The organism is Paraburkholderia adhaesiva (assembly GCF_021390575.1).
GTDB classification, from domain to species: Bacteria; Pseudomonadota; Gammaproteobacteria; order Burkholderiales; family Burkholderiaceae; genus Paraburkholderia; species Paraburkholderia adhaesiva.
Genome location: NZ_JAJEJQ010000003.1, coordinates 580037 through 636776 on the forward strand (window position 1 = coordinate 580037; position 56740 = coordinate 636776).

The window sequence follows — 56740 nt, forward strand, 5'->3', positions numbered from 1 at the left end:
CTCCAACGCGGACAACGCGATGAATTCGTCTCGTGACCAACCATTTTCAGTAGAAGGATGCTACGCGTCGATCCGACTGGTGTCGCGAAAGGAACCCGTTACCGATTATTTCAGTCAGTCCGGAAGCAGTGACGAAAGCTCGGGCGCATAGCGCTGGAATTCAAAATGAAAACACGCGTTTTCCGATGGATGAAGCGGTTCGCGATCGTCGTTCTTCTGGTAATCGCGAGCATAGGCGGGGTGCGGATTCACGACGCTCAGCGCAAGCCGTCTTTGGGCCCGTGGCATACCTATGTCCCGGCGGAAATGCATGCGAGGGCGCTGGATCAGGCGACGTGGGACGATTACATCGCGCATGAAAACCGCCTGTTCGATGCGGTCATAAAAAACGTCTCCAATAAACTGGCGCCGGACGATCGCGTTGCCGCCAATCGCTATTTCACGGGCAGCCCTGTTTTTCCAGGTCATCTAAAGACCGACTGGAATCGCTCATACACACTCGCCCCAGAGGGAACGCCGCGCGGTGTTGCGGTGATGATCCACGGATTGACCGATTCGCCGTACAGCTTGCGACACATCGCAGCGCGCTATCAGCACGACGGTTTCTTCGTGGTGTCGATTCGTTTGCCGGGTCACGGGACCGTCCCGGCAAGTCTGACCGACGTGACCTCACAGGACTGGGAGGCAGCCACGCGTCTCGCCGTACGAGAGGCGCGCCGCCGCGTGCCGGCACCTGCGCCGTTGCATATCGTGGGCTATTCGAATGGCGGCGCACTGGCGCTTGAATATTCGCTTGAAGCATTGCGGGATCCGCACCTGGCGCGTGCTGACCGCCTCATTCTGATTTCTCCGATGATCGGCATTACTCAATTCGCGCGCTTTGTGGGCCTCGCAGCGTTACCCGCGATCCTGCCGGCTTTCGAAAAGGCCGCGTGGCTCGATGTCATTCCGGAATTCAATCCGTTCAAGTACAACTCGTTTCCTGTGAATGGCGCGCGCCAGTCGTGGCGGGTGACGCAGGACGTTCAGCGGGAAATAGGCCAGGCGAACCGGCGCGGGCAGCTCGCGTCGCTGCCGCCCGTGCTGACCTTTCAGTCGGTGATCGATTTCACCGTGATCACGAGCGCGATAATCGATTCGCTATACGCACAACTGCCGGATAATGGCAGCGAGCTCGTTCTCTTCGACATCAATCGCACGACACAATTGAGCCCGCTCTTGCGTGCGTCGATACGCGATGCGCTGCGGCGTCTCACTCCCGCGCCACCGCTGCACTACCGTTTTACGGTTCTTACCAACGCGCCGTCTGCGTCATCGCTTGTGGTTGAGGAGTCGATGGCTCCGAACTCGACGGCCACGACAATTAAACCCACAGGTCTCGATTATCCGGCGGACATCTATTCGCTATCACACGTGGCACTTCCGTTTCCGGAAACGGATCCGCTGTACGGGCGAACGCCGGATCCGAACGACGATGTGGGCGTTCAGCTCGGCGCGCAATCGATTCGCGGGGAGACTGGAGGTCTCGTTGTGGGTGCGGGGATGTTTACGCGCTTGTCATGGAACCCGTTTTATCCGTATGTCGCGGTGCGTATCGATCAGTTGGCAGGCGTGACGCGTTGATGGACGGTTCGGACCGCTGCGCCGGAGTCTTATGGCGTACCGTGAACTAGCTCGCCGCAAAGCAGCCGGTACCCTTTGTCCTCAGTCCTTCGCCCTCGCGCATGACAAAAAGCGCGTCGAGTTGCTTGTCGCGGGCAAACTGCATGCCCCTGTCTTCCCCAAGGACCATGAGCGCTGTTGCGTACGCATCGGCGTCCATGCACGTGCGAGCTAGAACCGTCACCGAAGCTACGCCGCCGTGCAGCGGTGCGCCTGTGCACGGGTCCATCGTATGGTGGATACGCGTTCCCTCATGCTCCTGCCAGTGCCGGTAATCACCCGAGGTCGCGATTGCGACGTCGGTGAGTTCCAGCACGGCCATCGCTTCCCGGTGCGAACTGTTGGGTCGTTCAATGGCGACCGCCCACATTGCATTCAACGGCTTCATGCCCTTCGCCCGCATCTCGCCATCGATTCCGACAAGCCAGTTGCCAATGCCGTGACGATCCATCACCCGACCGAGTTCGTCGACCGCGAAACCCTTCGCGATGCCGCAGAGATCGAGCGTCACGCTGGCGAGCTTGCGGGCACGGCGCCCGTTTGCGTCCACTTCGAGCCATTCGTCCGCGGGGCGAAGCGGGCGTGGCGCCACTCGATTTGCGCATGCCGTCCGATCGGGAGTCCCAGGACCAAACCCCCACGCATCGACCGCATCGCCAACACCGACGTTAAAGGCGTTGCCCGTCTCGTGGCCAATTTCGATCCCGCGGATCAGCACGCGCGCGAGGTTTCCTGATATCGGCAGCCAATGGCCGGGGGCAGCCTGATTCAGGCGCGTAAGATCCGATGCGTCTTTCCAGTTCGACATTTCATCGTCTACGCTTTTCACGGCCCGGTCGAGGTCGGTGTGCAGCGAAGCAAGGTCCAGGTTCGCAGGCGCGAAACACTGTGCGCTGTAGCGTGTCGCCATCGTGGCGCCGCTGAATACGTGCCGCTCCAGGTCGCACGCGCCTGATGAGTCAATAGACGTCTTCAACGTAGTTTCCTCGCAGTTTCATCTCGCTTACGGTGACGCCGGAGCCTGCCAGAATGCGCTCCCACGCATTCGCGACCCCTTTGGCCATGTCACGACCGCCGCACACCATTACATGTGCGCCTTTTGCCACGAGTTCCCTCAATTTCGCCGAATCGGCAAGAAGCCGTTCCTGCACGTAGGTCTTTTCGGAAGGGCTCGACAACGCCGTCGTCAACGCGGTCAGTCGATCAGCGGCCACGAGGTGTTGCAATTCCTCGTCGTAAAGGAACGTGCCGCCGCTGCTTCGCGCGCCGAAATACAGATGCATTGGGCGACACGCCTCGTTCTGCCGGATGAACCCCACCAGTGGTCCGATGCCTGTGCCCGCGCCAATCAGAATGAGCGGGGTCGCGCCGGTGCTCGGTTTGAAGTGCTCGTTTCTGCGAACGAAGACCGCAACCCGGTCGCCCGGCTCAAGGCTGGTCAGATACCCCGAGCACACGCCGTGCGGATGCTTGCGTACGCAGAACTCGAGAAGCCCATCCTTCGAGGCGCTGGCCAGCGAATAGAACCTCGGAACCGTGTGCCCCGGCGGAACGACGCCAACCAGATCGCCTGGCTCAAAGGAGGGCAGGTGCTGGCCGAACACCTTCTGCCATGGCGACCGCAGCTTCGGATCTGGCGCGAGACGCAACACGCAGGCGTGCCGATCAGTGCCGATTCCGTAATCCTCGCGTTCGATGACCTCGAGAGAAATGGTGCGCGGAAGCGTTGGGCGGTATTGCGCGTCAAGCGTTACGCCGAGAACGGTGCTCAGTTGTTCCATCCACTGCGTGAAGGCACTCTCCGACTGACGGTCGAGCATTCCCAATTCCAGCAGCGGTTGCAGGCCCTTTGCCCGTAGAGCCTCATGCACCTTTTGTGCGTAGCCGCAGAAACTCGAAAATTGCCGGTCGCCAAAGCCGAGGACGGCGAATCGCGTGGCAGTGTCGAGGCGCGTATGGGTGATGGCGCGGGTGAACTGCGTTGCATTCGATGGTGCATCGCCGTCGCCGTATGTCGACGTCAGCACAATTAGGCGCTCGGCTCGACGATAGCCTGAACGTACTTCGTTCATCGAAGCGATGTTGACGAGTAAACCGGCACGGGTCAGCGCCTGATGAACGGCTGCAGCGAACGCCCACGTCGCGTTGTTTTCGCTGCCGACAAGAATGATCGTGTCGGCTTCACGCGGACTCGCGTTGCCGGCGATTTTGGGCATTGCACCGCGACGCTTTGCCCACAACGCGATGCCCGTGACTGCGAGTGCCGGCACGCTGGCACTTGCCAGTCCGAGGATTAGCGCCAGCCACCAGAGCCCCCGGCCGGTGTGCAGCATGCGCACGGTCCCCTGGAAGCGCTGCCATGCGTCGTTATCCTGCCAGGCAAGCCATGCTCCGGACGATGGATCGATGTAGCCGGTGCCTTGTGTCGTGATGACGGCATACGTGTCTCCCGGACTGTCCGGCGTGGGCAACGTCAGTTCGCGCAACGTACTCACGTCCAGCGACTGAAGCGCGGCGACTTGTCCAACAGGAAGCGGCGCATGCGTGGCCACGGTGCTGGGGTAGGGGAGTTCGGCCGTGACCCGTTCGGGAATCCACCCGAAGGTCGTCAAAGACATCAACAGACCCGTCCCAGCCGAGAGCGCGAGTGCGAGGAGCGCCACGCGCGCAATTTCGTTATGCACGCGTTGCAGGCCGGTGCCTCGAATGCGATCGAACAGATGTTTCCATCCGCCCATGCGCCGGGCGAGCAAAGCGACACCTGAAACGCACAGGAGCAGCATCAAACCCGCGGCGACACCTGTGGCCACGCGCCCCGCATCGCCGAGCAGCAGTTTGCGATGCAGGTTGGCGACCCATCGCATGACCGGCGACGGCGTGTCCGGGCCGATGCTCGCGCCGGTAGCCGGGTCGATCCGCAGGGCAGCATTGCCGTCGGGCGACGAAATATGGGCAATGATCTCGCCCGAGGCTCTGCGCACGATCTTGTCCAGCCCGGGGTTGTGGGTTTGTACGCGAGCAGCGAGCGTTGCGGCATCCAGCGGCCCGGTCACGCGGACGGCACCGGCCTGGTCGAGCGCCGGCTTGACCGATAACACGGCGCCGGAAAGCGCCACCACCATCAGCAAGAGCGCGGCGAATATCCCGGGTAGCGAGTGAAGCTTGCGCAGCATGGCATCTCTCACAGCGTATAGCGAAATGACTTCACGAAGCCACGTCCCTTGACTGGCTTCGCCGCTCCGGACGTCGTCAGAGGAACGACGACTTCGGACGGGTTCTCGCTCATCTTCTCCGCCGCCGTGTCGATATGCACTTCGTAGCCCGCATCGATCAGCGTATCGGCGATGTCCACCGTGATCCGCAGGGTTTTGCCGGAGCCGACGCTAGCGCCAGAGATGCCATCGACTTTGGCGCCGCCGCCCGTCATCCGGTACCAGTCGCGCAAGTGTTTGTAGTACTTGGCCTTTTCACCCGCCATCCATAGCGTGCCTTGGTAACGACCTGCGCGATCCGTCACATACGTGACCACATACGCACCGTCGCCGCCGTAATTGCTCAATTGTGTTTCGAATGTGACCTGGCGCGCCGATGCCATCGAAGGCACGGCGAGCGCGGCAGCCAGCGCGGCAGCCGGGATGGCGTATTTCACTGTCATGATCAGCCTCGTGAGTTGTGGCGATGTGTGTGGGGCGCCGGATCGCCGGGGCGGGCCGGACGTGATGGGAAAGCCTTGGCGGAACCTGCCAGCGCTAGTTGATCTGGACCTGTGGCTTCGTTCCCGGGGTCAGCACGCCGCCTGCTGGCGCTGCGCCGCTCGGCCCGTCGCCAGCGGCGCTGCCCGGCGTGGCCGGCTGAGCACCACGCCCGCGTTCGCCGCCGTGCTCCGCTCGCCCGCGATGCCGGCCGTGCCCGTCATCGTCGTCATCGGTCTTCATCCGCATGATTTCGAGCGTGGCGGGATTGACTTTGGCCTTGAAGCGGCGACCGTCACGATCGGTTCCGCGGACCACATAGCAGCCGTCGTCCGTCTTGATCTTGTCGACGTTCCAGCCCTGCGACCTGGCAAGTGAATCGAGCTCCTTGACCGGTTTCCAGTTCGCAAGCGGCACGTTGCAGTGCTCGTCTGCCAGGGCAATCCGCGTACCCACGGCGGAAACTGCGACAATGGCTGCAATCGCGAGGCCGTAGCGAAGCGGGCGAAGGGGCATGGTGAATCTCCGGTTCGTCGTAACAGGCTTCACGATGCCGCACCTGGCTGAAGCCAACCTTGCGAACGCGGGATTTTTTCTTAATCCCGGCGTAAGGTTCGCGTAGCAGAGTTCCGGATAAACATCATTGGGAAAAGGCATGAGAGTGCTGCTTGTCGAGGACGATCCCCTGCTCGGACAAGCCGTCAGAGATCAGATCACGCGTGACGGACACTCGACCGATCATGTCGCCAGCCTTGGCGACGCGCGTCGCTACGAGCAGGCCGCCAACTACGATTTGATCCTGCTTGACCTGATGCTACCCGACGGCCGGGGCCTCGACTTTTTGCGGGAATTGCGCGCGCGTGGCTCGACGGTTGCCGTCATCATCCTCACGGCGCTCGATCAGGTCACGAGCCGCATCGCAGGGTTGAATGCCGGTGCGGACGATTACCTCGTCAAGCCCTTTGACCTCTCCGAACTTTCGGCGCGCGTGAACGCTGTTGCGCGCCGGTACAGCGGCAATCCGAATCCGCTCGTCACATTGGGGGATCTCGAAGTCGATCTGGCCGCACACAGCCTCAAGCGCGACGGTCAGGACATTTCGCTCACGGCAAGCGAATGGGCGTTGCTCGAGGCGTTCATCCAGCGGCAGGACAGGATTCTTTCCAGGGCGCAACTGGAGGAGCGTCTCTATTCGTTCAGCGCCGAAATCGGTAGCAATACGATCGAAGTGCACATGAGCCGGCTGCGCAAAAAACTGGGAGCCGACCTGATCGAAACGATACGCGGCCTTGGCTACCGGCTGCGCAACGACCGATGATGCTGCGCAGCCTGCAGGTACGTATGGCCGTCCTCTTGGCGGCCGGCCTGATCGTCTTCTCGCTGGCTGCCGCGTTCGCGGTATTTCACGTGCTGCGCGGGGAAATTAACCGCATGTCGGATAGTGCGTTGCAGGAGACCGCTCAGCGGCTCGTGCCGCTTGCCGTGATGGACATCGTCGACGTGGAACGGCAATCTGACGACGGCCAACGGATCGCCGCCGTCCGCGCGCACCACGAACTGTTGACCTATATCGTTCGCGATCAGGCCGGAAATACCGTCCTGCAGTCTCATGACGCAAACCCAGCGATCTTTCCGCCGGGGTTGACGTCCGGATTCCGCTCGACGCAGACGCACCGGATTTACGCGGAGACCGTGCTGCAGGGGACGGTTACGCTGTTGATTGCCGAGCCGCTGGCCAGCCGTCAGCGGGCAGGTTTTGGGGCCGCGTTTGCAGTTCTGCGGCCCTTGCTGCTGCTCGTCCCGCTGGGGCTGCTCGGTACGTGGCTGATGGTGCGCTCGGGGCTGCGCCCGATCCGGCAGTTCTGTGAAGGCATCGGCGGTCGCGGCCGCGACGACCTGAGCCCGCTCTCCAAAGCAGGATTGCCCGCCGAGATCGAACCCGTAGCCGATTCGGTCAATGCGCTGATGATCCGGCTGGGTCGCGCGCTGACTGCCGAGCGCAGCTTCACGGCGAATAGTGCGCACGAGCTACGCACGCCGATTGCAGCCGCGCTCGCGCAGACGCAGCGCCTCATCGCCGAGGCGCAAGGCTCGCAGCTCGAAGAACGTACCAAAACCGTTGAGACTTCATTGCGCACACTCGCCCGGCTAAGCGAGAAACTGATGCAACTCGCGCGTGCGGAGGGTGGACACATCCTTGCCGATGTCCCACAGGACCTTCGGCCGGTTCTGCAAATCGTGGTTGAAGATATTCGTCGTGCTGATCAGTCCGCGCGCGTAGACCTGACGCTGCCCGAGCAGGCAGTGAATTCGCGGATCGACCAGGATGCCTTCGCGATTCTCGTGCGCAATCTGATCGAGAATGCGATCAAGCACGGGGCAGCAGAGCCCGTTCGCGCGGTGCTCTTTGCAGATGGACGGCTGAGCGTCGCCAATCGCGGGCGGATCGTGCCGGTTGACACACTTGCGCGCCTCACCGAGCCGTTCGAGCGTGGTGCCACGGCGGCCACGGGAAGCGGCCTTGGCCTCGCAATCGTCAACGCCATCGTGCAGGCCGCGGGCGCGAGTCTCCACCTTCATTCTCCAGCGAGCGGCTGCCCCGACGGTTTCGAAGCCGTCGTCGAAGGGCTGACGCCTGCACGCGTTTAGTCTGCCTTCCAGATCCTCTAGTTGATCGCGCTATGTCACTGACGAACGCGAGTCGTCGATTCCCGGCTGCGCTTGAACCGACCGTCCACGCCCTGGGTTCAGTCGAACGGAATAGCCCCTTTAGGCGCATGCCTCATGGTCGTGAGCGTCGTGCTGATGTGGTCTTCGAGCGCGAGCGCGGCGCGTGCATCGGCGCGGCGTATAGCAGCTTCGAATATGCACGCGTGTTCGCGATGCAGGTCGCGGTTCGAGTTTTCGAGGCCGATGCACGCTCGCCGGTAGCGTTCTCCGTGCTGGGACAGCACGCGCAAAATCAGATACGTCCAGGGCGTTGCAGCGGCTGAGATCAGCTCCTCGTGAAAGCGCCGGTTATGAAGCTCCCAGGCGGACCGTTTGTCGATCGATACCGGCTGTTCCCACGCTGAAAGTGCTTCGAAGCTCTGGCGCACACGCTGTTCCCAGGCGGCGTCGCCGCGCCGGACCGATTCGCGCAGTGCGTCGACCTCGATCAGGATGCGCAACTTCGTGATGTGCTCCAGATCGGCGATCGACATCGGCGTGACGCGAAAGCCGCGCTGACCCTCGGCGACGACGAGCGCGTCGCTGACGAGTCGCGTAAGCGCTTCACGCAGCGTGCCAGCACCGACGCCATAAACGTCCTTGAGGTGCTCGACGCGCAGCTTCGTGCCGGGCGGATAGCGGCCCTCGATGATGTGCTGGCGCAACTGGTGATACGCCTGCTCGCCGAGCGTGCGGGCGTGCTGCCCGGCCGCGTCGTCGGAGAACGAAGGGGAGACGTGGGTGGGGAGTGTTTCGATCGACGGCGACAGGTTCACGCTTGATTCTCCTGATTCTGCTTGCGACCGAGGCGGTAGCTGAGCTGCGGACGCGTGATGCCGAGCAGACGCGCGGCGGCGGACAGGTTGCCGTTCGCGCGGTCCACAGCCTCGTGCAGCAGCGCGCGCTCGAGACCTTCGAGGCCGCCGCCATAGTCCTGAAGCCGGTCGAGCAGTGCCTGGCAGTCGAAGTGCGCGGCGCTGCTCTCCTGGATCTGCCCCTTGCGATCGATCGTTGCGCCCTCCGGCAGGCTCATGCCGGGAAAGAGATCCTTCGAATCGACCTCGCGGTTCGGCCGCGCCAGGATCACCGCGCGCTCGACGATGTTTTCCAGCTCGCGCACGTTGCCGGGCCACGCGTACTCGCGCAGTGCTTCGCAGGCGTGATCGGTGAGCGCCGGCACCGGCTTGCCGTGCAGCGACGCGAAGCGTTCGAGCATCGCCTGTGCGAGCGGCTCGATGTCGTCGCGGCGCGCGCGCAGTGGCGGAATGATGACCGGATAGACGTTGATCCGGTAGAACAGGTCGGCGCGAAAACGGCCTTCCTGCACTGCCCGGGCGAGATCCTGGTTCGTCGCCGCAACGAGGCGGACGTCGACCTTACGATTGTTGGTCGAGCCGAGTCGCTCCACCTCGCCTTCCTGAATCACGCGCAACAGCTTGGCCTGCACTTCCAGCGGCAGCTCGCCGATTTCGTCGAGGAAGAGTGTGCCGCCTTCGGCGCGCTCGAAGCGTCCGGCGCGTGCGGCCTGCGAACCGGTGTAGGCGCCTTTCTCCGCACCAAACAGTTCCGATTCGATCAGCGCATGCGGAATGGCCGCGCAATTGACCGCGACGAACGGACCGGATGCGCGCGGACTGAGCGCATGCAGCGCACGCGCAAAGCGCTCTTTACCGACACCGGTCTCGCCGGTGAGCAGCACCGTCACCTTGGTCGGGGCCGCCATCTGCAGCAGTCCATAGGCGGCGAGAAACGCGGGAGAGCTGCCGATCAGGCGGGTCTTGTCCGCATCGGGTGCGATTTCGAGGCGCAGCGATTCCACTTCGGTCTGCAGGTCGCGAATCGTGTTGAGAAGCGAGTCGGCCTTGAACCACGACGACAGCTCGGCAGCGTCCGGCCACTCATCGAGCGGCTTGCCGACGATATGGCAATGCGCATCGTTCATGCCGCCGCATGACGTCTCCTTGAACAGGATCGTGCGGCCCATGAATGCACTCGTGTAGCCGGACGCATAGCCGATCAGCATCCAGCACACGGGCTGCGTCTGCGGTCCGAAACTGCGCTTGTGCACCTCGGCTTCCCATGAGTGCTCCCAGCGGTATTCGCCGTAGAAGCGGCCGGTATCCGGGTCGGCCTCGAAGCGGATCGGCGTGACCTGTACCGCGCCTTCGAGCATGTGCAGTTGCGGCCCGACCGCGAACATTTCGTAAAGCGACGCGTTGCTACGAATCTCGCGCGCGAGATTCGCATCGCGCTCGCCTGCAGCGAAGCCGGCGCGCGTGAATATCCGGCGCGTTTCGACCGGCCCGACGCTCTCCATCAGTTCGCGGCGCAGCGCGCCAAGCGCCGCTGTGTGGATCAGCACCATCCGCTGTCCGGCGAGCCAGATACGGCCGTCGCTGGCCGAAAAATGGATCAGCTTGCGCAGATCGGCGTCGGTCGGCAACGGTGGCAGCTCGGACCGTGTCATGTCGTCTCCATCGAGATTTTTCAATTTCCCCAACATCTGAGCAGCGATGTGGGTGGCGTTTGATGATTTCGTGAATCGCGCCTGAATGTGTTGATCAAATCATGAAAACCCGCTGCAAATCAACTGTTTGAGCAGGCTGATCTTGAGCTGGCGCAGATCTGGTTAACCAGTATTGCGCTGCAAGATAGGCATCCGGATGTCGGTGCTTACCCTTAATTATCGAGATTTTTGCCGGGGATGCTCGCCGCATGGCACGGATGGTGCATTGAATACCGCGCAATGGAGGAGACACCCATGCACAGACAGAACGCAGACGACCCGTTCGATCCGGGCCGCAGATTCGTCAAGGTGACCGGCATCAACGACCGGGGATTCGTCGAATTCGAATTCTCGGTGGGACAGCCGGAACTCTGCGTCGAACTGATGTTGCCGCTCGCCGCATTCGAGGAGTTCTGCCTTGCGCAAAACGTCTCGCGGCTCGGTGAGTCGAGCGAAACCATGACCGGGAGGAGCCAGCAGTGACCATCGATCTGAAGACAGTAGACATCAAGCCGCTGCGACACACCTTTGCGCACGTCGCGCAGTACATCGGCGAGGGCAAGACCGCATCGCGCTACATGGAAGGCACCATGGGCTCGCAGCCCACGGCCAACTTCCACTATCGCCCGACGTGGGATCCCGATCACGACCTGTTCGACAGGTCACGCACTGCGATCGTCATGTCGGACTGGTACGCGCTGAAGGACCCGCGGCAGTTCTATTACGCGTCATGGACGATGACGCGCGCGCGCCAGCAGGACGCGATGGAAGCCAACTTCGAATTCGTCGAGTCGCGCGGCATGGCGGACCTTATACCTGCAGCGCTGGCAGCCCAGGCGCTGGCCGTACTGGTGCCGCTGCGCCACGCCGCCTGGGGCGCGAACATGAACAACTCGCAGATCTGCGCCCTCGGCTACGGCACTGCGTTCACCGCGCCCGCGATGTTCCATGCGATGGACAACCTCGGCATCGCGCAGTACCTCACGCGCCTCGCAATCGCCGTGTCCGGCCCGAACGTGCTGGACGACGCGAAGGCCGCATGGCTCGCGGATCCGGCGTGGCAGGCGCTGCGTCGATACGTTGAGGATACCTTGGTAATCGACGACCCTGTCGAGCTCTTCATCACGCAGAACCTCGCGCTCGACGGCCTGCTGTATCCGCTCGTCTATGACCGCTTCGTCGACGAGCATGTGGCGCTCAACAACGGCTCCGCGATTGCGATGCTGACAGCCTTCATGCCCGAGTGGCACGAGGAATCGAGCCGATGGGTCGATGCGGTCGTCAAGACGATTGCCGCCGAATCCGAAGACAACCGCGCGTGCCTCACGCATTGGGCGCATCACTGGGAGGAGCAGGCTGCCGCGGCGCTATTGCCCGTCGCCGCGCTGGCGTTTCCACAAAACGCCCATGCGATGCACGACGAGGTACGCGGGCAGCTTCGCGCGCGTTTCGCGAAACTCGGCATCGCCCGCCAGTAACGCGCGATTAGGCGCGACTTGATCTGACCGACCTGACCGAAGGAAAACGCATGTCCAACGTATTCATTGCATTTCAGGCCAATGAGGAATCCAGGGCCGTCGTCGAGGCGATTCTCGCGGACAACCCGAACGCGGTGGCCGTCGAATCGCCGGGGATGGTGAAGATCGACGCGCCGGGGCACCTGACGATCCGGCGCGAGACGATCGAGGACCTGACCGGTGCCCGCTTCGACTTGCAGCAGCTTCACGTCAACCTGATCACGATCTCTGGCTACGTCGACGAAGACGACGACCAGTTCACGCTCAGCTGGAAAAACTAAACGCGGCGCATTGAACACCGCCCCATGAAGGAGACAGGCATGGACACGCCAGTGCTGAAGAAAAAGCTTGGCCTCAAGGAACGCTATGCCGCGATGACCCGCGGCCTCGGCTGGGAGACGACGTATCAGCCGATGGAAAAGGTCTTTCCGTATGACCGTTACGAAGGCATCAAGATTCACGACTGGGATCAGTGGGCGGACCCGTTCCGCCTCACGATGGACGCGTACTGGAAATACCAGGGCGAGAAGGAGAAGAAGCTCTACGCGGTGATCGAAGCGTTCACGCAGAACAACGCCTTTCTTGGCGTGACGGACGCGCGCTACATCAACGCACTGAAGCTGTTCATCCAGGGTGTGACGCCGCTCGAATACTACGCGTATCGTGGGTTCGCGCACGTTGGACGGAACTTCACCGGCGAGGGCGCGCGTGTCGCCTGCCAGATGCAGTCGATCGACGAGCTGCGCCACTTCCAGACCGAAACGCACGCGCTCTCGACGTACAACCGGTTTTTCAACGGTATGCACCACACGAACCACTGGTTCGACCGTGTCTGGTACCTGTCCGTGCCGAAGTCGTTCTTCGAAGACGCTTCCACCGCCGGGCCGTTCGAATTCCTGACCGCAGTGAGTTTTTCTTTCGAGTATGTGCTGACCAATCTGCTGTTCGTGCCGTTCATGTCCGGCGCGGCGTACAACGGCGACATGTCGACCGTCACGTTCGGCTTCTCGGCACAGTCGGACGAATCGCGGCACATGACGCTCGGCATGGAGTGCATCAAGTTCATGCTCGAGCAGGACCCCGGCAACGTGCCGATCGTGCAGAAATGGATCGACAAGTGGTTCTGGCGAGGCTACCGGCTGCTCACGCTCGTCGCGATGATGATGGACTACATGCAGCCCAAGCGCGTGATGAGCTGGAAAGAGGCCTGGGAGATGTACGCCGAGCAGAACGGCGGCGCGCTCTTCAAGGATCTCGCGCGCTATGGCATCCGCGAGCCGAAAGGCTGGAAGGACGCGTGCGAAGGCAAGGATCACATCAGTCACCAGGCGTGGTCGACGTTCTACAGCTTCGGTGCGGCCGCGCCGTTCCATACGTGGATGCCGAAGGACGACGAGATGAAGTGGCTCGCCTCGCATTACCCGGACACGTTCGAGCGCCACTACCGGCCGCGTTTCGACTATTGGCGCGAGCAGGCCGAGGCCGGCAACCGCTTCTACATCAAGACGCTGCCCATGCTGTGTCAGGTGTGCCAGGTGCCGATGCTGTTCACCGAGCCCGGCGACGCCACGAAGATCTGCGCGCGCGAATCGGATTACCTCGGCAACAAGTTCCACTTCTGCAGCGATCACTGCAAGGAGATCTTCGACGACGAGCCGCAGAAGTACACACAGGCCTGGCTGCCCGTGCACCAGATCTACCAGGGCAACTGCTTCAAGCCCGGCGTCGATCCGTCGAGTGAAGGCTTTGATCCGCTCGCCGCGGTTCTGGACTACTACGAAGTCGATCCGACGCGCGACGCCCTGGATTTCGAGGGCTCGGAAGATCAGAAGAACTTCGCGGCCTGGCGCGGCGAAGCGTCGAGCAATTGAGGCAGGGGAGAACAACGTGACCGTTATCGCGCTCAAGCCCTACGCATTCCCGATCAAGGATGCGGTGGAGAAATTTCCCGCGCCGCTCGTGTACATCGGCTGGGAAGATCACCTGATGTTTCCGTCGCCGTTCTGCTTGCCGCTGCCGCCCGACATGCCGTTCGGCGCGCTGGCCGCGAAGGTGCTACCCGGCATCTACGGCTATCACCCCGACTTCGCGAAGATCGACTGGACCTGCGTGGAGTGGTTCAAGTCGGGCAAGCCGTGGACGCCCGATGCGTCGAAAAGCCTCGCGGAAAACGGTATCGGACATAAGGACCTGATCCGTTTCAGGACGCCGGGCCTGAACGGTATTGCGGGCTCGTGCAGTTGAATGCGGGACCGGGCGAGCAGAGGCGCCCGGTCCGCCGATCAGTATCAGGATTAGAGACGGAACCGATATGAGTTACCAGCTCACCATTGAACCGCTCGGCGCCACGATCGAAGTCGAGGAAGGGCAGACCATTCTCGACGCGGCGCTGCGCCAGGGCATCTATATTCCGCACGCGTGTTGTCATGGCCTGTGCGGAACGTGCAAGGTCGAGGTCCTCGAAGGCGAGGCCGACCTGGGCGAAGCAAGCCCATTCGCGTTGATGGATTTCGAGCGCGAGGAACGCAAGGCGCTCGCCTGCTGCGCAACGCTGCAGGCGGATACCGTGATCGAGGCCGATGTCGACGAGGAGCCGGATGCGCAGATCATCCCCGTGCAGGACTTCGTGGGCGAGGTCGTGCGCATCGAGACGCTCACGCCGACCATCAGGTCGATTCGACTGCGGCTCGATCGTCCGATCGATTTCCAGGCGGGTCAGTACGTGCAGCTCTCGATTCCGGACATCCCGCAGACGCGTGCTTTCTCGATCGCGAACGCGCCAGACGACGTCGCGAAGACGGGCGAAATCGAACTCAATGTCCGTCAGGTGCCGGGTGGCCTCGGCACGGCTTGGTTGCACGAGAAGCTCGCCGTTGGCGACCGGATGCCGTTGTCAGGGCCGTATGGGCGCTTCTTCGTGCGCAAGTCCGCGGGCAGGCCGATGATTTTTCTGGCGGGCGGCTCGGGGCTATCGAGCCCGCGCTCGATGATCCTCGATCTGCTGGCACAGGGCGTTGACCTGCCGATCACGCTGGTCTACGGCCAGCGCAACGCGGCGGAGCTCTACTACGACGACGAATTCCGCGCACTGAGCGCGCGTTATCCGAACTTCACGTATGTGCCCGCGCTGTCCGAGGGAGCGATTGACGCGGGAATTGGCCAGGGCTTCGTGCACGAGGTGGCGAAGGCGCACTTCGACAACGACTTCTCGGGGCACCAGGCGTACCTGTGTGGACCGCCCGCAATGATCGACGCGTGCATCTCGACGCTGATGCAGGGCCGTCTGTTCGAGCGCGACATCTATCACGAGAAGTTCATTTCAGCGGCCGACGTGCAGCAGGTGCGCAGCCCGCTTTTCCGCAAGGTGTGACATGGGCACAAGCGTAAGTACAAGCGCGACGAAAGTCACCGTCACGATCGCCCAGACCGGCGAGCGCTTTCCTTGCGCACCCGGTCAGTCGCTGCTCGCAGCGATGGCGCAGCTCGGCCGGCGCGGCATTCCGGTCGGCTGCCTGAACGGCGGCTGCGGCGTGTGCAAGGTGCGCGTGCTGCGCGGCGAGGTGAGTCGACTCGGTCCGATCAGTCGCGCGCACGTTAGCGCGGAGGAGGAATGCGCGGGCTATTCGCTCGCGTGTCGCGTCGCGCCGCAGGGCGACGTCGAGGTTGAAGTAGCGGGGAAGATGCAAAAGCCTTTTTTCAATGGATGCGCCATCGCGGCGGTCCCCATTTCAACAAAGCAGTCAGGAGGAGACACATCATGGGTGTGATGCGTATCGGCCATGTCAACCTGAAGGTCATGGACATGGATGCGGCGCTTGGGCATTACGAGCGGGTACTGGGTCTCAAGGAAACGCATCGGGACGCTGCAGGCAACGTCTATCTGAAATGCTGGGACGAGTGGGACAAGTACTCGCTGATCCTGAGTCCCTCTGACCAGGCAGGGATCAGGCACGTGGCGTACAAGGTGGAGCACGACGCCGACCTCGATGCACTGCAGGCGCGTATCGAGGCATACGGTACGAAAACCGAAATGCTGCCTGAGGGCACCTTGCCTGCGATCGGCCGCATGTTGAAGTTCAGGCTGCCGAGCGGGCACGAGATGCTGCTCTATGCGAAGAAGGAACAGGTGGGCACCGACGTGGGCTCGCTTAACCCCGATCCGTGGCCGGACGACATCAGGGGCTCGGGTGTCCACTGGCTCGACCATTGTCTGCTGATGTGCGAGTTCGATCCGGAGCGGGGCGTCAACCGCGTGGAGGACAACACGCGCTTCATGCGCGAGGTCCTCGACTTCTATCTTTCCGAGCAGTTGATGGTCGGCCCGGATCACTCGATTCCGGTCGCGACGTGGCTGTTCCGCAGTTCGACGCCGCACGACATTGCGTTCGTCGGCGGCCCGCGCAACGGTCTGCACCACATTGCGTTCTTCCTCGACGACTGGGCCGACGTGCTGAAGTCGGCCGACGTGATGGCGAAGAACAAGGTGAAGATCGACGTCGCGCCGACGCGGCACGGCATCACGCGCGGCACGACGATCTACTTCTTCGATCCGAGCGGCAACCGCAACGAGACCTTCGCGGGGCTCGGCTATCTCGCCCAGCCGGACCGTCCTGTCACGACGTGGACCGGGGAGGAGATCGGCCGTGCCATCTTCTACCACTCGGGCGAGCTGAATGAAGCCTTCACCACCGTCTACACCTGATGGACGGTGCGCGATGAATCAAGCCATTTCCCGCCATGGGATCGAGGCGCGGGTTATCGACTGGCCCGCCGCGCACCGCGCGGTCGAGGCGGCCGTGCGTGAGGCCGATCGGCTCGGCGTGCGAGTGAACGCAGCAGTGGTCGACGCGGCGGGCCTCCTCGCCGCCTTCGTCCGCATGCCCGGCGCGCCGCTGCATTCGATCGATATCGCCATCGATAAAGCCTACACGGCGGCAAGCTTCGGACTGCCAACCGGTGCATGGCATGACGCGCTGCGGGAGCATTCGGCGGCCGTGCGCGATGGCATCGTGCTGCGTCCCCGGTTCGTCGCGTTTGGCGGTGGCATGCCGGTCGTCGAGGACGGCCGGGTCATCGGAGCTATAGGTGTATCCGGCGGCAGCGAAGCGCAGGACGAGGCCTGCGCGCGGGCAGGCCTCGACGCGCTCGGGCTTGCCGGTCCGTGAAAGGCTGCCGCCGCTTTGTTTCACTCCTCGATCACGACTACCTTGTTGGAACGATCCATGCACGACACGAAATCGACGGCCGCTGCGAGCGGCGAATCAGGCCGCCGGCCTGAGGTAAAACTGGTCCGCAACTTCATCGACGGCGAGTACTGCGATGCCGGCTCCGAAAGCGGGCGTTGGTTCGACAAACGCTCGCCGCTCAACGATGCGGTGATCGCGCGCGTAGCTGAAGCAAGCCGCGACGACGTCGACGCTGCTGTGCGTGCTGCACGTGCGGCGCTCGCTGGGCCGTGGGGCAGCCTGAGCATCGCACAGCGCGTCGACCTGCTGTATGCGGTGGCCGACGGCATCGAGCGCCGCTTTGACGACTTTCTCGAAGCCGAAGTGGCCGACACGGGCAAGCCCATGAGCCTCGCGCGGCACATCGACATTCCGCGCGGCGCGGCGAACTTCAAGATCTTCGCCGACGTCGTCAAGAACGTGCCCGGCGAAAGCTTCGAAATGACGACGCCGGACGGCAGGGGCGCGCTCAACTACGCGATTCGCCGGCCGGTCGGCGTGGTCGGCGTGGTCTGTCCATGGAACCTGCCGTTGCTGCTCATGACGTGGAAGGTCGGACCGGCGCTCGCGTGCGGCAACACGGTGGTCGTCAAGCCTTCGGAAGAGACCCCGCAAACGGCTGCGCTGCTCGGTGAGGTCATGAACGCGGCGGGCGTGCCGCGCGGCGTCTACAACGTCGTGCACGGCTTCGGCCCCGGTTCGGCGGGTGAGTTCGTGACGACGCATCCCGGCGTGAACGCCATCACGTTCACTGGCGAGACGCGGACCGGCGCCGCGATTATGAAGGCCGCTGCGGACGGCGCGCGTCCGGTCAGCCTGGAGATGGGCGGCAAGAACGCGGCAATCGTGTTCGCCGACTGCGATTTCGACGCAGCAATCGAAGGGACACTGCGCTCGTGCTTTGTGAATTCGGGGCAAGTCTGCCTCGGCACGGAGCGCATTTACGTCGAACGGCCGCTCTTCGAGCGCTTCGTCGCCGCGCTCAAGGACGGTGCCGAGCGTCTGCGTCCAGGCCGGCCGGAGGAGGCCACGACCGGCATGGGCCCGCTCATCAGTCAGGAGCATCGCAACAAGGTGCTGTCTTACTACCGCAAGGCGGTGGAACTCGGTGCAACGGTCGTGACAGGTGGCGGCGTGCCGGACATGCCAGCGGACCTGCGTGACGGCGCGTGGGTTCAGCCGACGCTGTGGACCGGCCTCGGCGACGATTCGCCGATCGCGCGCGAAGAGATCTTCGGACCGTGTGCGCTCATCATGCCGTTCGATTCCGAAGCGGAAGTCGTGCGCCGGGCGAATGCGAACGAATACGGGCTCGCCACAGCGATCTGGACGACCAACCTCGCACGCGCGCATCGCGTCGCGGCGGCCATCGAGGTCGGTATCGCATGGGTCAACTCGTGGTTCCTTCGCGATCTGCGCACCGCGTTTGGCGGCGCGAAGCAGTCGGGCATCGGACGCGAAGGCGGCGTGCATTCGCTCGAGTTCTACACCGAACTCAAGAATGTCTGCGTGAAGCTCTGAAGAAAACTGAATTCATTTCGGATTGCATATGGAAACCACGTTGATAGAAAGACTGGGCGACCGTCTCTACGACGCGTTCGTCGCCCGCGAAGCCATCGCGCCGCTCAGCGCGCAGCACGAGGATCTCACGGTGCACGACGCATACCGCATCCAGCAGCGCTTCGTAGATCGGCGCATGGATGCTGGCGAAACCGTCGTCGGAAAAAAAATCGGTGTCACGTCGAAGGCGGTCATGGACATGCTGGGCGTCTACCAGCCCGATTTCGGCTATCTGCTCTCGGGCATGGTGTATGGCGAGGGCGAACGCATCCCGCTCGACACGCTGATCCAGCCCAAGGCCGAAGGGGAGATCGCGTTCGTCCTGAAGCGTGATCTGATGGGGCCCGGCGTCACGAATGCGATGGTGCTTGCCGCCACGGAATGCGTGATGCCGTGCTTCGAGATCGTCGATTCGCGCATTCGCGACTGGAAGATCAAGATCGGCGACACCGTCGCGGACAACGCGTCGTGCGGCGTGTTCGTGCTCGGCGACACAGCGGTGAGTCCGCGCCGCGTCGATCTGGCGACCTGCGGCATGGTGCTGGAGAAGAACGCTGAGGTGATCGGCACCGGCGCGGGCGCGGCGGCGCTCGGCTCTCCCGTCAATGCGATCGCGTGGCTCGCCAACACGCTCGGCGAGTTCGGCATCCCGCTAAAGGCCGGCGAGGTGGTCCTCTCCGGCGCGCTGGCCGCCATGGCGACGATTCAGGCCGGCGACAGCTTCCGGGTGTCGATCGGCGGCATCGGCGCCTGTTCGGTGCGCTTTGCCTGAACGAACCCGCCGATCTGATCGTTACCGCTTTCAATGACAGGCAAGAGGACATCCTAATGACACAGAAAATCCGTTGCGCGCTGATTGGGCCGGGCAATATCGGCACCGACCTGCTCGCCAAACTCATGCGCAGCCCCGTGCTCGAACCGGTGTGGATGGTCGGCATCGACCCCGAATCCGACGGGCTGAAGAAGGCACGCGAACTCGGTCTCAAGACAACCGCCGAAGGCGTAGACGGACTCGTGCCGCACGTGCTGGCCGACAACGTGCAAATCGCCTTCGATGCAACGAGCGCCTACGTCCACGCGGAAAACAGTCGCAAGCTCAACGCGCTCGGCGTGATGATGATCGACCTCACACCGGCCGCGATCGGGCCGTACTGTGTGCCTCCGGTCAATCTCAAGGAGCACATTGGCCGACGCGAGATGAACGTCAACATGGTGACCTGCGGCGGCCAGGCGACGATCCCGATGGTGCACGCGATTTCGCGCGTGCAGCCGGTCGATTATGCGGAGATCGTCGCGACGGTTTCATCGCGCTCGGTCGGACCCGGCACGCGCAAGAACATCGACGAGTTCACGCGCACCACGGCGTCGGCGGTGGCGAAGGTCGGCGGCGCGAAAAATGGCAAGGCGATCATCATCATCAACCCGGCCGATCCACCCCTCATCATGCGCGACACGGTGCACTGCCTGACTGCGGGTGTACCCGATGAGGCGCGCATCGTCGAGTCAGTCAACGCCATGATTGCCGACGTGCAGCGTTACGTGCCCGGCTACCGGCTCGTGAACGGACCGGTGTTCGACGGCAATCGCGTTTCGGTGTTTCTCGAAGTCGAGGGGCTCGGTGACTACCTGCCGCGCTACGCCGGCAATCTCGACATCATGACGGCCGCCGCCGCGCGGACGGCCGAGATGTTCGCCGAAGAACTGCTCGCAGGCCGCATCACGCTCGCGCCGGTCGAGAGCGCACCTACCTGAGGCCAGGCAGACGGCGCATCACCGCGCTTCACACGATAACGACCGGACCCATACGGAATCGACATGAATCTCCAAGGCAAGCGAATAACCCTTCACGACATGACGCTGCGTGACGGCATGCACCCGAAGCGTCACCAGATGACCCTCGACCAGATGCGCTCGGTCGCGCGAGGACTCGACGAAGCGGGCGTGCCGCTCATCGAAGTCACGCACGGCGACGGGCTCGGCGGCTCGTCGGTCAACTACGGTTTTCCCGCGCACAGCGACGAGGAATATCTCGGCGCTGTGATTCCGCTGCTCAAACAGGCGAAGGTGTCGGCGCTGCTGCTGCCGGGTATCGGTACCGTCGATCACCTGAAAATGGCGCACGAGCTTGGCGTGCACACGATCCGTGTCGCGACGCACTGCACCGAGGCGGACGTTTCGGAGCAGCACATTTCGTTCGCTCGCAAGCTTGACATGGACACCGTAGGATTCCTGATGATGAGCCACATGAACGACCCCGCGGGGCTCGTCAAGCAGGCGAAGCTGATGGAGAGCTACGGCGCGAACTGCATCTACATCACCGATTCGGCGGGTTACATGCTGCCCGACGACGTGAAGGCGCGCCTCGGCGCGGTGCGCGATGCGCTCGATCCGAAGACGGAACTCGGCTTTCACGGCCATCACAACCTCGCGATGGGCATCGCGAACTCGCTCGCCGCGATCGAGGCGGGTGCGAACCGCATCGACGGCGCGGCAGCGGGCCTTGGCGCGGGCGCGGGCAACACGCCGCTCGAAGTGCTGGTGGCCGTGTGCGACCGCATGGGCATCGAGACCGGTGTCGATGTGTGGAAGATTCAGGACGTCGCCGAAGATCTGGTCGTGCCGATGATGGACTTTCCGATCCGCCTCGACCGCGACGCGCTCACGCTCGGCTACGCAGGCGTCTACGGTTCATTCCTGCTGTTCGCGAAGCGCGCGGCGGAGAAGTACGGCGTGCCGTCGCGCGAGATTCTCGTCGAACTGGGCCGACGCAAGATGGTCGGTGGCCAGGAGGACATGATCGAGGACACCGCGCTCACGCTCGCGCGGCAACGCGCGAACCAGAACAACGAGGAGGCTGCATGAAGCTGTCGAACGAAACGATTGAATCACTGGCACGGCATCTCGACGATTGCGCGCTCGAAGCGCGCGACACGCCGAAGATCACCGACACGCATCCGGACATGGACTGGGACGACGCGTACGCGGTGCAGGACACGATACGCCGGCGCCAGCTTGCACGCGGGGCACGCATCGTCGGCTACAAGGCGGGCCTTACGTCGCACGCCAAGATGCGCCAGATGGGCGTCGAAACGCCGGTGTTCGGCTATCTCATCGACACGTTCGGGGTGCCCGACGGCGGCACCTGCAAGGTGGCCGAACTGATCCACCCGAAGGTGGAGCCGGAGATCGCGTTCGTCACGAAGACGGAACTGAAGGGGCCGGGCTGCCACATCGGCACGGTACTCGCCGCAACCGACTTCGTGATTCCAGGAATCGAGGTGATCGACAGCCGCTACCGCGACTTCCGCTTCGACCTGAAAAGCGTCGTGGCCGACAACACGTCGGCGGCTCGCTTCGTCGTGGGCGGTCAGCCGCTCGGCGTCGAAGGCGTCGATCTGCGCACGATAGGTATCGTGCTGGAGAAGAACGGCGAGCCGGTAGCGTTCGGCGCGGGCGCAGCAGTGCTCGGCCATCCGGCCGCGGCTGTCGCGATGCTCGCAAACCATCTGGGCGCGCGTGGTGAATCGATCCCCGCGGGCAGCCTGATTTTGTCGGGCGGCATTACCGAGGCGGTGGCGGTCGCGGCAGGCGACAACGTCACGCTGCGTGTGCAGGGCATGGGTTCAACCAGTTTGCGATTCGTCTGAGAAGGAGACCATCATGCCCATCGCTCACCTGTACATCATCGAAGGCCGCGACGACGAGAAGAAGGAGCGGCTGATAGCCGAAGTGACCGACGCCATTCATCGCGCAATCGATGCACCCGTTGAATCGGTGCGTGTGCTGATCTTCGAAATGCCGAAGGAGCATTTCGGCATTGCGGGGCAGAGCGCGAAGAAGCGCGGACGCTGATCAACGCACAGGCTTTCCAGACAGGAAAAACGCATGCAGAGCAATCCAGAAATCGGCCGCAGCATCATGGTCGATGGTATCCGCACCAACTATCACGACCTCGGCGATGGCGCGCCGGTCCTGCTGATTCACGGCTCGGGGCCGGGCGTGACGGCCTGGGCGAACTGGCGGCTCACGATGCCGGCGCTCGCGAAGCAGTTCCGCGTGATCGCGCCGGACATCGTCGGGTTCGGCGAAACGGCGCGTCCGCAGGGGTTCCGGTATGCGATGGACGCGTGGGTTACGCATGTGCTCGGGCTGCTCGATGCGCTCGGCGTTGCGCGCGCGCACGTCGTCGGCAATTCGTTCGGTGGTGCGCTCGCAATTGCGCTCGCGATCCGCGCGCCTGAGCGGGTCGGCAGGCTCGTACTGATGGGCAGTGCGGGCGTTTCGTTTCCGATCACCGAAGGACTCGACGCCGTGTGGGGCTATACGCCGTCGATCGCGAACATGCGCGCGCTGCTCGACATCTTCGCGTTCGACCGCACGCTCGTGAACGACGATCTCGCGAAGCTGCGCTACGAAGCGAGCATCCGGCCCGGCTATCAGGAGGCGTTTGCCGCGATGTTTCCGGCGCCGCGCCAACGCTCGGTGGACGCGCTCGCGAGCCCGGAGGCGGCCATCCGCACGCTGCCGAACGAGACGCTGATCGTGCATGGCCGCGAGGATCGCGTGATTCCGCTCGCCAGTTCGCTGCGTCTTTTCGAGTTGATCCCGCGCGCGCAGTTGCATGTGTTCGGGCAATGCGGGCACTGGACGCAGATCGAGCACGCGGAACGCTTCAGCGATCTGGTAGTTCATCATTTGCGCAAATAGCAGCGAACGTGGATTTCGGACGTCACATGCGGTTATAACAAAGTACTACTAATTATTAAAACACGACAAATCAATTGGTTTGTAAAAAGGAGACAACCGGATGTTCAGTCAACGAAAATTTCGTAGGGTGGGGATCGCTGGCGCAGTTGGCCTGCTTTTTACCGGCGCCGCGCACGCGCAGTCCAGTGTGACGTTGTACGGCCTCGTCGACGGCGGGCTGCTCTATACCAGCAAAACGCTCGATCCCGCGACGGGCGGCAATGCTGGCAAGCAGTTTTCGTTCCTCGATGGCGGCTCGGCGCCCACACTGTTCGGACTTACGGGCACGGAAGACCTGGGCGGCGGATTGAAGGCAGAATTCAAGCTGGAAAGCGGCTTTAGCGTCGCGAACGGCGCTTTCGGCAATTCGAACGGTAACCTGTTCGGCCGGCAAGCGTACGTCGGACTGTCGAACCGATATGGCGGACTCAAGCTGGGGATGCAGTTCTCACCGTTCTTTCTATCGCTCTTCGATCTCGATCCACGTGGAATGTCGCAATTTGGCAGTGGCCTGCCGATCTACCTCGATCACGTGCTCGGCACTGGTGTCTTTAACGCGAACGCCGTATCGTATTCGAGCCCGGTCGTCGCCGGTTTCTCGGGCGGCGCGATGTTTGCGTTCGGCGGCGTGGCCGGTAACTTCCAGTCGGGCCGGCAGTACTCGATGAACCTCAAGTACGACAACGGTACGGTGATGGTAGAAGGCGCGTTCTACAACGGGAACAGCGGCGGTACAGTGAACACGGCGCCACCGACGAATGTCGCATTCGTAGGGCGCATGCTGGGCGCGTCGTACAAGATCGGCGGGCTGAGCGCCAAAGCTTCGTTCATCAATTACAAGGTGGCGGGCGGCTTCAACAGCAACGTCTATAACGCCGGCCTCGACTTCCTCGCATCGCCGACCCTCGATTTCAACGGCGGCGTCTGGTACGTGAGCGACCGTAACGACACGACCAACCACTCGGTGATGGGCGCGCTTGGCGCACAGTACTTCCTCTCGCACAGGACGACGCTTTACGGCCAGGCCGCGGTGGTCAACAACCATGGCGCGATGAACACGGGGCTGTCGGTCAACAATGCGCTCTTCAGTCCAGCGGGGACGACGACGGGTGTGAACGTTGGCGTCCGCCACGTTTTCTGATGTCGAATTGGCCATCGAAGATTTTTTGGGGGCTCGCCGGGGCGATTCAGTATTTGCCCCAGCGCCACCGCGGTGGCTCTCCCTTGAGCCAGCACACGGCTAGAAGGGCCAGCGTTAGAAGTATGACAAACACGATGAACGCTGCCGGATGAAGATCAGGATGGGAGACGCGAGCGCCTATGCCAAGCAACACTGCATAGGCGACCAACACGGCCCATCCCTGCCAACGTACAGGCAGTCCCCATCCCCAGCCATGGCGTTTCGCCGGAAACCAGTAAGCATGTGCAGGAGACATCTCGTCGCTTCCTGAGGTGGACGCTGACAACATTGTGCTCTGAGTGGACATCGTTTGATGATTGCGGCCGACTTTTCCTTAGCGGAAGGATTGGCTCGAGCAGCAAAAACTCGATTTCCACTTCAGGGAAAGTCCAGGCGGAATAACGCACAGACGCAAAGTGTTCCGTTGGTCCGCTGAAGCGACCACAACAGGTGACAATAAAAACTGACTAAAAAGAAATGTGATGGCGCGGCGATCGACGGAAAGTCAACCGGATGTAACGGTGACGATCGTCGCTCCCTTCAACCTTTCCGCCAGATCGATGTGAAGCGGGCGGGCGCTGTACCAGCGTGCGAGGCCGGTTTTCGCACGGTGACCCACGACGATCAGGTCGGAGTTTAGTTGTTCGATCATCTGCGATATTGCGTATGCAGTGTCGCCAAATGCGACGTGGCCACGTGCGACCACGCCGTTCAACCCCAACTCATCGAGTGCGTATTTCAAGTCAACCCGTGCGTTCTCTTCCATCTGCGAAACCAGGACATCGCTCAGCGTGCTTGCCCACGTGGCGTTTGTGGTTACGTAATCGACAACTGTGACAACATCGACAAGCGCCGAAAGTGCCACAGAGAGTTTTGCGCAGCGAAGCAAAGCTATCTTCGCTTCGATCGTTCCATCATAGAAAAGTAGTATGCGGGAAGACGTAGACATGGCTGTTCGCAGTATGGAAGGTAGTGCATGGCGTTCAAAGAAGCATTGATCTGATAAGTCAAGGGAACTGAGTTAATACAATACGGAAGCGTCAGTAAATATTCCGAATTTGATCGACGGGACGGAATGTCTCGGTGAGATGCATTCTGTATAAACGCGAGTCGAAGAAAAATGACGTGAACGGCACTAGAGAAGTGACGTCGAATTACCAATCAGGCATGGTGTGCATCGGTAAGCCATATAGCTGCCGGGGGCGGCATCGCTGCGTTGGCCTTCGGTAAATCGATTGCGATCAGTCGCCGTATGGGCGCGTACGACCATGAGATCCAGTCGCGAGAAGTTGTGCGCCGGCATTTGTGTGTTCGCCGCTGTGGTCAACAAAGGGCGTTTGCAGTCGCGTCGGAGGTCACAGGCATGACGCTAGCGGGCGTCAGTTAGGCGGGCGATTGGTAGGCTGGAACAGAGGTTGAAAATCTGCCTTTTCAACCGAACGACGCGCTCCGTTTCGCGAACGGAAGAGGGTGGTCGTTTTTGCGAGGAGGTGATTTCTCGCCTCACCGGACTGCGGGAAGCCGTCACTGCCGTTGCAGGTGGCGCGTCGGTTGCGTACGGCAAGCTGAGAGTCAATCTGGATCCGGTTTCCTGCCGGGCCACTCTCGGGAAACAGCTGGATGGATTCACGGCCGCGCACCCCGACCACGATCCTGACTTCGTTGTCGATCTGATGAGCAATAAGCAGCGCATCAGTACGAGCTAGTGCCGTTGTCGTAAATCGGTCTAAGCCCGTTGCAGCCACTCGCTGCAACGGGCTTAGGTAAAACGGCAGGACGCTACTGCGTTAGTAGCGCGCTGTCATGCGTGGTAGCACCAGCCGGGACACGCGCTCATGCCGGCGAGGCCGCGTTCAACACGCCTCGAACGACGCGGCACGCCAGAGCAGGATGCCTGCAACCGCGTGATGCGGTCGCCACATAGTTGCTCTTTCGTCCTGCACGGAGCACCTTCAACGCCGCTTACAGTGCGCCCGGATTGACATAAACAGTCTTCACGGTCGTATAGAACTCCCTCGCATAGCTGCCCTGTTCACGCGGCCCATAGCTGGAGCCTTTACGCCCACCGAACGGAACGTGGTAATCGACACCCGCGGTAGCTGCGTTGATCATCACCATCCCGGCCTGTACGTGACGCTTGAAGTGCGCCGCATACTTCAGCGAAGTCGTGCAGATACCAGCCGAAAGCCCAAAGCGCGTATCGTTCGCGACAGCCAGTGCCTCTTCGTAATCCTTCACCTTGATAACCGACGCCACGGGGCCGAACACCTCCTCGCGGTTGATGCGCATATCGGATGTGGTGTCGGTAACCAGTGCGGGCGCGAGGAAGAATCCTTTGGTAGCGGATTCGACACGTTGACCGCCAAACACCGTCCCGCCTTCCTCGCGGGCAATGGCGATATAGCGCTCGTCCTGCGCGAGCTGGCTTTCGTCGACGACCGGCCCGATGTGCGTTGCACTATCGAGTGCATGACCGACCCGCAGCGCGCTCATGCGCGTTTTCACGGCTTCGATAAAGCGATCGTAAATGCCTTCCGTCACGATCAGACGGCTCGATGCCGTGCATCGCTGACCCGTGGAAAAGAACGAGCCGTTGACACAGGCTTCCACGGCAACATCGAGGTCTGCATCGTCGAGCACGACCATCGGGTTCTTGCCGCCCATTTCGAGCTGGAACTTCTTGCCGAGCGCAACGCATTTGGCAGCGATTGCCTGACCCGTTGCCACCGAGCCCGTGAAGCTGATGGCGTCGACATCGGGCGACTGGACGAGCGTCTCACCGACAACCGAGCCGCTGCCCATCACCAGATTGATGACACCGGCGGGCGCGCCTGCTTCGGCGATGATTTTCACGAGTTCCCAGGTGCTCGCGGGCACGAGGTCGGCGGGTTTGATGACGACGCAGTTGCCAAACGCGAGGGCAGGGGCGATTTTCCAAGCCGGAATTGCGATCGGGAAATTCCACGGCGTAATCAGGCCCACCACGCCGACCGGTTCGCGCGTGATCTCGACATTCAAGCCGGGTCGCACGGACGGCACGATTTCGCCGCCGACTCGCAGCGCTTCACCGGCGAAGAACTTGAAAATCTGGCCAGCGCGGCCGACTTCGCCGATTGCTTCGGGGAGCGTCTTGCCTTCCTCGCGGGCGAGCAACTCGCCGAGTTCGGCTTTGCGCGCGAGGACCACACTGCCCACCTGGTCCAGCAGATCGAAGCGCTGTTGCGGCGTGCTGAGGGACCATTTCGGAAAGGCCGTGCGGGCAGCCGCGATTGCACGTCGAGTCTGCTCGACGTCGGCTTGCGCGAATTCGCCAATCACGTCGTCAAGATCGGACGGATTGACGTTGTGCTTGACTCGCTCCGATGCAAGCCACTCGCCTGCTATGAAATTTGCGAACTGGTTCATGGTGTCGAATGGTTGATAGTCAAAGAAGTCACGTCGTTACCGCAATAAACATGCCGCAAACGCCGGACGGGTTTATTGCGCCTGAAGGAGCCCACGTTGCGCCAGATTGAGGTACAGCGCACGCGTGCCGAACGTCCACGGTGTGATTTCGGTGCACAGGCGCACCGTATTCACGAGCGCGCCGAGCGGCGGCGCGGAGATCGTCACAATGTCGCCCAGGTGATGCGTGAAGCCGGCCCCCGGTGCATCGCGGTCTTCGATCGGCGAAAACATGGTGCCGAGGAACAGCATGAAACCGTCGGGGTACTGGTGGTGCGCGCCGCAGGTCTGGCCGACGAGGTCGAGCGGATCGCGGCTGATTTCGCTCATGTGGCTGATGCCCTCCAGCACGAAGTCGTCGTCGCGGCCTTCCACGAGCAACGAAACGCTCGTTTCGCGAACGGTGTCGATCGTGAAGTGCTCGTCGAACAGGCGCACGAACGGGCCGATCGCACACGAGCCGTTATTGTCCTTGCACTTGCCGAGCAGCAGCGCAGAGCGTCCCTCGATGTCGCGCAGGTTCACGTCGTTGCCGAGCGTAGCGCCGACGGCTTCGCCCTTGCTGCTGACCGCGAGCACGATTTCCGGCTCGGGGTTGTTCCAGACCGAGGCGGGATGCAGGCCGATATCGGCACCAAAGCCCACCGACGACATCGGCTGCGACTTTGAGAATACTTCGGCATCCGGACCAATGCCGACTTCCATGTACTGCGACCACGCGCCGCGACGCACGAGTTCGGCCTTCAGTTGCATGGCCGCTTCGGAACCCGGGCGGATTTTCGACAGATCGGTGCCGATCAGCGCGGTAATTTCATTGCGCGCTTCGACGGCCTTTGCCGGGTCGCCGCCGGCCTGTTCTTCGATCACACGCTCGATCAGGCTCACGGCGAAGGTGACGCCGCACGCCTTGATCGACTGGACGTCGCACGGTGCGAGCAGGTAGGGACCGCTGCCGCTTTGCGCCGCGAGACTGGCCTCCATCAGCTTGCTGACCGGGCCAAGCGATTCGCCTTGTGCCGTGCGGGCGATTTCAACGACATCGGGACGATCCAGCAGATCAGCGGTGGTCGGCACGGTGCGCGTGATGTCGAATACTTCACCGTTACGCACGACGACGACGCTGGGTCCTTCGCCCGTATCGCTGTGTCGCCACACGCGTCCGATGAGAAGTGCGCGTTCGAGGTCCTGCGGCAGGCAGGCGGAAATGTTGGAAGCGGTCATGGATCGATTGAGCAAAAAGTGGAGAAGTTGAATTGCACACTTAGTGCGAGTGGCGCGGATCGCCGCGTTCCTCGATCACCTTGAGGTAAAGCGTGGCCGGTTCGAGGCAGCCGCCCGTCGAAAGCTGCCCGACCATTTGCCGGTAAAGCTCCTGCCACGGCGTCTGCGCCGGCGGCGCTCCAAAAGTTGCCGTCTCACGGCGACGCGCGAGTTCCGCCTCGTCGATCAGCACATTGACGCTGCGCGCATTCAGATCGACGCGGATGCGGTCGTTGGTGCGCAGCAGCGCGAGACCGCCGCCCACCGCTGCTTCCGGCGACATGTTAAGGATCGACGGACTCGCCGACGTACCGCTTTGCCGTCCATCGCCCATGCACGGCAGCGATTCGATACCGCGGCGCAGGAGTTCGGCCGGCGGCGCCATGTTGACCACTTCGGCGCTTCCCGGATACCCCACCGTGCCGCAGCCCCGGATCACGAGGATGCAGTGCTCGTCGATTTCCAGTGACGGGTCGTCGATGCGTGCATGATAGTCCTCCGGCCCTTCGAAGACGATCGCGCGTGCTTCGAAGCTGTTTTCCGCGCCCGGCTCGCTAAGATAGGTCTGACGAAATGCGTCGCCGACGACGGACATCTTCATGATGGCGCTGTCGAAGAAGTTGCCGGACAGCACGATAAAGCCCGCGCGATGCTTGAGCGGCTCGTCGTGCGGCCGGATGACTTCGCGGTCGGCTTCCGGCGCGGTCGAGGCGATCTCTCCGATCGTGCGGCCCGATACAGTCGCACAGTCGCCGTGCAGCAGGCCGGCGGCCGCGATCTGGCGAAGCACGGCGGGCACGCCGCCCGAGCGGTGGAAGCTTTCGCCAAGGTATTCGCCAGCGGGCATGCAGTTGACGAGCAGCGGCACTTGCTCGCCGACGCGCTGCCAGTCGTCGAGGCTCAGTTCGATCCCCATATGACGCGCGATCGCAATCAGATGCGGCGGGCAGTTGGTCGACGCACCCAGTGCGGACGCAACGACGATCGCATTTTCGAACGCGGCGTGGGTCATGATGTGCGACGGACGCATGTCGTCGCGCACCATATCGACGATGCGCTTGCCGGTCGTGTATGCCATCTGGCCACGCTCGCGGTACGCGGCCGGAATGCTGGCGCAGCCTGGCAGCGACATGCCGAGCGCTTCGGCGAGACAGTTCATCGAAAGCGCCGTGCCCATCGTATTGCAGTGACCGATCGAGGGGGAGGACGCGGTGGTCAGCTCCATGAAACCCTCATAGTCGATTTCGCCTGCGGCCAGCAGGTTGCGCGCGTGCCAGATCACGGTGCCCGAGCCGACGCGTTGGCCGTTATGCCAGCCGTCGAGCATCGGCCCGCCGGACAGCACGATGGCAGGCAGGTCGATCGTCGCGGCGGCCATCAGGCAGGCCGGGGTCGTCTTGTCGCATCCGGTGGTCAGCACGACGCCGTCCAGCGGAAAGCCGTGCAGGATTTCCACGAGACCGAGATAAGCGAGGTTGCGGTCGAGCGCGGCGGTGGGACGGCGGCTTTGCTCAGCGAGCGGGTGGACGGGGAACTCCATCGGAATGCCGCCGGCGTCGCGAATGCCCGCTTTGACGCGCTGCGCAAGTTCGATGTGGTGGCGGTTGCAGGGCGCCAGATCGCTGCCCGTCTGCGCGATGCCGATGATCGGGCGGCCCGACTGCAATTCCTCGCGGGTGAGGCCGTAGTTCATGAAACGCTCGACGTACAGCGCGGTCATATCCGCGTGAGCCGGGTCGTCGAACCAGTTCTGGCTTCTCAGCCTGCGCGGTTTGAATTCGGACATCGTGGTCATCTCTCTTGCATGCAAAGGGAAGTTGAGTATTCGCGGGCGGTCGCGGTGGACTCGCCATGCTGCGGGCCATGATAGCCAGCAGTGCCGTCCGGTCGCATTTTCATACACCGTCCGACCGGTCAGTCTAGTTTACTGTTACCGGTAACAGGCCTGCATGTTACGCCTCTCTGGCGATCTCGTACAGCCAAGGGTTATCCCCTGGTAACTCGCATAGTAATCAGGTTTACTAATCAGTCTCGCGAAATCAGGAGCGCACTGGACAAATTGCGGGAATACCCCTGTTCAAACAGGGTTGAAGCGATGCTTGCACGCGTGATATTGTTGCGACGTTACCGATAACATACACCGCCGGCAGCGGCTTCATTTGACCGGCGAACATTGCAGCCAACTGGTTTGAGAGGGTGGAGATCAACGATGGAAAAGCGCGTATCCAAAGCGGTATTCAAGTCCAAGGCGTGCGAACTGTTCCGGCACGTGGAAATGCTGGGGGAGACAGTGGTCGTGACCGATCGAGGTGAGCCTACCGTTGAAATCCGTCCCTACCGAAGCCGTCGCAAGAACCCGCTTGAACTATTGCGCTCCTCCATCGTGAACTTCAGCCTCAAGGGCGAACCCGAGGCGCTCGCGCAGCAGGCCGAGAACGGATGATCACGCTCGATACCCTCGCGCTCGTCTACTGGTTGACCGGAAAGGACGAGTTGGGCGAGGCCGCGCAAAAGGCAATCGATAACGAGCTGAACGGCGGCGAAATCCTGATTTCGACGATCACCGTGATGGATCTGGTGCAATTCGTCGAAGACGGGTGCCTCGAACTTTCGATGGACACCCGTAGCTGGCTTTCCACGCTCATATCGATCGAGGGCGTGCGTATCGTGCCGGTCGATTCCGCTATCGCGGTGCGCGCCGCTTCGATGTCACGCGAGCTGACTTCGCATCAAAGGCTGATTGCGGCCACCGCGCGCACGCTTGGCGGCACGCTTGTCACGCCGGACGCGCGAATGCGGGAATTAACCTATGTGGAAACGGTCTGGTGATGGCGATCCGAACCGCGGCGTGTGATTCGCCGCGGTTCGTCGTCCTTTCTTATAGCCCGTTGCGTTGCATGCGCGTTTTGCGTGGGGCCTGCGCCGACACTGCGCGGCGCAGCTCGAGCGGAGCCGGGCCAGTCGAATCGCGTACCACCAGTTCCGCCGGAAACGTGATGCGCTGCGAGGCAGCATCGAAACCGGCGATCTGCGATAGCAGCGTATTGACCGCGGAGCTCGCCATCTGCTGGAACGGTTGACGAACGGTGGTGAGTGACGGATGAAACTGCTCGGCCATCGGGATGTCGTCGAAGCCGATCACGGAGATGTCGTGGGGCACGCGCAAGCCGGCTTCGCGTACCGCAGCGATAACACCGAACGCACTTTGATCGTTGGCCGTGAAGATCGCCGTGGGCGGCTCGGGCAGCGCGAGCAGCCCGGATGCCACTTCGAACGCAGTCATTTGCGAGAGGTCGCCCGTGACAACGAGTTCCGGATCGTGCGGCAGTCCATGGCGGATCAGCGCGTCGTGATAGCCCCGTTGACGATCGCGCACGCCTTCTATCAATTCGTCGCCGCCGAGATACGCAATTCTCCTGTGTCCGAGTTCGGCCAGATGATCGACCGCGAGCTGCGCGCCGCCATAGTTGTCGACCGACACGGACGGAAAGCGGTTCAGCGTTCCGCGCTGGTCGATCACGACCACCGGCAGGTTCGCGCTCGCGAGCGAATCGAGGCACAACGATTCGCGCGGCAGGATCGCAAGCAGGCCATCGGAAAACTGGCGCACGAGACCCAGCACGTCGTGATGCGTGCGCCGGTCGTCGTCGGAGAGCGTGTAGACGAGGACCTCGCAACCGCCGGCACGCGCCGCACGCCCAGCGCCCAGAATCAGTTCGCTGGAGAACTGCGTGTCGAGCGTCGGGGTAATGATGCCGATGATGCCGTTGCGGCCGCCGGAGAGCTTTTGCGCCGTGCGATTCACGACATAGCCGATATCCGAGGCGATCCTCGTGATTTCGTCACGCGTTTCGCGGGATACGCCGGGCCGCCCGTTGAGTGCGCGCGATGCGGTCATCTGCGACACGCCCGCGAGACGGGCGACGTCTGCGAGTGTCGGGTTTTGTTTTGTCATTGCCTGACAGCCTGTTTCCGGAGATACGTCAGAGTTTGCTTTCAAGTTGAACGTTAGCGCTATCAGTATTCTGCCGGTCATTATCGCAGAACACAAGGCGTTTGGCCGCCGAGCCGGGCAGGGCTGGCACGCACAAAGGCGGAGGCCCGTTATCAGGGCAATGGCTGCGGGTTAGGGTTTTCAGGGAGTCGGGTCACAGGTTAACCCGTATAGCGTTAAGGACCTCGCTTAACTAACATCCAGCAACGTTAAGGCTAACGTAGTGCCTATAACTTCACAACAGAGGAGACGTATCGATGGCGCATGCGGTTCTTTCGAAAGCCCGGCCGGTAGTTGGCGCAGTGGCTCTGGTCTGTTCAATGCTGGCGGCGTCAACTGCCGCAATCGCTGCGGACGCAAAAGTAATCACCGAGTGGGACCAGCAGACCAATGCTACCTCGAGCAAGGTGCTGCGCGACGGCGCAGACCGCTTCGAGAAATCGGTTCCGGGGTACAAGGTCGAGCAGTCGCACGTGCTCAACGAGGCCTACAAGACCAAGCTGAAGGTGGCGTTCGGCGCCAACCAGCCGCCTTGCGTCTTCGAAAACTGGGGCGGCGGTGGCCTGCACGAGTACGTGAAGTCCGGCCAGATCGTCGACCTCACGCCGTACCTGAGCAAGGATCCGGCGTATCGCGACCGCTTCATGAAGGCATCGTGGGATAACACGACGTTCGACGGCAAGACCTACGGTGTTGCTGCCGAAAACGCAGCGACCGCGGTGATCTTCTACAACAAGGAAGTCTTCAAGAAGTACGGCATCACGCCGCCGAAGACGTGGGATGAACTGATGCACGTCGTCGATGTGCTGAAGTCGCACAACGTTGCAGCGTTCTCGCTCGCGAACAAGAACAAGTGGACCGGCTCGATGTACTACATGTACATCGTCGACCGTATCGCTGGTCCGCAAGTCGTGAAGGACGCGCTCGCAGGCAAGGGCAAGGGCTTTGAAGACCCGGCGTTCATCGAAGCCGGCAAGCGCATTCAGGATCTCGTTAAGGCCGGCGCATTCGCACCTGGCATCAACGGTCTTGATTACGACTCGGGTGCTTCGCGCCGTCTGCTGTACACGGGCAAGGCTGCCATGGAGCTGATGGGTGCATGGGAAGCTTCGACGATCGCCAACGAAAACCCTGGCTTCGCGAAGGATCTCGACTTCTTCCCGTTCCCGTCTGTGACGGGCGGCAAGGGTGACCCGCGCGACATGATCGGCACGGTGGGCGATGGCTTCCTGAGCATCTCGACCGAGTGCAAGAACCAGGATGCGGCGTTCAAGCTGATCCAGGCGCTGACCGACGAGCAGGCGATGCAGGCTCGTGCGACGGATGACCACAAGCTTCCGCCGGTCAACAACGTGAAGATCGACGATCCGTTCACGCAGCGTCTGCAGCAACTGCTCGCCGCCGCTCCGAGCGTGCAGCTCTGGTACGACCAGGCACTGCCGCCGGCTCTTGGCGAAATGCACAAGGACACGACGCAACAGTTGTTCGGTCTCTCGATCACGCCTGAGGCCGCTGCGCAGCAAATGCAGGCCGCCTTCAAGAAGGGCGGTTAATTCCCAGTCCTTTAGGAAAGTCCGATCGGCACCGCGAGGTGCCGGTCGGCATGAACGCTCGTGAATATCGCTATTACCGCTACACCTGAACGCCGGCTGCGCTTGTCGTCACAAGCGCTCGTCACGGTTGTGTTTCTCGCACCCGCGATCTTTTTGCTGGCTGTATTCCTGCTCTACCCGCTCATCTCCAGTCTGCAGCTGTCGCTTCTCGACTGGAATGGCCTCGGTAACACGGCCCGTTATGTCGGGTTCGCGAACTGGGAGAAGCTCGCCCACGACACCGTGTTCTGGCACGCGCTCTGGAACAATGTGATTCTTGCTGTCACGTCGATCGCTTTCCAGTTGCCCATCGCGCTCGTGCTCGCCGTCCTGCTGGAAAAAGCGGGCCGTGGCTCGCGCATCCTCAAGATTCTCTATTTTCTGCCGCTGCTCATGTCGAGCGTGGCGATCGGTATTCTGTTCAAGAGCATCTACGATCCGAATTTCGGTCCGCTCAACGCGGCACTGCAAGCGGTCGGTCTCGACAGTCTCGCCAAGGACTGGCTGGGCGACCCGCATTTGTCGCTGGGTTCGACCATCGCCGTCATCATCTGGCAGAACGCGCCGTTCTACATGATTCTGTTCCTCGCCGGCCTCTCGTCGATGCCGGCTGAGGTCAACGAGGCCGCGCTGCTCGACGGCGCTTCCGAGTGGACCATTTTCTGGCGCATCAAGCTGCCGCACCTGCTGGGCACGGTGCGTACGGCTGTGCTCCTGTCCGTGCTCGGATCGCTGCGCTACTTCGACCTCGTGTTCGTCATGACCGGCGGCGGTCCGGAAGGCTCGTCCGAGGTGATGGCCACCTACATGTACCGCACGGTTTTCAATTCGTTCCAGCTCGGCTACGGCAGCACCATTGGCTCGGCGATGTTCCTCATCGTCTGTGCGGTGGCGGCGGTATCGCTGCGCTTCACCCGCCGTTATGCAACCGAGGTCTGATCCATGAGCAAGAAACGTCGATTCCCGCGTGTGGGGATTCCTCTCCTCGCACTGATCTGGCTGGCCGTTACGACGCTTCCGTTTATCTTCATGGTCGCGTCGAGCATGAAGACCCAGGAAGAAAATTTTTCGACGCCCGTGTGGGCGCCGCCGGGTCATCTGTATTTCGGCAACTACGCGGCGGTGATGCAGGGGCCGTACTTCACGTACTTCCGTAACAGCGTGTTCGTGGTGGGCGTGTCGGTGCTGATGATCGTCGTCTTCAGTGCGATGGCGGCCTACGTATTTGCGCGCATGCGTTTCAGGCTGAACAAGCCGCTCTTTGCGCTCATCGTCGCTGGCATGATCGTGCCGCTGCACTCGACGCTCGTGCCGATCTATCTGCTCACGCGTAACCTCGGTCTTTACGACACGCCGTTCGCGCTGTTCGGCCCGTATGTGGCGCTCAGTCTGCCGGTGTCGATCTTCATTCTGACCGAGTTCATGCGCCAGATTCCGCGCGAGCTGGAAGAGGCCGCGCAGCTCGACGGCTGCAGCCCGTTCCGCATCTTCTGGCGTATTTTCTTCCCGCTCTCGGGTCCGGGCCTCGCCACGGTGGCGATCTTCAACGGCATCGGTCTCTGGAACGAGTTCATCTTCGCGTACATCCTCACGTCGACGTCCGAGCACCGTACGTTGCCGCTCGCGATCTGGGATTTCCAGGGGCAGTACGCGTCGAATATTCCCTCGATGCTGGCTGTGCTCGTGCTCACGTCGCTGCCGCTGATCGTTGCCTATGCGTTCGGTCAGGAACGCGTGATCAAGGGGATGATGGCTGGCTCGCTCAAGGGCTGACCCGCATCCAACACCGTCTCGACAACGTGCGGGCCCGCGTGGCCCGCACACCGAACTTCGCGAATTTCGCATAAACCGATATGGCAAGCATTTCTCTCACCAACGTCCAAAAGTCCTACGTGAATGGTCACGCGGTGATTCGTGACGTCAACCTCGAAGTCGGCAAGAACGAGTTTTGCGTCTTTCTCGGGCCGTCGGGCTGTGGCAAGTCCACGCTGTTGCGCATGATCGCCGGTCTCGAATCGATCACGGGCGGCGAGTTGCGCATCGATGGCCAAGTGATGAACGACGTCGAGCCAGCCAAGCGCAAAGTCGCCATGGTGTTCCAGAACTACGCGCTCTATCCGCATATGAGCGTGTACGAGAACATGGCGTTCGGTCTGCGTCAGGCCAAAATCGACAAGGCGACGATCGACACCAAGGTGCGTCGCGCGGCGGCGTCTCTGCAGCTCGATAAACTGCTCGACCGGCGCCCTGCCGCGTTGTCGGGCGGCCAGCGCCAACGTGTCGCGATTGGCCGGGCGATCGTGCGCGAGCCGGGCGTGTTCCTCTTCGACGAGCCGCTCTCGAATCTCGACGCCGCGTTGCGCGTACAGACGCGCACCGAAATCGCACGACTGCATCGCGAATTCGGCGACGCAAGCGCCGTCTACGTCACGCATGACCAGATCGAAGCGATGGCGCTCGCGGACAAGATCGTGCTGCTGCAAACGGACATGCAGCCGGGCAACCATGGCAGCATCGCCCAGATCGGCGCGCCGCTCGATCTCTATCACCGGCCCGCGAGCCGGTTCGTCGCGGGTTTCATCGGCTCGCCGAAGATGAATTTTCTGCCGGGCATCGTGAAGTCCATCGATGAAGGTGGCGTCGAGATCGAACTGACCACGGGCGAGATCATTCGCGCTCGCGTCGATGGTCGTCAGGTCAGCCCGGGCGAGCAGGTCACGCTTGGCGTGCGGCCGGAGCACATGAGACTTGCGAGTGAAGCAGGCGATGTCCAGTCGATCCGCTGCTCGGTGCGCCTCGTCGAGCATATGGGCGAGCACAGCTACGTCCACGTGGAGGGCGGCAGCCATACGCCGGCCATGCTGATCGCCAAGCTCGCGGGTGATAGCCACCTCGTGCGCGATGAGCAGGTCAGCCTCGCACTGCCGGCCAACGCGTGTCACGTGTTCGACAATCGCGACTTCGCCTTGCGGCGCCTCGACTGATTGCGCGGACGGTCTTCGTATTGACGAAACGTCTGACTTAACGTCGCCGATTGCACAACGAATTGAATTTAAAGGAGTCCTTTTGATGTCGCTTCAGCACAAGAGCGAAATCCCGCTCTACCGGGACCCTGATGCCCCGAGTGAGGCACGTGTCGCCGACCTGATGTCGCGCATGTCGCTCGAAGAAAAGATCGCCCAGCTTCACGCCGTCTGGCTGAAGCTGTCGGCCGATGGCAAGCATCAGCCGCGTTCCGAAGATTTCGCACAGCGCGACGCCGGTGTGCCGATCGAGCGTCTGCTGCAGCATGGACTCGGACAGGTGACGCGCCCGCTCGGCACGCATACGGTCGACCCGAAAGAGGGCGTGCGCGCGCTCAATGCCTTGCAGCGGCAGATGGTGGAAGAGACGCGTCTCGGCATTCCGGTGATGGCGCACGAAGAATGTCTCGTGGGTCTGATGACGAAAGATGCCACGCTGTTTCCGTCGCCGCTCAACTATGCGGCGACCTGGAATGCCGAACTGATCGGTCGCGTTGGCGAGATCATCGGCCAGCAGGCGCGTTCGATCGGTTGCCATCAGGGGCTCGCTCCGGTGCTGGACGTCTCGCGCGACCCACGCTGGGGGCGCACGGAAGAAACGTTTGGCGAAGATCCGTATCTCGTCGGCGTGATGGCCTGCCACTATGTGGACGGCTTGCAGGGAGAGCGGCGCGATCTGCTCGCCACGCTCAAGCATTTCGTGGCTCACTCGGCCAGCGAAGGCGCGCGTAACCACGCGCCGGTGCATGTCGGTCCGCGCGAACTCAACGATACCTTCATGCTGCCGTTCGAAATGGCAGTCAAGCTCTCGAATGCTGGCTCGATCATGCCGGCGTATCACGACATCGACGGCGTTCCGTGTCACGCGAACCGCGATCTGCTTGAAGGCGTGCTGCGCGAGAAGTGGGGTTTCGACGGTCTGATCGTGGCCGACTATGCAGGCGTCAATCTGCTCTACACTCACCACGCCGTAGCGCGCGACGCCGCGGCAGCGGCCGCGCTCGCGTTCAACGCGGGCCTCGACGTCGAACTGCCGGGTCATGAGTGCGCGCTGCATCTGGCGGAAGCCATCGAACGCGGCGAAATCAGCCTCGCCACCATCGACGCGGCAGTCGCTCGCGTGCTGCGCACGAAGTTCGACATCGGTCTGTTCGAGCATCCGTACGCCGATCCCGAGAGCGTGAACCTGCGCGGCGCTGAGGCGACCGATGTCGCTCACGAAGTGGCACTGCAGTCTGCTGTTTTGCTGCGCAACGAGGGCGTGTTGCCGCTGAAGCTCGACAGCGCTTCGAAGATTGCCGTGATCGGACCGACCGCTGACGACCCGCTGGCGCTGCTTGCGGGCTACAGTTTCCCTGTACATCTGATCAATAGCGGCGAGCAGTCGGATCTGGCCATGACGACGCCGTTGCAGGCATTGCGCGATCTGCTCGGGAAAGACCGGGTGATTCACGCGCGTGGCTGCCACATCATCGAGGAACGGCGTGCGGGCGCGCCCGTGTTTCCGGGCGACGTGCCATTGGCCGCCATGTCCGAGCACAAGGAAGATGAACTGATCAGCCGGGATACGTCGGACATCCCCGCGGCGGTAGCGGCCGCAAAACAGGCTGAAGTCGCCGTGGTGTTTGTCGGCGATCTGGCCGGACTCTTTCAGTCCGGCACGGTGGGCGAAGGCTCCGACACGGACAGCCTCACGCTGCCCGGCGTGCAACAGGCGCTCCTCGCTGCGGTGGTCGAAAGCGGGACGCCCACGGTGGTGGTGATGACGGGTGGCCGTCCGTACACGCTCGGCGGTCTCGAAGACAAGGTGGCCGCGCAGATCATGGCGTTCGCGCCAGGCGAGAAGGGCGGCGAAGCACTGGCTGAACTGATCACCGGGAAGGCGAATTTCAGTGGACGTCTGCCGCTTTCCGTGCCCAAGAGCGCGGGCGCGGTGCCGTACACCTACAATCACCGGCTCAAGAGTGCGGGCACGCCCGTGGCTTATCACTTCGGATCGCGCTATCCGTTCGGCTTCGGTCTGAGCTATACGCAATTCCAGTTTGACGGGCTTGAACTCTCGACGCAGAAAGCGGCAATCGCGGATGGCACGTTTGAGTTCAGCTTCAACGTGAATAACGTGGGTGCTTGCGACGGCGTAGAAGTCGTGCAGATCTACGTGCATGACAAGATCGCATCTTCCGCGCGGCCTGTGCGCGAACTGAAAGCATTCGCACGCGTTCCTGTTGCTGCAAACGCTTCGGCACGTGTGAGAGTGCGCATTCCGGTGGACATGCTCAATTTCACCGACGCAAGAGGCGAACGTATCGTCGAACCGGGCGACTTCGATCTGATGATCGGCAGTTCGAGCCGGGACATTCACCTGGGCGATACGCTTACCGTAGTGGGCCAGGCGACCCGCACGCTCGAGCGCGACTGGCGCATGGTCAGCGAAGTCGAAATCATCGCGCAATGACAGAAAGCGGCTGGCGCCTGCACGCGGGCGCCAGCAAGCTTGATCTCGTAACAACCTGGGAATCTGGGAATTCTGATGTCGTACGCAATTTATCCAAGCCTCATTGACAAGACCGTCGTGATTACGGGCGGTGGTAGCGGCATAGGGGCCGCCATGGTCGAGGCGTTCGCAGCGCAAGGCGCGCGCGTATTCTTTCTGGACGTGGCGGAAAAGGATTCGCTCGATCTTCAGGAAAAGCTTCGTGATTCGACGCATCCGCCGGTGTTTTACCGTTGTGATCTGCGCGATCTCGATGCGCTGAAAGCCACGTTTTCCGATATCGCCGGGCGCGGCGGCCCGGTCGAAGTGCTGATCAACAACGCCGCCAACGACGACCGCCACGAAGTGAGCGATGTGAGCCCGGCCTACTGGGACCAACGCATCGAGGTCAACCTGCGCCACCAGTTTTTCTGCGCGCAAGCGGTCGCGGACGGTATGCGCGAACTCGGGCGCGGCGTGATCCTGAATCTGGGCTCGATTTCGTGGCACCTGGCGACGGCCAATCTGAGCATCTACATGACCGCAAAGGCGGGCATCGAAGGACTCACGCGCGGCCTTGCACGGGATTTCGGCGCGCACGGCATCCGCGTGAACTGCATTATTCCGGGCGCCGTGCGTACACCGCGGCAGATGCAACTCTGGCAATCGCCGGAAAGCGAAGCGAAGATCGTCGCGGATCAATGCCTGCAGCAGCGCATTGACCCGGAGCACGTCGCACGGATGGCGCTGTTTCTCGCCTCCGACGACGCAGCCCGCTGCTCGGGCCGCGATTATTTCGTCGATGCGGGATGGTACGGCGGATGAATTCCACAACACCCGTTTGCGTCTGGCCCGTAGAGGCAGTGCTTGGCGAAGGACCCGTATGGCGTGCCAGTGAAGGCGCCGTTTACTTCGTCGATATCAAGCAGCACAAGCTGCATCGCCTTTCGACAGCGACCGGCGAAACCCGCACGTGGAGCGCGCCCGCGCAGATCGGCTTTGTCGCGCCGTATTCCGATGACACTTTCGTGTGCGGCGTGCAAGGCGGTCTCTACCGCTTCGCGCCGTCAACCGGTCAGTTCGAACTGCTCAAGCGAATCGAAAGCGAGCTTCCGGGCAACCGTCTCAATGACGGGTATGCCGATGCGCGTGGCCGTCTCTGGTTCGGCTCGATGGATGACGCCGAGGTCGACCCCAGCGGTTCGTTGTACATGGTCGGTGAAAATGGCGAAGTTGTCGTTCGCGATAGCGGCTATGTGATTACGAATGGGCCGGCGATGAGCCCGGACGGTCGCACGCTTTACCATGGTGACACCATGGAGCGGGTCGTTTACGCATTCGATGTCGCGAGCGACGGAACCTTGAGCGGCCAGCGCACGTTCGCGGCGATCTCGGGTACTGGGTATCCGGACGGTATGGCCGTGGATTCGGAAGGCTTTGTGTGGATCGCGCTCTTTGGCGGCGCTCGCATCGAACGCTATTCTCCGGCCGGCGCGCTCGTGGAGCAGATTGCGTTTCCCTGCTCGAACGTCACGAAGCTCGCGTTCGGTGGTGATGACTTGCGCACTGTGTACGCGACCACGGCCCGCAAGGGTCTTTCGCAAGAGCAGTTGAGCGAGCAGCCATTGGCTGGGGGACTGTTTTCATTCCGTTCGCCTGTCCCGGGGCAAGCGCAAGCCGCGTGCACCGCGGCGCTGGGGTGAAGCACGCGTTGCGCCGTGCGCGCCCTTTCGCGGAGTCAACCGGTATCATACGGGTTCTAACACTCCACGGCTTCCGCTCATGAGCGCAACGCCCGCTCTCCCGCTTTCCGTACCGCCCCGCATGTCGGATGTTGCCCGGCTCGCCGGGGTATCGAAGATGACTGTTTCCCGCGTGCTGGCGGGAGGCAATGTATCGCAGGCTACGCGCGAGCGGGTCCAGAAGGTCATCGACGAACTCGGCTACGTGGCCGACGCCGCAGCGGGCGCCTTGTCGTCGGGGCGCTCCGATTTCGTCGCCGTGCTGGTGCCGTCACTCTCCAGCTCCAACTTTTCCGATACCGTGCGCGGGCTCAGCGTGGCGCTTGCGCCTCACGGCCTGCAACTTCTGCTCGGCGACACCGATTACCGGCTCGAAGAAGAGGAGCAACTCGTCCGCTCGATGCTGCGCTATCAACCGCGATGCGTGGCGCTCACCGGAAGACATCACACCGATGCGACCCGCACGCTGCTGCAGCGCGCGGGCATTCCGGTCGTCGAAATGTGGGATTTGCCGAGCGATCCGATCGACATGAGCGTGGGTTTCTCGAATTCGAGGGCCGCGCGCGCGATGGTGCGGTATCTGCACGAGAAGGGTTATAAGCGCATTGGCTATCTCGGCGGCGCGAGCGAACTCGACCGACGCGGTCTTGAACGGATGCGGGGCTACGTCGCCCAGATCAAGGCGCTCGGTCTTGGCGAGCCGCGGGTCATTCGGCTCGGCGAATCACCGATCACCATGAGCCATGGCGCACCGGCGCTCGCTGCGTTGCTCGAAGCATGGCCCGACACGGACGCGGTGATGTGCGTGAGCGACATGTCCGCTTTCGGCGCAATCATGGAATGTCATCGACGTGGTATGTCGGTGCCTGATGATATTGCAATCGCGGGATTCGGCGACTTCGAGGTTGCCGCGTGCTGCCACCCCACGATTACGACGGTCTCCGTGGATGCCTACGGCATCGGGCTGCGTGCCGGCGACGCTTTGCTGGCCGCGCTCGGCGTGGCTGCGCCGGATGCGTCCACCCAGGAGACGCAGCCGCGCGCGAAGGCCACCAAGGTCGAATTCACGGTCGTTGCGCGAGAGAGCGCTTAAACCGCTGCGCACACACAGTCCCGTGCCGCACGAGAGCGGCTTGGCGAGCGTAGAACGCATTAGCCTGCGAATTCCCGTCTATTTGACGAAAATGCGGTATATTCCAATACTGAAAGACGGAGTCCGATTCCGGGCGCAATTCATGCGACCCCACGAAATGCCCCAATCATGACCCGCAGGCGTCCGTCAAACCATCGGTTGCCAGGGTTTGGTGGAAGGGCAATAAATCGAGCGAGCTGCGATAGATACACCATGCCAGTCACTTACTTTCGTAATCTCACAGGCAAGGATCGCAACAACAGCTCCAATCGGCATCTCGGCTTTTCGCTTGCGTTCGTTGCGGGCGCCGCTAACGCGGGTGGCTTTCTCGCCGTCAAACAATATACGTCGCACATGAGCGGCATCGTGTCCGCCATCGCCGACGAAGCAGCGCTCGGCAACGTCACCTATGTGTTTGCCGGCGTCGCGTCGCTCTCATCGTTCGTGCTCGGCGCGGCATGTTCCGCGGTGCTCATCAACTGGGGACGGCGCAGACAGTTGCATAGCCGGTACGCCCTGCCATTGCTGCTCGAAGCTGTTCTGCTGCTGTTTTTCGGTCTGCTCGGCGGCCATCTCGCGCTGTGGCAGGCGTTGTTCGTGCCCTTCACGGTGGTCCTGCTGTGCTTCATCATGGGGCTGCAGAACGCGATCATCACGAAGCTGTCGAATGCCGAAATCCGCACGACGCACATGACGGGCATTGTCACCGACCTCGGTATTGAACTCGGCAAGCTGTTCTACTGGAATTCGAGTCGCATGCGATCAGGCGAGTCCGACGTGTATGCGGACCGGCAGAAGCTGCGCGTGCTCGGCACGATGCTCACGATGTTTCTTTCTGGCGCTTTTGCAGGGGCGCTTGGCTTCAAGCACGTCGGCTACTCCGCAACCATTCTGCTGGCCGGCATCCTGGTCGTGCTGGCCGCCGTGCCGATGGCCGATGATCTTCGCGAATGGGCGAGGCGTCCGGGTAGCACCGCACGCTGACATTGCATCATCGCGCCTGGGGGCTTTCCAGGCTCCTGTTGTGCGAGCCTCAGGTCAGTTCACCGACTCCCGCAGAATGATGCCGCCCAGTTCGGCAAGTCTCGTCGCATCGACACGCACGCTCGGGCACGAGATACCGGCGGTGGCAATCATCTCGCCGTGTTCGTCATAAACCGGACGCGCCACGCAGCGGATGCCATCCGTAAACTCCTCATCGTCGATCGCATAGCCTCGTTCACGCGTGCGTTCCAGATCTTCTGCCAGGGCCCGGGCGGAGGTCAGCGTATGGGACGTGTGGGCCACGAGATCGGAGGGCATTTCGGCGTGCCCGAATGCGAGGAAGGCCTTGCCGAGCGCTGTGCAATGCAGCGGCGACAATGAGCCGATCGGATGATCGACTTTTAGCGGGAGCGTCGAGTCCACCTTGTCGATGTACCAGACGCGTTGACCCACGAGGACGGCGAGGTGCGTGCATTCACCAGTGGATGCCGCAATCCTTTCGAGCGCCGGCCGCCAGTTTTCCTTCACAGCCACGACTTCCTCCAGCGTGCGCTGCACCGGCTCACCCGATGACTTTCCGTTTGATACCAGATAGCGCCGGCTTTGATCCTGTTTTGCATAGCCGGAGGCGACGAGCGTCTTCAGAAGATGAGCGGCGATGGATTTGTCCACGCCGAGAACCGACGCAATTTCCGTGAGCCGCACCGGTCCGCGATTAGTGCGCAGGTAAGTCAGCGCATCGAGACCACGGGTCAAAGACTGAAGTAGTCGCATAAAAAGTCCGGACGTGGACACCAGAAGTTTGACTATCCAAAACAACGGCTCAATACACCTAGAGTTTTATATGTGAAAACATCGATGATCAAATCTCATGAGCTAGGGATTTTCACTGATTTTCGCGTCGATGCGTGATCGATTGTTGACGCCTTGCAAATTTACGCCGACGATGTGCCGGCGGTCTAGATGCTGATCGTGCATGTATCGGTCCAAATAGTTTTGCATATACAAACTTTATGGAGGACGACATGTCGGGCGAACAAGGAATAAGACGCCGCGCGCTCCTGCTCGTGGCATTGCTTGCAACAGTTGTGGGATTCTCGTCGGTTGCCTCGGCGGATTCGGGCGACGTGACGATCAGCCACTATTTCACGGGTGACCTGGGGCTGAAGGCGTTCAACGACCAGCTCGCGAAATTCACGCAGGCAACCGGCATTGCCGTCAAGCAAAGCCCGGTGGGACATGAGGATTTCAAGTCGGTGATTCTCGTGCGTGCAGCCGGGCACAGCCTGCCCGACGTATTCAGCTATTGGGCTGGCGCGCGTGTGCAATTCATCGTCAACTCGGGAAGCCTGCGACCCATCGACGGCATGTGGAAATCCGCGGGACTCGATTCGACCATCTCGAAGCAGGTCGCCGCGAGCGCGACGAGCTACAACGGGCATCGCTATCTGATTCCGGTCGACTACCACTACGTTGGCCTGTTCTATAACCCGAAGGTCATGGCCAAAGCCGGCATTACGACAATGCCGACGACCTGGGATGGATTCCTCGCGTTGTGCAAACAGCTGAAGGAGCAGGGCATTACGCCGATTGCCCTGGGTTCGAAGAATCGCTGGCCGGCGCAGTTCTGGTTCGATTACATGCTGCTGCGCACGGCGGGACCCGAGTACCGGCAAAAGCTGATGTCGGGTCATGCCCGATATGATGATCCGCAAGTCGCATCGGTGATGGCGCAATGGAAGTCGCTGATCGACGCCGGGTACTTCGCCGACAACGCCAACGCGCTCGACTGGACCGACGCCGCAGACAAGGTCGCACGCGGCGAGGCAGCGATGACACTTATGGGTACGTGGATCACCGGATACTGGAACGGTAACAACCTCGTGCCGGGCAAGGACTATGACGTCAGCGTCTTCCCGCAGATCAAGGCAGGCGTGCCCAATGTTGCGGTGGGCCCAGTGGATGGTCTGGTCATCGCGGCCAATGCGAAGAACGTCGCCGGTAGCGAGAAGCTGCTCGACTACATGGTGACCAACACCGACGTGCAGTCCGCCTGGACCACGGCACAGGGTGCTCTCTCCGCCAACGTGAAGATCGACCCGTCCCACTACAGCGTGGTGATGCAGAAGGCAGCCACCGCGGTTGAGAAGGCACAGGTATTCGCCTTCAACTACGACCTCGCTACGCCACCTCCGGTGGCTGAAGTTGGCCTGTCGATGTTCGCGAAGTTCATGGACAAGCCGTCCGACGTCAAGGCCATGTTGAGCCAGACACAGGCCGACGCACAGGCCGCGTTCAAGAAGCAGTAAAACCGCTCGTGAAGTTGGTCCGCCCACGGGTGGTCCAACTTCCGTTTCGCCCGGAATCACCCGGAATAACGCGGGATCACTCTGGAAGCAAGATGAAAAAGCGTGACCAGTTATGGCGCCTGCTCTTTCTACTGTTGCCTCTGGGCGTTTTTGGAACGCTGGTGGTGGCGCCGCTACTGTCTTCGTTTTTCTACAGCTTCACCGACTGGAACGGTTTTTCCTCCAACTATGATTTTGTCGGCCTGTCCAATTTCACGCGCCTCGCTGACGATCATCTCTTCTCGCACTCCGCGCTTAACACCGCGATCTGGATCGTGGCCGCGATTGCCCTGCCGACGCTGCTGGGCCTCGGACTGGCGCTCCTGCTCGATTCAAGGGTAACGGGCGGCCGCCTGTTCAAGAGTATTTTCTATTTACCGATTTGCCTGTCGGCTGTGATCGTTGGCCAGATCTGGGTATGGATCTATCAGCCGGACTGGGGTTTGTTCAACCTGTTTCTGTCTCATGTTTCGGGGAGCCGCTATAACTACGCGTGGCTGGCGAAACCCGATACGGCGCTGTGGTCTGTGATCCTGGCGTGGTCATGGCAGCAGACTGGCCTGTCGATGGTGATCTATCTCGCGGGGCTCACCGCGATTCCCTCGGAAATGCTGGAGGTTTGCGACATCGAGGGTACGAGCCGCTGGCAGCGGATCCGCCTCGTCATCCTGCCGTTGCTGACGCCGTCCACCGTAGTCGCGGTTGCGTTGTCGGTCATCAATTCGCTTAAAGGGTTCGACATCCTCTACATCATGACGGGAGGCGGCCCCTTCAATAGCTCGGACACGCTTGCCATGCACATGTACAACGAGAGCTTCAAGAAATATCACATGGGCTATGGCAGCGCGATTTCCGTGGTGCTGTTTCTGATCGCCTTGTCCGTTATCGGGCTGTATTTCCGCCAACTGCGCAAGGTGGATCGCATCTATGGATGAGCGCCTGCATTCGCGGTTCGATCCGGCAAGAGCCGCCATATTCACGATTCTGGCGGTGCTGGCGATCTTGTTCCTGTTGCCGACCGTCGGCGTGCTGCTCTCGTCGGTCAAGGAACAACGCGATATAGCAACGGGCGATCTCTGGAACCTGCCTTCGAGTCTGTATCTCGGCAATTTTATCGACGTGCTCTCGAATCCTTCGGTGCACCAGTATTTTGTGAATACCTTGATTGTGACCGTGCCGGCAACCATTGCATCGACGGCGCTTGGATCGCTCGCCGGTTATGTCTTCGCCAAGATGCCTTTTCGCGGGTCGAACGTTCTGTTTCTGATCGTGGTGTCCGGCATGTTCTTTCCGCCGCAGGTCATTCTGATTCCACTGTTCCGGCTCTTCAATTTCTTTGGGCTTATCGACACACTCTGGCCGATCTTTCTGGTGCACACCGCGCTGGGCATTCCTATCTGTACGCTGTTGATGCGCAATTTTTTCTCGACAGTGCCGACCGCATTACGTGAAGCGGCGATCATGGAAGGCGCGTCCGAGCTACGCGTACTGCTGATGGTCGTTCTGCCGCTTAGTCTGCCCGCGCTGGCCGTACTCGCGACATTGCAGTTCACGTGGATCTGGAATGACTTCCTCTGGCCGCTCGTTTTCACGCAGTCCGACGACGAGCGCACCATCATGGTCGGCATCGTCAATCTGACTGGGCAGTACTCCGTTGCGTGGGGTGTGCAGGGCGCATTGTCAATCGTGGCGAGTCTGCCGACGCTGCTCGTGTTCCTGTTCTTCCAGCGCTATTTCATCAAGGGCATGACCATGGGCGCGGTAAAAGGGTGATCGAATGGCGCAATTAAGCCTGCTTGATATCCGCAAGTCGTTTGGCGACCATGATGTGATCCACGGTGTGGATCTCGACGTCGCCGATGGCGAATTCGTTGTTTTCGTCGGCCCTTCGGGTTGCGGCAAATCGACGATGCTGCGAATGATCGCGGGCCTCGAAGAAGTCTCCGGCGGGACGATCCGTATCGATGGCCGCGATGTGACCGGCGTATCGCCGTCGCAGCGGGAAATCGCGATGGTATTCCAGTCCTATGCGTTGTTTCCGCATATGACCGTCGCGGAAAACATCGGTTTCGGATTACGTATTTCCGGCGCGAGCAAGCGTGATATCAAGCGGCGGGTCGGCGAAGTGGCAACGACCTTGCAACTCGATAGACTGCTTGAGCGGTTCCCGAGAGAGTTGTCGGGCGGCCAGCGGCAACGTGTTGCCATCGGGCGCGCCATCATTCGCAATCCGAAGGTATTTCTCTTCGACGAGCCGTTGTCGAATCTCGATGCCGCCCTGCGTGTGCAGATGCGGCTGGAGATTGCACGCCTGCATGCGGATCTTCGCGCGACGATGGTGTACGTCACGCACGATCAGGTCGAGGCGATGACGCTGGCAGACAGGATCGTGGTTTTCAATGGCGGCAAGGTCGAACAGGTCGGAACGCCGATGGAACTCTACGAGCGCCCAGCGAACCTCTTTGTCGCCCGATTCATCGGAGCGCCCGCCATGAACGTGTTGCCCGATTCGGTCTGGACGTGGCTTTCGGCGTCCGGTAGCGACAGTAGCCGTGCTGCACCCGAAGGGCTTGCGAGCGTCGGCATTCGGCCGGAGAACATCGCTTTGTGTGAGCGTGCTGATGAGCACCTTGCCGGGCGGATCGAGCTTATTGAGCGGCTCGGCGCAGAAACGTTGTATTACGTCAGGATCGGAGAAGGGCTCCCCTCAATCACGGTGCGATCGGCTATTGCGCATGACGTCCGCCGAGGAGACGAGGTGGGGTTAAGCGTGGACACGTCGAAGCTGCATTGCTTCGACAACGCCGGGCAGCGCATCGAGGATCAAGTCGATCGTACCGGTTCAAACAACGCCCTGAACACAGAAAGCCTTCAGACGGAGGGAGAAAAATGACACGGTCCACTATTCGCGTTGGTTTCATCGGTGCGGGTCGTATCTCCGATCTACACGCAATCGAATATTTGCAGAATCCGGCGGCGCGCATCGTAGGCATCTGTGATCGCAATGTTGACGCGGCCCGCGCCAAGCTCGCCTCGTGGGGCATTGCCGATGTGACCGTCGACGAGGACGTGGATCGTTTCCTTGCGCGAGCAGACATCGATCTGGTCGAAATACTGCTGCCGCATCATCTTCATCTCCCTGTGGCGCTGAAGGCCATGGCGGCAGGCAAGATCGTCTCGCTGCAAAAACCAATGTGCGTCGATCTCGCCGAAGCGGACCGGTTGGTTGAAGCCGTCGACACGTATGAGCGGCCCTTTAAGGTCTTCGAAAACTTCATTTTTTATCCGCCTGTGCTGAAGGCGCGCGAACTTGTCGATCAAGGGGCGATTGGCACACCGTTGTCGATCCGTATCAAGTCGAATCCCGCGCGCAGCGCGACGGCGTGGGAGGTTCCGGCTTCCGCGTCGGCCTGGCGCAGCGAGAAGGCCCAGGCCGGCGGCGGACCACTGGTCTTCGACGACGGGCATCACAAGTTCGCGCTCGCATGGCATTTCATGGGCGACCCGGAAGAAGTGCACGCGTTTATCGGCGATACCGAAGGCCCGGGGGGCATGCGCTTCGATGCGCAGTCGATTGTCTCATTCAGGTTCCCGGGAAACCGGATCGGCAATCTGGAAATCGTGTACTCGCCGGACATGGAACTCGCCACGCGACACTATGCGCAGGACGATCGCGTCGAGATTACCGGCACCGCCGGCGTGTTGTTCATCAATGGCGGTCACGGACGCCTGGGTGCAACGCCACCGGTGACGTTGTATCGGGATGGCCAGATTACGACCTGGGATGTGCCGAGCGGCTGGGAGCAAAGCTTCGTGCTATCGACCCGCCATTTCCTGAATGCGCTTCAGACGGGTGGGGCGCCGGTGTTGACGGCACGCGAAGCCAGGCAGGTGCTTCGATTCTCGTCGGCTGCCGAGCAATCGGCGCGTGAAGGCAAGGCAATACGCCTGGCGCTTTGATCCCGCGAGGACATCTCCATGGCTGATCTCGTTACCGCGTTGAGTCCACGGGAGGCATCACCCGAAAGCCGCGCCGCCTGGCTACGCGAGGCAGGCGGCCTGAATGCGGCAATCGCCGCGGGCCTCGTCTCCGACGTTATCGAATTGCCTTTGGCCGAGGCGCTGGTGCTGGGCCTGATGAAGCAGGGCGTGACCAAATACCTGGCGATCTTCGGACACGGCAATACCGCGATCGCCGAGATTCTTCGCATCTACGAAGCGCACGGGCATGTGCGTTGCTGGCAGTTTCGCAACGAAGTGGAAATGGCCCATGCCGCCACGGCGCTCTCGTGGGTCTATGACGAAGTCCCCGCCGTGGTCACGTCGATCGGTCCCGGTGCGTTGCAGGCGCTTGCAGGATCGCTGGCTGCGGCGTCGAATGGCGTCGGGGTCTACCACCTCTACGGCGATCAGACGACGCACGGCGAGGGATACAACATGCAGCAGATTCCCCGGTCGGGACAGGGTTTATTCGGCTCTTTGACCGAACTGATGGGAGCGTCCTATACATTGCATACGCCCGCAGCGTTGCGCGATGCGCTGCGCAAGGGCAGTGCATCGGTGTTCCATCCGTGGCGCCCGTCGCCGTTCTATCTGAATCTGCCTTTGAACACGCAACTGGCACGCGTATCGCTACGACTCGACGCACTTCCGGCGCGACCGGCGTGGCCGGTACTGACGGTTCCGGACGCGGTAACGATTGGCGCTGCGGCGAGGCTCATTGCGAGAGCGGACCGAGTTGCCATCAAGGTGGGGGCGGGTGCGCGGTATGCGGCGACAGCAGTCAGGCTGCTGGCCGAAGCTGGCGGCGCGGCGGTGGTATTGAGCCCGGGAACGGTTGGCGTTTTGCCCGACGAGCATCCGCAGAACATGCACGTGGGCGGATCAAAAGGCTCGATCAGCGGCAACTGGGCGATGCAGGAAGCGGATCTGCTGATCGTGATCGGCAGTCGTGCGGTTTGTCAGTCGGATTGTTCGGGTATTGGATGGCCCAAGGTGCGTCATGTCGTGAATATCAATGCTGATCCGCTCGACGTGCAGCACTACAACGAAACCAAAGCGCTGCTCGGCGATGCTGCGACCATCTGCAAGCGGCTGGCGGCGGCGCTTGTGGGGCCCTTGCGTGCGGGGAAGTTGGCGTGGCTTGCCGAGGCGGCGCGCAAGAAAGCCGAGTGGATCACGTTGCGTCGCGCGCGTGCCGACGGTCCGCCACGATTCGATCCGGTCTGGCAGCACGGGGTGCTGACGCAGCCTCAGGTCATTGCAGTAACCGACCGCTTTTGCCGCGAAATAGGCGCACTGAAATTCTTTGATGCGGGTGATGTGCAGGCCAACGGTTTCCAGGTGATTGCCGATGATGTGCCCGGCGAAACGTATACAGAGTCCGGCGCTTCATATATGGGTTTCGCAGTGTCCGCGCTGCTTTCCGAAGCGCTGGCAACCAGCGGGCGATATGGAATCGCATTCACCGGGGACGGCTCGTTCATGATGAACCCGCAAATCCTGATCGACGGCGTCGAGCACGGTGTGCATGGCACCATCCTGCTGCTCGACAACCGCCGCATGGCGGCGATCAGCAGTTTGCAGGAGGCCCAGTTCCGCACCGACTACCGGACCTGTGATTCGGTGGATGTCGATTATGTCGCCATGGCACGCTCGGTTGCTGGCGTGAAGGCGCTATCGGCAGGCAATACGCAGGAGAGCCTTCGCGCTGCGCTGAAAGAAGCACGCGCCTGGCCCGGACTGAGCCTGATTCACGTCCAGGTCTATTACGGCCCGGACCCTGAGGGCGGCATGAGCACCTATGGTGAGTGGAACGTGGGTCCATGGTGCGACAGTGTGCAGAGCACTTATGTGAAGACACGTATCTGAGAGGAACCGGAAGGGCAGCAGTCTCGCGCCCCAATGCGTTCGTCATCGGCTGATTGCAGGGAGTGGAAAATGACCAAGCGTCCTCGCGGTCTGGACAATGGATTGACGAATTACGGCGATTTCGATTTCGCGCGTTATTTGCGCCGGTCGTTCGCCAAATCGATGGGCTAAGAGGTGGCCTCACTCGTTCGGACAGTCATCTGAGATTTTTAAGTGGAACGTCCGAGGCAATCATGCTGCCGATTTGATCGCAGGCAGCGTCGCGAAGTATGCCTCATCCGGGGTCTGATCCGCCAGGCTCGAATGGGGCCGTTTCCGGTTGTACAGCTCGACGTATTCGCCGATGGAGCGCCGGGCATGGCTGACCGACTCGTACGCTTTCAGGTAGACCTCTTCGTACTTGATGCTGCGCCACACCCGTTCGACGAACACGTTGTCGCGCCAGGCCCCTTTGCCGTCCATCGACAGCCGCACGCCCCGGCTCAGCACCGCCTCGGTGAACGCGCCCGCCGTGAACTGGCTACCCTGATCGGTGTTCACGATGTCGGGCAGTCCGTAGCGGGCGAACGCCTCTTCCAGCGCCTCGACGGCGTGCGTGGCTTCCAGCGTGATGGCGACCCGGTACGCGAGAATCTTGCGGCTCGCCCAGTCCACCACTGCCGTCAGGTACACGAAGCCGCGCGCCATCGGAATGTACGTCGTGTCGAGGGCGAACACCTGATTGGCACGCTCGATCTTCATGCCGCGCAGCAGGTACGGCCAGATCTTGTGCTGCGCGTTGCGGCGGCTCGTGTTCGGCTTGCAGTACAGCGCCTCGACGCCCATGCGCTTCATCAGCGTGCGTACGCGACGGCGACCCACCTCATGGCCTTCCCGGCGCAACAGGCGCGCCAGCATCCGCGCCCCTGCAAATGGGAACTCCATGTGCAGTTCGTCGATTCGCCGCATCAGCAACTGATCGACCTCGCTGACCGGCTGCGCCCGGTAATATGCGCTCGATCTCGCGATGCCAACCAGTCGCGTCTGTCGCGAAACCGGCAGCGCATGCGTACAGTCAATCATCGCTTTGCGCTCAGCAGTCCGGCTTTGCCGAGCGCTCCTGACAAAAAATCGTTCTCCAGCGTCAACTGCCCGATCTTCGCGTGCAGCGTTTTCACGTCCACCGGCGGATCGCTCGACGGTGCACCTGTCGCACCAAACACGTCTGCCGCACGCTCCTGCAACTGCCGCTTCCATTCCGTGATCTGGTTCGGATGTACATCAAACTGCTGTGCCAGTTCGGCCAGCGTGCGCTCACCTTTGACCGCTGCCAGTGCCACTTTCGCTTTGAACGCCGCTGAGTGCGTCCGTCGGGTTCTCTTCGTCATTTCCTCGGTTCCTTTGCCAGCATTATCGCTGGCTCAGGCCCCGGCCAAACCACTTATCCGACTGTCCGAATTTGCGCGGCCACCTCTCTATACGGGAGCTTCGCTCGACAAACCGATAGTGGGAATCTGCACTTCGGAAAGTGGTTTTAATAACTGCCACAGGCAGTTTCCGGAAATGATCAAGGCGGTCGAGCGCGGTGTGCTCGCGGCGGGCGCACTTCCGGTCGTGTTCCCGGTCATCTCGCTAGGCGAGGTATTTCTGTCGCCGACGTCGCTTGTTTATCGCAACCTGATGGCGATGACCGTCGAGGAAATGATCCGCGCCCAGCCGATGGATGCCGTCGTGATGCTCGGCGGATGCGACAAGACCGTGCCGGCCATGCTCATGGGCGCGATTTCCGCAGGGCGCCCAGCCGCCATGGTTGTTGCTGGCCCGATGCTCACCGGTCGCCATCGCGGCGAAAGGCTCGGCGCGTGTACGGATTGCCGCCGGTTCTGGGCGAATTTCCGCGCAGGCAAGGTTTCAGAAGAAGAAATACAGCAGGTGGAGGGACGGCTGGCTGTGACAGCCGGAACCTGCGCAGTGATGGGTACGGCATCGACGATGGCGCTGATCGCCGAGACGCTTGGCATGATGCTGCCGGGCTCGGCGGCAATTCCCGCCGTTCATGCGGACCGCTTGCGCAACTGCGAAGAAACGGGCGCGCTTGCTGCGCGTATGGCGATTGCCGGTGGGCCGAAGCCCGCCGATCTCGTGACGCCGGCCTCCGTTCGCAATGCTTTGCGCGTCTTGCTGACGGTGTCGGGTTCGACCAACGCCGTGATTCATCTTGCGGCGATTGCAGGCAGGGTCGGCGTCGAAATCGACTACGACGAATTTAATGCGCTATCAGACGAAACACCCGTGCTGGTGGATCTGAAGCCAGTGGGTAACGGCTACATGGAAGACTTCCACGCCGCCGGCGGGCTGGAGGGCGTTCTGCGGGAACTGAAGTCCAAAGTCGATCTGTCGTGTCGTGATATCACCGGACAGACTCTGGGTGAGCGCCTGAGCCGCCCGCTTGCCGATCCAGTGGACGCATCAGTAATCAGGATGGCCGAAAATCCGGTGAGCGCAGAGGGCGGCCTCATCATCCTGCGCGGTACGTTGGCGCCCGATGGCGCGGTGCTGAAGCGTGCTGCAGCAACGCCGGAACTTCTCGAACATGAGGGACGGGCTGTCGTATTCACCTCACTCGAGGATCTCGCGGCGCGGATCGACGATCCCGATCTGGACGTAACGGCCAACGACATTCTCGTGTTGCAGAACGCGGGTCCTCGCAGTCCGTCCGGCATGCCCGAAGCCGGATATCTGCCGATTCCGCAAAAACTGGCGCGAGCCGGTGTGAAAGACATGGTACGGATTTCCGACGCGCGAATGTCCGGGACGGCCTATGGGACCATCGTGCTTCACGTAACACCGGAGGCGACGGTCGGTGGTCCGCTGGCATTGGTGCGCAATGGCGACCGGATCCGTCTTTCGACACGGGACAAACGGATCGATCTGCTTGTCGATGACGCGGAACTGACACGTCGATCCGCAGCGTTCAAGCAACCAGGAGAGGCGCATGCACGCGGATACCAGCATCTCTATAACAAGCACGTGTTGTCCGCCGCCCACGGATGCGATTTTGATTTTCTCACTGGAACCGCACCGTGAGCTTGCGCTGAACAAACCACCGGACTGGCGCCAGGAAAGCGAGTTGAGTGTCGCGGCCACGATAGGCCGTGCAAGCTAACCGGGCAGTGTGCTCGTGGCCACTACGCGTGAACTGCCGCTACACGCTCGGCAAGCTTGGTGTCGTAGCTCGAATGGACGTGCACACGCTTTTTGTCGGGATATGCGTACGTATAGGCCTTGCGCAGCGCGAGCGACGCTTCATGAAATCCAGACAGAATCAGCTTCTGCTTGTTTGGATACGCAGCGATATCGCCGGCTGCAAAAATACCGGGGCGTGAACTTTCGTAGTAAGACGTATCGACGGAAATCCGCCCCGCAGGTCCGGCGATACCCCAGTTCGCAATCGGACCGAGCGCCGCGACCAGTCCGAATAGCACGAGCAACTGATCGGCGTCGATATGCACCGAACCGTCCATCTGGCGGACCTCAATTGAATCGAGCGGCCCTTCTGATGCGTGCAGCGCGGCAATCGTGCCGACCACAAAATCCATTTTCCCCGCGGCGACTGCCTGATTAAACCGGGCCACGCTTGAATCGGTCGCGCTGAACCCGTTGCGCCGATGGACGAGCGTGACGCGCCGTGCGATCGGTTGCAGCGCGAGCGCCCAGTCGAGCGCCGAGTCACCGCCGCCCGCGATCACGACGTTCTTGCCGGAAAAGATTTCGGCGTCGGAAACGCTGTAATGGACGTATCGGCCTTCGAGCGGCGCCGCCTCATCAAGTGTGAGCCGCTGCGGCACAAATGCGCCATTGCCCGCTGCGATCAGAATCGCGGCGGCATTGAATGTGACACCCTTGTCGGTGCGTGCGAGCCAGCGGCCACCCTCCCGCTGTTCCAGTGTCTCGATACGCTGACCTAGATGGATGGCCGGCTCAAACGGCCGACACTGTTCCATGAGACGATCGACAAGATCGCGCGCTGTGCACGATGGAATAGCCGGAATATCGTAGATTGGCTTGTCGGGGTACAGCTCGATGCACTGCCCGCCGGGC

At 61.7% G+C, this 56740-nt stretch carries 55 protein-coding genes and 1 pseudogene (1 of these 56 only partly in view); 39 read left to right on the plus strand and 17 right to left on the minus strand.

Annotated features, from left to right (window positions below; translation table 11 throughout):
* Positions 1 to 114: 114 nt before the first annotated feature.
* Positions 115 to 468: a hypothetical protein gene (locus L0U80_RS26670; RefSeq protein WP_233873099.1), complete on the minus strand. Its 354-nt coding sequence runs from the start codon at positions 466 to 468 to the stop codon at positions 115 to 117.
* On the opposite strand from L0U80_RS26670, the gene L0U80_RS26675 reads away from it, so the two are divergent.
* Positions 403 to 1623: an alpha/beta hydrolase gene (locus L0U80_RS26675; RefSeq protein WP_267954989.1), complete on the plus strand. Its 1221-nt coding sequence runs from the start codon at positions 403 to 405 to the stop codon at positions 1621 to 1623. The two genes, L0U80_RS26670 and L0U80_RS26675, sit on opposite strands and share 66 nt — an antisense overlap.
* 46 nt (positions 1624 to 1669) lie before the next feature.
* On the opposite strand, the gene L0U80_RS26680 is transcribed toward L0U80_RS26675, so the two are convergent.
* The 4 genes from L0U80_RS26680 to L0U80_RS26695 form a co-directional block, all read right to left on the minus strand.
* Positions 1670 to 2638, minus strand: a complete 969-nt coding sequence (locus L0U80_RS26680; protein ID WP_373322300.1) for an FAD:protein FMN transferase — start codon at positions 2636 to 2638, stop codon at positions 1670 to 1672.
* Entirely contained in the window at positions 2622 to 4835 is a 2214-nt protein-coding gene (locus L0U80_RS26685; RefSeq protein ID WP_233873107.1) for a PepSY domain-containing protein, read from the minus strand. Before L0U80_RS26685 ends, L0U80_RS26680 begins: the two co-directional genes overlap by 17 nt.
* A gap of 8 nt (positions 4836 to 4843) precedes the next feature.
* Complete coding sequence (locus L0U80_RS26690) at positions 4844 to 5311, minus strand: DUF2271 domain-containing protein (protein WP_233873880.1); 468 nt, start codon at positions 5309 to 5311, stop codon at positions 4844 to 4846.
* Between the two features lie 100 nt (positions 5312 to 5411).
* Positions 5412 to 5870, minus strand: coding sequence for a PepSY domain-containing protein (locus L0U80_RS26695; RefSeq protein WP_233873111.1), 459 nt, complete (start codon positions 5868 to 5870; stop codon positions 5412 to 5414).
* A 139-nt stretch (positions 5871 to 6009) separates the two neighbouring features.
* On the opposite strand from L0U80_RS26695, the gene L0U80_RS26700 reads away from it, so the two are divergent.
* Both L0U80_RS26700 and L0U80_RS26705 read left to right on the plus strand, forming a co-directional pair.
* Positions 6010 to 6672 (plus strand): response regulator transcription factor, encoded by a 663-nt coding sequence (locus L0U80_RS26700; RefSeq protein ID WP_233873114.1) that lies wholly within the window; start codon positions 6010 to 6012, stop codon positions 6670 to 6672.
* Positions 6672 to 8003, plus strand: a complete 1332-nt coding sequence (locus L0U80_RS26705) for an ATP-binding protein (RefSeq protein ID WP_233873117.1) — start codon at positions 6672 to 6674, stop codon at positions 8001 to 8003. The genes L0U80_RS26700 and L0U80_RS26705 overlap by 1 nt, the downstream gene beginning before the upstream one ends.
* 98 nt (positions 8004 to 8101) lie before the next feature.
* Here L0U80_RS26705 and L0U80_RS26710 read toward each other — a convergent pair whose 3' ends face one another.
* Entirely contained in the window at positions 8102 to 8839 is a 738-nt protein-coding gene (locus tag L0U80_RS26710; protein WP_233873120.1) for a GntR family transcriptional regulator, read from the minus strand.
* On the minus strand, positions 8836 to 10530 hold the full coding sequence (locus L0U80_RS26715; protein ID WP_233873123.1) for a sigma-54-dependent Fis family transcriptional regulator: 1695 nt from the start codon (positions 10528 to 10530) through the stop codon (positions 8836 to 8838). The genes L0U80_RS26710 and L0U80_RS26715 overlap by 4 nt, the downstream gene beginning before the upstream one ends.
* 294 nt (positions 10531 to 10824) lie before the next feature.
* Here L0U80_RS26715 and L0U80_RS26720 point away from each other — a divergent pair, with 294 nt between their 5' ends.
* The 17 genes from L0U80_RS26720 to L0U80_RS26800 all read left to right on the plus strand — a co-directional run bounded on the left by L0U80_RS26720 (position 10825) and on the right by L0U80_RS26800 (position 24758).
* The gene (locus L0U80_RS26720) at positions 10825 to 11052 is read left to right on the plus strand and encodes a phenol hydroxylase subunit (RefSeq protein ID WP_233873127.1); all 228 of its coding nucleotides are present in this window, start codon (positions 10825 to 10827) and stop codon (positions 11050 to 11052) included.
* Positions 11049 to 12047, plus strand: coding sequence for a ferritin family protein (locus L0U80_RS26725; protein ID WP_233873130.1), 999 nt, complete (start codon positions 11049 to 11051; stop codon positions 12045 to 12047). Before L0U80_RS26720 ends, L0U80_RS26725 begins: the two co-directional genes overlap by 4 nt.
* A 50-nt stretch (positions 12048 to 12097) precedes the next feature.
* Complete coding sequence (locus tag L0U80_RS26730; protein WP_233873133.1) at positions 12098 to 12367, plus strand: MmoB/DmpM family protein; 270 nt, start codon at positions 12098 to 12100, stop codon at positions 12365 to 12367.
* Positions 12368 to 12406: 39 nt separating this feature from the next.
* Positions 12407 to 13957 (plus strand): aromatic/alkene/methane monooxygenase hydroxylase/oxygenase subunit alpha, encoded by a 1551-nt coding sequence (locus L0U80_RS26735; protein ID WP_233873136.1) that lies wholly within the window; start codon positions 12407 to 12409, stop codon positions 13955 to 13957.
* A 16-nt stretch (positions 13958 to 13973) separates the two neighbouring features.
* On the plus strand, positions 13974 to 14330 hold the full coding sequence (locus L0U80_RS26740) for a phenol hydroxylase subunit P4 (protein WP_233873139.1): 357 nt from the start codon (positions 13974 to 13976) through the stop codon (positions 14328 to 14330).
* 67 nt (positions 14331 to 14397) lie between these two features.
* Positions 14398 to 15456, plus strand: coding sequence for an NADH:ubiquinone reductase (Na(+)-transporting) subunit F (locus L0U80_RS26745; protein ID WP_233873141.1), 1059 nt, complete (start codon positions 14398 to 14400; stop codon positions 15454 to 15456).
* A gap of 1 nt (position 15457) precedes the next feature.
* Positions 15458 to 15853: a 2Fe-2S iron-sulfur cluster-binding protein gene (locus L0U80_RS26750; RefSeq protein ID WP_233873144.1), complete on the plus strand. Its 396-nt coding sequence runs from the start codon at positions 15458 to 15460 to the stop codon at positions 15851 to 15853.
* A complete protein-coding gene (locus L0U80_RS26755) occupies positions 15844 to 16788 on the plus strand; it encodes a catechol 2,3-dioxygenase (protein WP_233873148.1) in 945 nt (314 codons plus the stop codon). Before L0U80_RS26750 ends, L0U80_RS26755 begins: the two co-directional genes overlap by 10 nt.
* A gap of 13 nt (positions 16789 to 16801) precedes the next feature.
* Positions 16802 to 17251 carry a GlcG/HbpS family heme-binding protein gene (locus L0U80_RS26760; RefSeq protein WP_233873151.1) on the plus strand — a complete coding sequence of 150 codons (450 nt, stop codon included), beginning with the start codon at positions 16802 to 16804 and terminating at the stop codon, positions 17249 to 17251.
* A gap of 57 nt (positions 17252 to 17308) precedes the next feature.
* A complete protein-coding gene (locus tag L0U80_RS26765) occupies positions 17309 to 18832 on the plus strand; it encodes a 2-hydroxymuconic semialdehyde dehydrogenase (protein WP_233873154.1) in 1524 nt (507 codons plus the stop codon).
* A 28-nt stretch (positions 18833 to 18860) separates the two neighbouring features.
* Positions 18861 to 19643: a 2-oxopent-4-enoate hydratase gene (gene dmpE / locus L0U80_RS26770; protein ID WP_233873157.1), complete on the plus strand. Its 783-nt coding sequence runs from the start codon at positions 18861 to 18863 to the stop codon at positions 19641 to 19643.
* Positions 19644 to 19699: 56 nt separating this feature from the next.
* Complete coding sequence (locus tag L0U80_RS26775) at positions 19700 to 20623, plus strand: acetaldehyde dehydrogenase (acetylating) (RefSeq protein ID WP_233873160.1); 924 nt, start codon at positions 19700 to 19702, stop codon at positions 20621 to 20623.
* 63 nt (positions 20624 to 20686) lie between these two features.
* Positions 20687 to 21733, plus strand: coding sequence for a 4-hydroxy-2-oxovalerate aldolase (gene dmpG, locus L0U80_RS26780; protein ID WP_233873163.1), 1047 nt, complete (start codon positions 20687 to 20689; stop codon positions 21731 to 21733).
* Complete coding sequence (gene dmpH, locus L0U80_RS26785) at positions 21730 to 22518, plus strand: 2-oxo-3-hexenedioate decarboxylase (RefSeq protein WP_233873166.1); 789 nt, start codon at positions 21730 to 21732, stop codon at positions 22516 to 22518. The genes dmpG and dmpH overlap by 4 nt, the downstream gene beginning before the upstream one ends.
* 13 nt (positions 22519 to 22531) lie before the next feature.
* Positions 22532 to 22723 (plus strand): 2-hydroxymuconate tautomerase, encoded by a 192-nt coding sequence (gene thmT / locus L0U80_RS26790; RefSeq protein WP_233873169.1) that lies wholly within the window; start codon positions 22532 to 22534, stop codon positions 22721 to 22723.
* 33 nt (positions 22724 to 22756) lie between these two features.
* Positions 22757 to 23578: an alpha/beta fold hydrolase gene (locus tag L0U80_RS26795; protein WP_233873172.1), complete on the plus strand. Its 822-nt coding sequence runs from the start codon at positions 22757 to 22759 to the stop codon at positions 23576 to 23578.
* Between the two features lie 100 nt (positions 23579 to 23678).
* Positions 23679 to 24758 carry a porin gene (locus L0U80_RS26800; RefSeq protein WP_233873175.1) on the plus strand — a complete coding sequence of 360 codons (1080 nt, stop codon included), beginning with the start codon at positions 23679 to 23681 and terminating at the stop codon, positions 24756 to 24758.
* Between the two features lie 46 nt (positions 24759 to 24804).
* Here the strand turns inward: L0U80_RS26800 and L0U80_RS26805 are convergent, their stop codons facing one another.
* Positions 24805 to 25053 carry a hypothetical protein gene (locus tag L0U80_RS26805; RefSeq protein WP_233873178.1) on the minus strand — a complete coding sequence of 83 codons (249 nt, stop codon included), beginning with the start codon at positions 25051 to 25053 and terminating at the stop codon, positions 24805 to 24807.
* 249 nt (positions 25054 to 25302) lie between these two features.
* Positions 25303 to 25746: a universal stress protein gene (locus L0U80_RS26810; protein WP_233873181.1), complete on the minus strand. Its 444-nt coding sequence runs from the start codon at positions 25744 to 25746 to the stop codon at positions 25303 to 25305.
* Between the two features lie 319 nt (positions 25747 to 26065).
* On the opposite strand from L0U80_RS26810, the pseudogene L0U80_RS26815 reads away from it, so the two are divergent.
* Positions 26066 to 26461 (plus strand): annotated as a pseudogene (locus L0U80_RS26815) (LysR family transcriptional regulator); the annotation flags it as partial.
* 298 nt (positions 26462 to 26759) lie between these two features.
* Here the strand turns inward: L0U80_RS26815 and L0U80_RS26820 are convergent.
* From L0U80_RS26820 to L0U80_RS26830, 3 genes are all read right to left on the minus strand, one after another.
* Entirely contained in the window at positions 26760 to 28202 is a 1443-nt protein-coding gene (locus L0U80_RS26820; RefSeq protein WP_233873184.1) for an aldehyde dehydrogenase family protein, read from the minus strand.
* Positions 28203 to 28274: 72 nt separating this feature from the next.
* Positions 28275 to 29462, minus strand: a complete 1188-nt coding sequence (locus L0U80_RS26825; RefSeq protein ID WP_233873187.1) for a fumarylacetoacetate hydrolase family protein — start codon at positions 29460 to 29462, stop codon at positions 28275 to 28277.
* 40 nt (positions 29463 to 29502) lie between these two features.
* Positions 29503 to 31287: an IlvD/Edd family dehydratase gene (locus tag L0U80_RS26830; protein WP_233873190.1), complete on the minus strand. Its 1785-nt coding sequence runs from the start codon at positions 31285 to 31287 to the stop codon at positions 29503 to 29505.
* 423 nt (positions 31288 to 31710) lie between these two features.
* Between L0U80_RS26830 and L0U80_RS26835 the strand changes: the two genes are divergently transcribed.
* Together L0U80_RS26835 and L0U80_RS26840 are read left to right on the plus strand one after the other, a co-directional pair.
* Entirely contained in the window at positions 31711 to 31944 is a 234-nt protein-coding gene (locus L0U80_RS26835; RefSeq protein WP_233873193.1) for a type II toxin-antitoxin system Phd/YefM family antitoxin, read from the plus strand.
* Positions 31941 to 32330 carry a type II toxin-antitoxin system VapC family toxin gene (locus L0U80_RS26840; RefSeq protein WP_233873196.1) on the plus strand — a complete coding sequence of 130 codons (390 nt, stop codon included), beginning with the start codon at positions 31941 to 31943 and terminating at the stop codon, positions 32328 to 32330. The genes L0U80_RS26835 and L0U80_RS26840 overlap by 4 nt, the downstream gene beginning before the upstream one ends.
* 49 nt (positions 32331 to 32379) lie before the next feature.
* On the opposite strand, the gene L0U80_RS26845 is transcribed toward L0U80_RS26840, so the two are convergent.
* On the minus strand, positions 32380 to 33456 hold the full coding sequence (locus L0U80_RS26845) for a LacI family DNA-binding transcriptional regulator (RefSeq protein WP_233873199.1): 1077 nt from the start codon (positions 33454 to 33456) through the stop codon (positions 32380 to 32382).
* 296 nt (positions 33457 to 33752) lie between these two features.
* Between L0U80_RS26845 and L0U80_RS26850 the strand changes: the two genes are divergently transcribed.
* From L0U80_RS26850 to L0U80_RS26890, 9 genes are all read left to right on the plus strand, one after another.
* Entirely contained in the window at positions 33753 to 35048 is a 1296-nt protein-coding gene (locus L0U80_RS26850; protein WP_233873201.1) for an extracellular solute-binding protein, read from the plus strand.
* Positions 35049 to 35108: 60 nt separating this feature from the next.
* The gene (locus L0U80_RS26855) at positions 35109 to 36026 is read left to right on the plus strand and encodes a carbohydrate ABC transporter permease (RefSeq protein WP_233873202.1); all 918 of its coding nucleotides are present in this window, start codon (positions 35109 to 35111) and stop codon (positions 36024 to 36026) included.
* A 3-nt stretch (positions 36027 to 36029) separates the two neighbouring features.
* Positions 36030 to 36860, plus strand: coding sequence for a carbohydrate ABC transporter permease (locus tag L0U80_RS26860; RefSeq protein WP_233873205.1), 831 nt, complete (start codon positions 36030 to 36032; stop codon positions 36858 to 36860).
* A gap of 80 nt (positions 36861 to 36940) precedes the next feature.
* Positions 36941 to 38071, plus strand: coding sequence for an ABC transporter ATP-binding protein (locus L0U80_RS26865; protein WP_233873209.1), 1131 nt, complete (start codon positions 36941 to 36943; stop codon positions 38069 to 38071).
* An 85-nt stretch (positions 38072 to 38156) separates the two neighbouring features.
* Entirely contained in the window at positions 38157 to 40565 is a 2409-nt protein-coding gene (locus L0U80_RS26870; protein WP_233873214.1) for a glycoside hydrolase family 3 N-terminal domain-containing protein, read from the plus strand.
* 75 nt (positions 40566 to 40640) lie between these two features.
* Entirely contained in the window at positions 40641 to 41408 is a 768-nt protein-coding gene (gene xylB / locus L0U80_RS26875; RefSeq protein WP_233873216.1) for a D-xylose 1-dehydrogenase, read from the plus strand.
* Positions 41405 to 42286: an SMP-30/gluconolactonase/LRE family protein gene (locus L0U80_RS26880; RefSeq protein WP_233873219.1), complete on the plus strand. Its 882-nt coding sequence runs from the start codon at positions 41405 to 41407 to the stop codon at positions 42284 to 42286. Before xylB ends, L0U80_RS26880 begins: the two co-directional genes overlap by 4 nt.
* A gap of 79 nt (positions 42287 to 42365) precedes the next feature.
* On the plus strand, positions 42366 to 43418 hold the full coding sequence (locus L0U80_RS26885) for a LacI family DNA-binding transcriptional regulator (protein WP_233873222.1): 1053 nt from the start codon (positions 42366 to 42368) through the stop codon (positions 43416 to 43418).
* Positions 43419 to 43670: 252 nt separating this feature from the next.
* On the plus strand, positions 43671 to 44441 hold the full coding sequence (locus tag L0U80_RS26890; RefSeq protein ID WP_233873227.1) for a YoaK family protein: 771 nt from the start codon (positions 43671 to 43673) through the stop codon (positions 44439 to 44441).
* Positions 44442 to 44495: 54 nt separating this feature from the next.
* Here L0U80_RS26890 and L0U80_RS26895 read toward each other — a convergent pair whose 3' ends face one another.
* The gene (locus tag L0U80_RS26895; protein WP_233873231.1) at positions 44496 to 45215 is read right to left on the minus strand and encodes an IclR family transcriptional regulator; all 720 of its coding nucleotides are present in this window, start codon (positions 45213 to 45215) and stop codon (positions 44496 to 44498) included.
* Between the two features lie 251 nt (positions 45216 to 45466).
* On the opposite strand from L0U80_RS26895, the gene L0U80_RS26900 reads away from it, so the two are divergent.
* The 6 genes from L0U80_RS26900 (at position 45467) to L0U80_RS26925 (ending at position 52660) form a co-directional block, all read left to right on the plus strand.
* On the plus strand, positions 45467 to 46750 hold the full coding sequence (locus L0U80_RS26900; protein ID WP_233873234.1) for an ABC transporter substrate-binding protein: 1284 nt from the start codon (positions 45467 to 45469) through the stop codon (positions 46748 to 46750).
* A gap of 92 nt (positions 46751 to 46842) precedes the next feature.
* Positions 46843 to 47724: a carbohydrate ABC transporter permease gene (locus L0U80_RS26905; protein WP_233873237.1), complete on the plus strand. Its 882-nt coding sequence runs from the start codon at positions 46843 to 46845 to the stop codon at positions 47722 to 47724.
* Positions 47717 to 48562: a carbohydrate ABC transporter permease gene (locus tag L0U80_RS26910; protein WP_233873240.1), complete on the plus strand. Its 846-nt coding sequence runs from the start codon at positions 47717 to 47719 to the stop codon at positions 48560 to 48562. The genes L0U80_RS26905 and L0U80_RS26910 overlap by 8 nt, the downstream gene beginning before the upstream one ends.
* 4 nt (positions 48563 to 48566) lie before the next feature.
* On the plus strand, positions 48567 to 49682 hold the full coding sequence (locus L0U80_RS26915) for an ABC transporter ATP-binding protein (protein WP_233873243.1): 1116 nt from the start codon (positions 48567 to 48569) through the stop codon (positions 49680 to 49682).
* Positions 49679 to 50749: a Gfo/Idh/MocA family protein gene (locus L0U80_RS26920; protein WP_233873246.1), complete on the plus strand. Its 1071-nt coding sequence runs from the start codon at positions 49679 to 49681 to the stop codon at positions 50747 to 50749. The genes L0U80_RS26915 and L0U80_RS26920 overlap by 4 nt, the downstream gene beginning before the upstream one ends.
* A gap of 18 nt (positions 50750 to 50767) precedes the next feature.
* Positions 50768 to 52660 carry a thiamine pyrophosphate-dependent enzyme gene (locus tag L0U80_RS26925; protein WP_233873250.1) on the plus strand — a complete coding sequence of 631 codons (1893 nt, stop codon included), beginning with the start codon at positions 50768 to 50770 and terminating at the stop codon, positions 52658 to 52660.
* Between the two features lie 231 nt (positions 52661 to 52891).
* Here the strand turns inward: L0U80_RS26925 and L0U80_RS26930 are convergent, their stop codons facing one another.
* Together L0U80_RS26930 and L0U80_RS31980 are read right to left on the minus strand one after the other, a co-directional pair.
* Complete coding sequence (locus tag L0U80_RS26930; protein ID WP_505880162.1) at positions 52892 to 53722, minus strand: IS3 family transposase; 831 nt, start codon at positions 53720 to 53722, stop codon at positions 52892 to 52894.
* Complete coding sequence (locus L0U80_RS31980) at positions 53719 to 54027, minus strand: transposase (RefSeq protein ID WP_505880160.1); 309 nt, start codon at positions 54025 to 54027, stop codon at positions 53719 to 53721. Before L0U80_RS31980 ends, L0U80_RS26930 begins: the two co-directional genes overlap by 4 nt.
* Between L0U80_RS31980 and L0U80_RS26935 the strand changes: the two genes are divergently transcribed.
* A complete protein-coding gene (locus L0U80_RS26935) occupies positions 53948 to 55726 on the plus strand; it encodes a dihydroxy-acid dehydratase (RefSeq protein WP_505880161.1) in 1779 nt (592 codons plus the stop codon). The two genes, L0U80_RS31980 and L0U80_RS26935, sit on opposite strands and share 80 nt — an antisense overlap.
* A 101-nt stretch (positions 55727 to 55827) precedes the next feature.
* On the opposite strand, the gene L0U80_RS26940 is transcribed toward L0U80_RS26935, so the two are convergent.
* Positions 55828 to 56740: the 3' portion of an NAD(P)/FAD-dependent oxidoreductase gene (locus L0U80_RS26940; RefSeq protein WP_233873253.1), read on the minus strand. The gene runs 143 nt beyond the window's last position; 913 of the gene's 1056 nt are visible here — the last part of the coding sequence; its start codon lies off the right edge, out of view; the stop codon is at positions 55828 to 55830.

Excerpts from the sequence above, each read along its gene's own strand:
- L0U80_RS26670 (WP_233873099.1), bottom strand. The coding sequence starts at position 468 with ATGACCTGGAAAAACAGGGCTGCCCGTGAAATAGCGATTGGCGGCAAC.
- L0U80_RS26685 (WP_233873107.1), bottom strand. The coding sequence starts at position 4,835 with ATGCTGCGCAAGCTTCACTCGCTACCCGGGATATTCGCCGCGCTCTTG.
- L0U80_RS26695 (WP_233873111.1), bottom strand. The coding sequence starts at position 5,870 with ATGCCCCTTCGCCCGCTTCGCTACGGCCTCGCGATTGCAGCCATTGTC.
- L0U80_RS26700 (WP_233873114.1), top strand. The coding sequence starts at position 6,010 with ATGAGAGTGCTGCTTGTCGAGGACGATCCCCTGCTCGGACAAGCCGTC.
- L0U80_RS26705 (WP_233873117.1), top strand. The coding sequence starts at position 6,672 with ATGCTGCGCAGCCTGCAGGTACGTATGGCCGTCCTCTTGGCGGCCGGC.
- L0U80_RS26715 (WP_233873123.1), bottom strand. The coding sequence starts at position 10,530 with ATGACACGGTCCGAGCTGCCACCGTTGCCGACCGACGCCGATCTGCGC.
- L0U80_RS26720 (WP_233873127.1), top strand. The coding sequence starts at position 10,825 with ATGCACAGACAGAACGCAGACGACCCGTTCGATCCGGGCCGCAGATTC.
- L0U80_RS26730 (WP_233873133.1), top strand. The coding sequence starts at position 12,098 with ATGTCCAACGTATTCATTGCATTTCAGGCCAATGAGGAATCCAGGGCC.
- L0U80_RS26735 (WP_233873136.1), top strand. The coding sequence starts at position 12,407 with ATGGACACGCCAGTGCTGAAGAAAAAGCTTGGCCTCAAGGAACGCTAT.
- L0U80_RS26745 (WP_233873141.1), top strand. The coding sequence starts at position 14,398 with ATGAGTTACCAGCTCACCATTGAACCGCTCGGCGCCACGATCGAAGTC.
- L0U80_RS26750 (WP_233873144.1), top strand. The coding sequence starts at position 15,458 with ATGGGCACAAGCGTAAGTACAAGCGCGACGAAAGTCACCGTCACGATC.
- L0U80_RS26755 (WP_233873148.1), top strand. The coding sequence starts at position 15,844 with ATGGGTGTGATGCGTATCGGCCATGTCAACCTGAAGGTCATGGACATG.
- L0U80_RS26760 (WP_233873151.1), top strand. The coding sequence starts at position 16,802 with ATGAATCAAGCCATTTCCCGCCATGGGATCGAGGCGCGGGTTATCGAC.
- L0U80_RS26765 (WP_233873154.1), top strand. The coding sequence starts at position 17,309 with ATGCACGACACGAAATCGACGGCCGCTGCGAGCGGCGAATCAGGCCGC.
- dmpE (WP_233873157.1), top strand. The coding sequence starts at position 18,861 with ATGGAAACCACGTTGATAGAAAGACTGGGCGACCGTCTCTACGACGCG.
- L0U80_RS26775 (WP_233873160.1), top strand. The coding sequence starts at position 19,700 with ATGACACAGAAAATCCGTTGCGCGCTGATTGGGCCGGGCAATATCGGC.
- dmpG (WP_233873163.1), top strand. The coding sequence starts at position 20,687 with ATGAATCTCCAAGGCAAGCGAATAACCCTTCACGACATGACGCTGCGT.
- dmpH (WP_233873166.1), top strand. The coding sequence starts at position 21,730 with ATGAAGCTGTCGAACGAAACGATTGAATCACTGGCACGGCATCTCGAC.
- thmT (WP_233873169.1), top strand. The coding sequence starts at position 22,532 with ATGCCCATCGCTCACCTGTACATCATCGAAGGCCGCGACGACGAGAAG.
- L0U80_RS26795 (WP_233873172.1), top strand. The coding sequence starts at position 22,757 with ATGCAGAGCAATCCAGAAATCGGCCGCAGCATCATGGTCGATGGTATC.
- L0U80_RS26800 (WP_233873175.1), top strand. The coding sequence starts at position 23,679 with ATGTTCAGTCAACGAAAATTTCGTAGGGTGGGGATCGCTGGCGCAGTT.
- L0U80_RS26805 (WP_233873178.1), bottom strand. The coding sequence starts at position 25,053 with ATGTCTCCTGCACATGCTTACTGGTTTCCGGCGAAACGCCATGGCTGG.
- L0U80_RS26810 (WP_233873181.1), bottom strand. The coding sequence starts at position 25,746 with ATGTCTACGTCTTCCCGCATACTACTTTTCTATGATGGAACGATCGAA.
- L0U80_RS26820 (WP_233873184.1), bottom strand. The coding sequence starts at position 28,202 with ATGAACCAGTTCGCAAATTTCATAGCAGGCGAGTGGCTTGCATCGGAG.
- L0U80_RS26825 (WP_233873187.1), bottom strand. The coding sequence starts at position 29,462 with ATGACCGCTTCCAACATTTCCGCCTGCCTGCCGCAGGACCTCGAACGC.
- L0U80_RS26830 (WP_233873190.1), bottom strand. The coding sequence starts at position 31,287 with ATGTCCGAATTCAAACCGCGCAGGCTGAGAAGCCAGAACTGGTTCGAC.
- L0U80_RS26835 (WP_233873193.1), top strand. The coding sequence starts at position 31,711 with ATGGAAAAGCGCGTATCCAAAGCGGTATTCAAGTCCAAGGCGTGCGAA.
- L0U80_RS26840 (WP_233873196.1), top strand. The coding sequence starts at position 31,941 with ATGATCACGCTCGATACCCTCGCGCTCGTCTACTGGTTGACCGGAAAG.
- L0U80_RS26845 (WP_233873199.1), bottom strand. The coding sequence starts at position 33,456 with ATGACAAAACAAAACCCGACACTCGCAGACGTCGCCCGTCTCGCGGGC.
- L0U80_RS26850 (WP_233873201.1), top strand. The coding sequence starts at position 33,753 with ATGGCGCATGCGGTTCTTTCGAAAGCCCGGCCGGTAGTTGGCGCAGTG.
- L0U80_RS26860 (WP_233873205.1), top strand. The coding sequence starts at position 36,030 with ATGAGCAAGAAACGTCGATTCCCGCGTGTGGGGATTCCTCTCCTCGCA.
- L0U80_RS26865 (WP_233873209.1), top strand. The coding sequence starts at position 36,941 with ATGGCAAGCATTTCTCTCACCAACGTCCAAAAGTCCTACGTGAATGGT.
- L0U80_RS26870 (WP_233873214.1), top strand. The coding sequence starts at position 38,157 with ATGTCGCTTCAGCACAAGAGCGAAATCCCGCTCTACCGGGACCCTGAT.
- xylB (WP_233873216.1), top strand. The coding sequence starts at position 40,641 with ATGTCGTACGCAATTTATCCAAGCCTCATTGACAAGACCGTCGTGATT.
- L0U80_RS26880 (WP_233873219.1), top strand. The coding sequence starts at position 41,405 with ATGAATTCCACAACACCCGTTTGCGTCTGGCCCGTAGAGGCAGTGCTT.
- L0U80_RS26885 (WP_233873222.1), top strand. The coding sequence starts at position 42,366 with ATGAGCGCAACGCCCGCTCTCCCGCTTTCCGTACCGCCCCGCATGTCG.
- L0U80_RS26890 (WP_233873227.1), top strand. The coding sequence starts at position 43,671 with ATGCCAGTCACTTACTTTCGTAATCTCACAGGCAAGGATCGCAACAAC.
- L0U80_RS26895 (WP_233873231.1), bottom strand. The coding sequence starts at position 45,215 with ATGCGACTACTTCAGTCTTTGACCCGTGGTCTCGATGCGCTGACTTAC.
- L0U80_RS26900 (WP_233873234.1), top strand. The coding sequence starts at position 45,467 with ATGTCGGGCGAACAAGGAATAAGACGCCGCGCGCTCCTGCTCGTGGCA.
- L0U80_RS26905 (WP_233873237.1), top strand. The coding sequence starts at position 46,843 with ATGAAAAAGCGTGACCAGTTATGGCGCCTGCTCTTTCTACTGTTGCCT.
- L0U80_RS26910 (WP_233873240.1), top strand. The coding sequence starts at position 47,717 with ATGGATGAGCGCCTGCATTCGCGGTTCGATCCGGCAAGAGCCGCCATA.
- L0U80_RS26915 (WP_233873243.1), top strand. The coding sequence starts at position 48,567 with ATGGCGCAATTAAGCCTGCTTGATATCCGCAAGTCGTTTGGCGACCAT.
- L0U80_RS26920 (WP_233873246.1), top strand. The coding sequence starts at position 49,679 with ATGACACGGTCCACTATTCGCGTTGGTTTCATCGGTGCGGGTCGTATC.
- L0U80_RS26925 (WP_233873250.1), top strand. The coding sequence starts at position 50,768 with ATGGCTGATCTCGTTACCGCGTTGAGTCCACGGGAGGCATCACCCGAA.
- L0U80_RS26930 (WP_505880162.1), bottom strand. The coding sequence starts at position 53,722 with ATGATTGACTGTACGCATGCGCTGCCGGTTTCGCGACAGACGCGACTG.
- L0U80_RS31980 (WP_505880160.1), bottom strand. The coding sequence starts at position 54,027 with ATGACGAAGAGAACCCGACGGACGCACTCAGCGGCGTTCAAAGCGAAA.